This window comes from Hydrogenophaga crocea (genome assembly GCF_011388215.1).
Lineage (GTDB): Bacteria > Pseudomonadota > Gammaproteobacteria > Burkholderiales > Burkholderiaceae_C > Hydrogenophaga > Hydrogenophaga crocea.
Map to the genome: position 1 here is coordinate 613,796 of NZ_CP049989.1, position 55,479 is coordinate 669,274.

The 55,479-nt window shown below is 71.1% G+C and carries 53 protein-coding genes and 1 tRNA gene (2 of these 54 only partly in view); 31 read left to right on the forward strand and 23 right to left on the reverse strand.

Annotated features, from left to right (window positions below):
* Positions 1-868: the 3' portion of a helix-turn-helix transcriptional regulator gene (locus G9Q37_RS02900; RefSeq protein ID WP_166224305.1), read on the forward strand. Its footprint begins 122 nt before the window's first position; 868 of the gene's 990 nt are visible here — the last part of the coding sequence; the start codon falls outside the window, past its left edge; the stop codon is at positions 866-868.
* A gap of 9 nt (positions 869-877) precedes the next feature.
* On the opposite strand, the gene G9Q37_RS02905 is transcribed toward G9Q37_RS02900, so the two are convergent.
* A complete protein-coding gene (locus G9Q37_RS02905; protein WP_240936499.1) occupies positions 878-1,750 on the reverse strand; it encodes a YihY/virulence factor BrkB family protein in 873 nt (290 codons plus the stop codon).
* Between the two features lie 135 nt (positions 1,751-1,885).
* On the opposite strand from G9Q37_RS02905, the gene G9Q37_RS02910 reads away from it, so the two are divergent.
* Positions 1,886-2,260, forward strand: coding sequence for a KGG domain-containing protein (locus G9Q37_RS02910; RefSeq protein WP_166224311.1), 375 nt, complete (start codon positions 1,886-1,888; stop codon positions 2,258-2,260).
* Positions 2,261-2,341: 81 nt separating this feature from the next.
* Here the strand turns inward: G9Q37_RS02910 and G9Q37_RS02915 are convergent, their stop codons facing one another.
* Positions 2,342-3,043, reverse strand: a complete 702-nt coding sequence (locus tag G9Q37_RS02915; protein WP_166224315.1) for a TetR/AcrR family transcriptional regulator — start codon at positions 3,041-3,043, stop codon at positions 2,342-2,344.
* 124 nt (positions 3,044-3,167) lie between these two features.
* On the opposite strand from G9Q37_RS02915, the gene G9Q37_RS02920 reads away from it, so the two are divergent.
* From G9Q37_RS02920 to G9Q37_RS02960, 9 genes are read left to right on the forward strand one after another with little or no spacing between them, the layout of a single operon-like run.
* Positions 3,168-4,385, forward strand: coding sequence for an acyl-CoA dehydrogenase family protein (locus G9Q37_RS02920; RefSeq protein ID WP_166224318.1), 1,218 nt, complete (start codon positions 3,168-3,170; stop codon positions 4,383-4,385).
* Positions 4,382-5,431, forward strand: a complete 1,050-nt coding sequence (locus G9Q37_RS02925) for an acyl-CoA dehydrogenase family protein (RefSeq protein WP_166224321.1) — start codon at positions 4,382-4,384, stop codon at positions 5,429-5,431. The genes G9Q37_RS02920 and G9Q37_RS02925 overlap by 4 nt, the downstream gene beginning before the upstream one ends.
* A 4-nt stretch (positions 5,432-5,435) precedes the next feature.
* A complete protein-coding gene (locus tag G9Q37_RS02930; protein ID WP_166224324.1) occupies positions 5,436-6,230 on the forward strand; it encodes an enoyl-CoA hydratase/isomerase family protein in 795 nt (264 codons plus the stop codon).
* A 45-nt stretch (positions 6,231-6,275) separates the two neighbouring features.
* Entirely contained in the window at positions 6,276-7,529 is a 1,254-nt protein-coding gene (locus tag G9Q37_RS02935; protein WP_166224327.1) for an ABC transporter substrate-binding protein, read from the forward strand.
* A gap of 7 nt (positions 7,530-7,536) precedes the next feature.
* A complete protein-coding gene (locus G9Q37_RS02940; RefSeq protein WP_166224330.1) occupies positions 7,537-8,418 on the forward strand; it encodes a branched-chain amino acid ABC transporter permease in 882 nt (293 codons plus the stop codon).
* Complete coding sequence (locus G9Q37_RS02945; protein WP_166224333.1) at positions 8,415-9,425, forward strand: branched-chain amino acid ABC transporter permease; 1,011 nt, start codon at positions 8,415-8,417, stop codon at positions 9,423-9,425. The genes G9Q37_RS02940 and G9Q37_RS02945 overlap by 4 nt, the downstream gene beginning before the upstream one ends.
* Positions 9,422-10,186, forward strand: coding sequence for an ABC transporter ATP-binding protein (locus tag G9Q37_RS02950; protein ID WP_166224336.1), 765 nt, complete (start codon positions 9,422-9,424; stop codon positions 10,184-10,186). Before G9Q37_RS02945 ends, G9Q37_RS02950 begins: the two co-directional genes overlap by 4 nt.
* Entirely contained in the window at positions 10,179-10,883 is a 705-nt protein-coding gene (locus G9Q37_RS02955; RefSeq protein ID WP_166224339.1) for an ABC transporter ATP-binding protein, read from the forward strand. Before G9Q37_RS02950 ends, G9Q37_RS02955 begins: the two co-directional genes overlap by 8 nt.
* A 14-nt stretch (positions 10,884-10,897) precedes the next feature.
* Positions 10,898-12,550, forward strand: coding sequence for an AMP-binding protein (locus G9Q37_RS02960; protein ID WP_166224342.1), 1,653 nt, complete (start codon positions 10,898-10,900; stop codon positions 12,548-12,550).
* A 49-nt stretch (positions 12,551-12,599) separates the two neighbouring features.
* On the opposite strand, the gene G9Q37_RS02965 is transcribed toward G9Q37_RS02960, so the two are convergent.
* Together G9Q37_RS02965 and G9Q37_RS02970 are read right to left on the reverse strand one after the other, a co-directional pair.
* Positions 12,600-13,868 carry a c-type cytochrome gene (locus G9Q37_RS02965; RefSeq protein ID WP_166224345.1) on the reverse strand — a complete coding sequence of 423 codons (1,269 nt, stop codon included), beginning with the start codon at positions 13,866-13,868 and terminating at the stop codon, positions 12,600-12,602.
* The gene (locus tag G9Q37_RS02970; protein ID WP_420810304.1) at positions 13,865-14,602 is read right to left on the reverse strand and encodes a c-type cytochrome; all 738 of its coding nucleotides are present in this window, start codon (positions 14,600-14,602) and stop codon (positions 13,865-13,867) included. The genes G9Q37_RS02965 and G9Q37_RS02970 overlap by 4 nt, the downstream gene beginning before the upstream one ends.
* A 76-nt stretch (positions 14,603-14,678) precedes the next feature.
* Here G9Q37_RS02970 and G9Q37_RS02975 point away from each other — a divergent pair, with 76 nt between their 5' ends.
* The 4 genes from G9Q37_RS02975 to G9Q37_RS02990 all read left to right on the forward strand — a co-directional run bounded on the left by G9Q37_RS02975 (position 14,679) and on the right by G9Q37_RS02990 (position 21,201).
* Positions 14,679-16,133: an aminotransferase-like domain-containing protein gene (locus tag G9Q37_RS02975; RefSeq protein WP_166224348.1), complete on the forward strand. Its 1,455-nt coding sequence runs from the start codon at positions 14,679-14,681 to the stop codon at positions 16,131-16,133.
* A 29-nt stretch (positions 16,134-16,162) separates the two neighbouring features.
* Complete coding sequence (locus tag G9Q37_RS02980; RefSeq protein ID WP_240936615.1) at positions 16,163-17,365, forward strand: NAD(P)/FAD-dependent oxidoreductase; 1,203 nt, start codon at positions 16,163-16,165, stop codon at positions 17,363-17,365.
* A 151-nt stretch (positions 17,366-17,516) separates the two neighbouring features.
* On the forward strand, positions 17,517-18,317 hold the full coding sequence (locus tag G9Q37_RS02985; protein ID WP_166224354.1) for a phosphodiesterase: 801 nt from the start codon (positions 17,517-17,519) through the stop codon (positions 18,315-18,317).
* A gap of 4 nt (positions 18,318-18,321) precedes the next feature.
* Positions 18,322-21,201: a PAS domain-containing protein gene (locus tag G9Q37_RS02990; RefSeq protein WP_166224357.1), complete on the forward strand. Its 2,880-nt coding sequence runs from the start codon at positions 18,322-18,324 to the stop codon at positions 21,199-21,201.
* Positions 21,202-21,614: 413 nt separating this feature from the next.
* Here the strand turns inward: G9Q37_RS02990 and G9Q37_RS02995 are convergent, their stop codons facing one another.
* Positions 21,615-22,571 carry an inositol monophosphatase family protein gene (locus G9Q37_RS02995; RefSeq protein WP_166224360.1) on the reverse strand — a complete coding sequence of 319 codons (957 nt, stop codon included), beginning with the start codon at positions 22,569-22,571 and terminating at the stop codon, positions 21,615-21,617.
* Positions 22,572-22,680: 109 nt separating this feature from the next.
* On the opposite strand from G9Q37_RS02995, the gene G9Q37_RS03000 reads away from it, so the two are divergent.
* Both G9Q37_RS03000 and cysE read left to right on the forward strand, forming a co-directional pair.
* Positions 22,681-23,415, forward strand: a complete 735-nt coding sequence (locus tag G9Q37_RS03000) for an RNA methyltransferase (RefSeq protein WP_166224363.1) — start codon at positions 22,681-22,683, stop codon at positions 23,413-23,415.
* Positions 23,416-23,443: 28 nt separating this feature from the next.
* Entirely contained in the window at positions 23,444-24,214 is a 771-nt protein-coding gene (cysE, locus tag G9Q37_RS03005; RefSeq protein ID WP_166224366.1) for a serine O-acetyltransferase, read from the forward strand.
* Between the two features lie 42 nt (positions 24,215-24,256).
* Here the strand turns inward: cysE and G9Q37_RS03010 are convergent, their stop codons facing one another.
* The 3 genes from G9Q37_RS03010 to yjgA are packed head-to-tail and all read right to left on the reverse strand — an operon-like array spanning position 24,257 to position 25,996.
* Positions 24,257-24,733, reverse strand: coding sequence for an FKBP-type peptidyl-prolyl cis-trans isomerase (locus tag G9Q37_RS03010; protein ID WP_166224369.1), 477 nt, complete (start codon positions 24,731-24,733; stop codon positions 24,257-24,259).
* Between the two features lie 19 nt (positions 24,734-24,752).
* Positions 24,753-25,358: a molybdopterin adenylyltransferase gene (mog, locus tag G9Q37_RS03015; protein ID WP_166224372.1), complete on the reverse strand. Its 606-nt coding sequence runs from the start codon at positions 25,356-25,358 to the stop codon at positions 24,753-24,755.
* A complete protein-coding gene (gene yjgA, locus G9Q37_RS03020) occupies positions 25,355-25,996 on the reverse strand; it encodes a ribosome biogenesis factor YjgA (protein WP_166224375.1) in 642 nt (213 codons plus the stop codon). The genes mog and yjgA overlap by 4 nt, the downstream gene beginning before the upstream one ends.
* Before the next feature lie 76 nt (positions 25,997-26,072).
* Between yjgA and pmbA the strand changes: the two genes are divergently transcribed.
* Entirely contained in the window at positions 26,073-27,470 is a 1,398-nt protein-coding gene (gene pmbA, locus G9Q37_RS03025; RefSeq protein WP_166224378.1) for a metalloprotease PmbA, read from the forward strand.
* Positions 27,471-27,474: 4 nt separating this feature from the next.
* Positions 27,475-28,368 carry a DMT family transporter gene (locus G9Q37_RS03030; RefSeq protein ID WP_205710715.1) on the forward strand — a complete coding sequence of 298 codons (894 nt, stop codon included), beginning with the start codon at positions 27,475-27,477 and terminating at the stop codon, positions 28,366-28,368.
* A 16-nt stretch (positions 28,369-28,384) separates the two neighbouring features.
* Here the strand turns inward: G9Q37_RS03030 and G9Q37_RS03035 are convergent, their stop codons facing one another.
* From G9Q37_RS03035 to G9Q37_RS03105, 15 genes are all read right to left on the reverse strand, one after another.
* A complete protein-coding gene (locus G9Q37_RS03035) occupies positions 28,385-29,617 on the reverse strand; it encodes an ABC transporter substrate-binding protein (protein WP_166230903.1) in 1,233 nt (410 codons plus the stop codon).
* A gap of 148 nt (positions 29,618-29,765) precedes the next feature.
* Entirely contained in the window at positions 29,766-30,386 is a 621-nt protein-coding gene (locus G9Q37_RS03040) for a hypothetical protein (protein ID WP_166224381.1), read from the reverse strand.
* A 66-nt stretch (positions 30,387-30,452) separates the two neighbouring features.
* Positions 30,453-30,899 (reverse strand): GatB/YqeY domain-containing protein, encoded by a 447-nt coding sequence (locus G9Q37_RS03045; protein WP_166224384.1) that lies wholly within the window; start codon positions 30,897-30,899, stop codon positions 30,453-30,455.
* Positions 30,900-31,016: 117 nt separating this feature from the next.
* The gene (rpsU, locus tag G9Q37_RS03050) at positions 31,017-31,229 is read right to left on the reverse strand and encodes a 30S ribosomal protein S21 (protein WP_009520186.1); all 213 of its coding nucleotides are present in this window, start codon (positions 31,227-31,229) and stop codon (positions 31,017-31,019) included.
* A gap of 157 nt (positions 31,230-31,386) precedes the next feature.
* Positions 31,387-32,589 (reverse strand): BaiN/RdsA family NAD(P)/FAD-dependent oxidoreductase, encoded by a 1,203-nt coding sequence (locus G9Q37_RS03055; protein ID WP_166224387.1) that lies wholly within the window; start codon positions 32,587-32,589, stop codon positions 31,387-31,389.
* Between the two features lie 32 nt (positions 32,590-32,621).
* Entirely contained in the window at positions 32,622-33,305 is a 684-nt protein-coding gene (locus G9Q37_RS03060; protein WP_166224390.1) for a methyl-accepting chemotaxis protein, read from the reverse strand.
* Between the two features lie 99 nt (positions 33,306-33,404).
* Entirely contained in the window at positions 33,405-34,208 is an 804-nt protein-coding gene (gene cobA, locus G9Q37_RS03065) for a uroporphyrinogen-III C-methyltransferase (protein ID WP_166224393.1), read from the reverse strand.
* Positions 34,189-35,118 (reverse strand): DNA-binding protein YbiB, encoded by a 930-nt coding sequence (ybiB, locus tag G9Q37_RS03070; protein ID WP_166224396.1) that lies wholly within the window; start codon positions 35,116-35,118, stop codon positions 34,189-34,191. The genes cobA and ybiB overlap by 20 nt, the downstream gene beginning before the upstream one ends.
* 66 nt (positions 35,119-35,184) lie before the next feature.
* A complete protein-coding gene (locus G9Q37_RS03075) occupies positions 35,185-37,965 on the reverse strand; it encodes a nitrate reductase (protein WP_166224399.1) in 2,781 nt (926 codons plus the stop codon).
* Complete coding sequence (gene nirD, locus G9Q37_RS03080) at positions 37,962-38,357, reverse strand: nitrite reductase small subunit NirD (RefSeq protein WP_166224402.1); 396 nt, start codon at positions 38,355-38,357, stop codon at positions 37,962-37,964. The genes G9Q37_RS03075 and nirD overlap by 4 nt, the downstream gene beginning before the upstream one ends.
* Positions 38,354-40,843: a nitrite reductase large subunit NirB gene (gene nirB, locus G9Q37_RS03085; RefSeq protein ID WP_166224406.1), complete on the reverse strand. Its 2,490-nt coding sequence runs from the start codon at positions 40,841-40,843 to the stop codon at positions 38,354-38,356. The genes nirD and nirB overlap by 4 nt, the downstream gene beginning before the upstream one ends.
* Positions 40,844-40,853: 10 nt before the next feature.
* Entirely contained in the window at positions 40,854-41,663 is an 810-nt protein-coding gene (locus G9Q37_RS03090) for an ABC transporter ATP-binding protein (RefSeq protein ID WP_166224409.1), read from the reverse strand.
* Positions 41,660-42,580, reverse strand: coding sequence for a nitrate ABC transporter permease (gene ntrB / locus G9Q37_RS03095; RefSeq protein WP_166224412.1), 921 nt, complete (start codon positions 42,578-42,580; stop codon positions 41,660-41,662). Before ntrB ends, G9Q37_RS03090 begins: the two co-directional genes overlap by 4 nt.
* A 10-nt stretch (positions 42,581-42,590) precedes the next feature.
* Positions 42,591-43,868 (reverse strand): CmpA/NrtA family ABC transporter substrate-binding protein, encoded by a 1,278-nt coding sequence (locus tag G9Q37_RS03100; RefSeq protein ID WP_166224415.1) that lies wholly within the window; start codon positions 43,866-43,868, stop codon positions 42,591-42,593.
* 280 nt (positions 43,869-44,148) lie between these two features.
* A complete protein-coding gene (locus G9Q37_RS03105) occupies positions 44,149-45,405 on the reverse strand; it encodes a nitrate regulatory protein (protein WP_166224418.1) in 1,257 nt (418 codons plus the stop codon).
* Positions 45,406-45,452: 47 nt separating this feature from the next.
* Between G9Q37_RS03105 and tsaD the strand changes: the two genes are divergently transcribed.
* From tsaD to G9Q37_RS03165, 12 genes are all read left to right on the forward strand, one after another.
* Positions 45,453-46,529 carry a tRNA (adenosine(37)-N6)-threonylcarbamoyltransferase complex transferase subunit TsaD gene (tsaD, locus tag G9Q37_RS03110; protein ID WP_166224421.1) on the forward strand — a complete coding sequence of 359 codons (1,077 nt, stop codon included), beginning with the start codon at positions 45,453-45,455 and terminating at the stop codon, positions 46,527-46,529.
* A 72-nt stretch (positions 46,530-46,601) separates the two neighbouring features.
* The gene (locus G9Q37_RS03115) at positions 46,602-47,897 is read left to right on the forward strand and encodes a branched-chain amino acid ABC transporter substrate-binding protein (protein WP_166224424.1); all 1,296 of its coding nucleotides are present in this window, start codon (positions 46,602-46,604) and stop codon (positions 47,895-47,897) included.
* Positions 47,898-47,919: 22 nt separating this feature from the next.
* Entirely contained in the window at positions 47,920-49,101 is a 1,182-nt protein-coding gene (locus tag G9Q37_RS03120) for a pyridoxal phosphate-dependent aminotransferase (RefSeq protein WP_166224427.1), read from the forward strand.
* A gap of 133 nt (positions 49,102-49,234) precedes the next feature.
* Positions 49,235-49,501 carry a 30S ribosomal protein S15 gene (rpsO, locus tag G9Q37_RS03125; RefSeq protein WP_166224430.1) on the forward strand — a complete coding sequence of 89 codons (267 nt, stop codon included), beginning with the start codon at positions 49,235-49,237 and terminating at the stop codon, positions 49,499-49,501.
* Between the two features lie 247 nt (positions 49,502-49,748).
* Positions 49,749-51,914: a polyribonucleotide nucleotidyltransferase gene (gene pnp, locus G9Q37_RS03130; protein ID WP_166224433.1), complete on the forward strand. Its 2,166-nt coding sequence runs from the start codon at positions 49,749-49,751 to the stop codon at positions 51,912-51,914.
* Positions 51,915-51,936: 22 nt separating this feature from the next.
* Complete coding sequence (locus G9Q37_RS03135) at positions 51,937-52,926, forward strand: NAD(P)H-quinone oxidoreductase (RefSeq protein ID WP_166230906.1); 990 nt, start codon at positions 51,937-51,939, stop codon at positions 52,924-52,926.
* A 91-nt stretch (positions 52,927-53,017) separates the two neighbouring features.
* Positions 53,018-53,758, forward strand: a complete 741-nt coding sequence (gene tpiA / locus G9Q37_RS03140) for a triose-phosphate isomerase (RefSeq protein ID WP_166224436.1) — start codon at positions 53,018-53,020, stop codon at positions 53,756-53,758.
* Between the two features lie 58 nt (positions 53,759-53,816).
* Positions 53,817-54,224 carry a preprotein translocase subunit SecG gene (gene secG / locus G9Q37_RS03145; protein WP_166224439.1) on the forward strand — a complete coding sequence of 136 codons (408 nt, stop codon included), beginning with the start codon at positions 53,817-53,819 and terminating at the stop codon, positions 54,222-54,224.
* Between the two features lie 125 nt (positions 54,225-54,349).
* Positions 54,350-54,434 (forward strand) — tRNA-Leu (locus G9Q37_RS03150).
* A gap of 50 nt (positions 54,435-54,484) precedes the next feature.
* Positions 54,485-54,844 carry an NADH-quinone oxidoreductase subunit A gene (locus G9Q37_RS03155; protein ID WP_166224442.1) on the forward strand — a complete coding sequence of 120 codons (360 nt, stop codon included), beginning with the start codon at positions 54,485-54,487 and terminating at the stop codon, positions 54,842-54,844.
* A gap of 36 nt (positions 54,845-54,880) precedes the next feature.
* On the forward strand, positions 54,881-55,360 hold the full coding sequence (locus G9Q37_RS03160; protein ID WP_009520160.1) for a NuoB/complex I 20 kDa subunit family protein: 480 nt from the start codon (positions 54,881-54,883) through the stop codon (positions 55,358-55,360).
* Positions 55,361-55,388: 28 nt separating this feature from the next.
* Positions 55,389-55,479, forward strand: the 5' end (the start) of a protein-coding gene (locus G9Q37_RS03165; protein ID WP_166224445.1) for an NADH-quinone oxidoreductase subunit C. Its footprint extends 533 nt past the window's final position; the window shows 91 of its 624 coding nt (coding positions 1-91); its start codon is at positions 55,389-55,391; the stop codon falls past the right edge of the window.

Genomic DNA, 55,479 nt, shown 5'->3' on the forward strand with positions numbered 1-55,479 from the left:
GGCCGCCCGGTCCTGTCTGCCCTTCGATGGCGCCTGGTGGGGCCTGGGGAGCTGGCCGGCCGGCGGCCTGCCCTCGCTGTTCCTCACCAACACGGTGGACCTGCCGGCCGAACTCGTGCGCTGGTGGCACGACTGCGCCTTGCAGGACCGTGTGGCGCAGACCATCGTGGAGAACACCGGCGCGCCCATGGTCTGGACCGACCGCGACGCGCTGGCCGAGCCGGTGCGCGACTGGGCGCAGCGCTTCGGACTGGCGCAGGGCGTGATCGCCAGCCGCCTGGAGCCCATCACGGGCCAGGTGCTGTTCCTGGCCGCCTACCGCAGTGCCGCCACACCGGCGTTCGGTGCGGCCGACGCCGAACTGCTGGATGCGCTCGCGCGCCAGGCCGTGCTGCTGTGGCGTTCGGTGCGCTCGCAGATCGAGGCCATCGACCGCTCGATGGCGGTCGACCGGCTCGCGGTGGTCGACGCATCGGGGCGGCTGTCGTTCTGCGGCGTGCAGGCCGGGCAGTTGCTGGCCGAAGGCTGCACCGACCACGACGGCATGCGCTGGCCCCCCAGCCTGGGCGCCTGGCTCACCGACGACCCCGCGGGCATGCACCGGCGCAGCGGCCGGCTGGCCGGGCGCATCAAGCGCGTGCCCGGCGGCTGGTGGATCGAAGTCGGGGACGCGCGCAACGCCGCGGTGCTGCCGCAGCGCCTGCTGCGCGTGGCCGAGCTGTACGCGCGCGGCCTGTCGAGCAAGCAGATCTCGAAAGAGACCGGGCTGTCGGCGACCACGGTGCGCACCTACCTGCAGCAGGCCTACGGCATCCTGGGGGTGTCGAACAAGGTGTCGCTGGGCGACACCCTGGGCCGCGGCCGCTGAGACCGGGTTTCAGGACGGCGCCACGAAGCGGCCCATGCGCTGGGCGTACACGCGCGTGAAGGTGGCGCCGAGCAGGAACACCTGCGCCGAGTAGTAGACCCACAGCAGCAGCACCACCACCGACGAGGCCGCGCCGAACACCGAGGCCACGCCGCTGCGCCCGATGTAGATGCCGATCAGGGCCTTGCCCACCGTGAAGAGCAGGGCCGTGACGAAGGCGCCGAGCCACACGTCGCGCCAGGCCACGCGCACGCGCGGCATGCCCTTGTAGATCATCGCGAACACCGCGGTCACGAAGCCCAGGCTCAACACGAAGTTGATGCCATCGACGAGCGCGGCCCAGCCACCGAACCAGGGCGCCCACCACTTGCCGAACGCCGCGAGGCCTGCGCTCAGCACCAGAGAGACCATCAGCAGAAAACCCACGCCGAGCATGAGCCCGAGCGCGAGCAGGCGCACGCGCATGAAGCTCCACACGCCGCTGCCCGCGCGTTGCGGCGGCACGTGCCAGATGCGGTCGAGGGCGTGCTGCAGCTCGGCCAGCACGGTGGTGGCGCCGATGAGCAGCGTGCCCACGCCGATCACCGTGCCGAGCAGGCTTGCGGCGGGGCGGTTCACGCTCTCGAGCAGGTGGTTCACGGTGCGCGCGCTGTCTTCGCCCACCAGCGCCGAGAGCTGCGCAACGATCTCGGCGCGCGCCGTGGCCTCGCTGAAGAACAGGCCCACCACCGAGGTGACGATGAGCAGCAGCGGCGCGATCGAGAACACGGTGTAGTAGGCGAGCGCAGCGCCCATGCTCGAGGCGCGTTCGTCGATCCAGGCCTGCACGGTGTCGATGAGCAGGGCCTTGAGGGTCGACCGGGCGGAGGGGGACGAAGCCATCGGCATCTCCTGTTGGGCCAGGGCAGGGAGCGCCCTTTTTACACCGGGGGGCAAGGCACGCGCCTTGCCCAAGACCGGGGCAAGGGCCGATTGGCCCATGCGATTCCTTCCCACCTCGACACCAGGAGAGACCCCATGGCCACCAACCAAGGCAACCAGAGCAACCAAGGCAACCAGGACAAGTCCTCGCAACGCGGCTTTGCGGGCATGGATCCGGAACGCCAGCGCGAGATCGCTGCCGAAGGCGGGCGCGCGGCCCATGCGAGCGGCAACGCGCACGAGTTCACCAGCGAAGAAGCGCGCGAGGCCGGCTCGAAGAGCCATGGCGGCCACGGCAGTGGCTCCAGCAGTGGCGGCAACAACAACAGTGGCGGCAGCAACAGCGGCGGCCAACGCGGCAGCGGCAGCGACAACGAACGCAGCGGTTCGTCCTCGTCATCGTCCATGCGCGGCGGCAGCAGCGAGCAGCACGCCGAAGCCGGCCGCCAGAGCCACAAGAACGATCGTTGAGCGATCACCGCTGAGCGCGTTCTGCCCGACGCGCTCTTGGGCCCCGCTGGTGTCGCCAGCGGGGCATTTTTCATGGGCGCTTCACGCGGCCGGGTTGGCCAGGCCCGATTCGATGAAGCGCCGGTAGGTGCGCACAGTGGCGTTGGGCACGGTTCGCGCGCCCTTGCTCGCGGTGGTGAGGTGCGTGCGGTAGACGTAGTCGCGTGCCGCAATGAGCAGGTCGGCCAGCGTGGGCAGTTCGCTCTTGGCGTACTGGCGCAGTTCGCCGCGCGCCTTCATGCGCTTGAGGAAGTGGATGTAGCGCTCGTGCACCGCCGCGTGGTGGCGCGCCCAGGCGGTGGGCGCCTCGACCTCGGCCTCGTTGAGCAGGCGCCAGAACCAGGGGTTGTCAGAGAGGTACTCGAACACCGCGCGAAAGCCGATCTCTTCGGCTTCGAAGAAGCGCTCCTCGTTGCCGATGCGCTCGCGCACGTAGTCGAGCATCTGCAGGCCGAAGTGCGGCAGCAGCGTGTCGAACAGCGCCTGCCGCGAGGGGAAGTACAGGTAGAAGGTGCCGAGCGCGACGCCGCATGCGGCCGTGATCCGCTGGATCGAGGCGTCGCGGTAGCCGGTCTCGCCCACCACCTTGGCCGCTGCCATCAGGAATTCTTCGCGCGTGCGCGCTGCGCGTTCGGCACGTGCCTGCAGCGAGGCCTCTGACAGTTTGCGCGGCTGGCGCGGCGCGCGCGCCGCGGGCCGCTTCGCGTCCGTTTCGGCGTTCGGGCGTGATCGCGATGTGCTCATGGGTGTCGATCCTAGGGCAGCACCGGCCCGCTGCGGTGGCGCACGCGCATTCGCGTTTCCCCTAGGTGCGCCGCAGCCGGTTCTGCAAATAATGAGTAATGAACCACGGTTCAGTTTATAAACGATGCAGAACCCAAACCCCCTCACCGCCGTCACACCGGCCGCCCAAGACCCGAGCGACCCCGAGGCCTTCCGGGCCGAGGTGCGGGCCTTTTGCGAACGCGAGTTGCCGGCGCGCGTGCGCGCCAAGGTGCAGGCCAACCTGTACCTGGAGAAGCAGGACTACCTCGATTTCCTTCACGCGCTGATTCCGCGTGGCTGGGTCGCGGGGCACTGGCCGCGCGAGTGGGGCGGCCGCGGATGGACGCCGCTGCAGCGCTTCATCTTCGAAGAGGAGAGCACGGCCTGCGGCGCTCCCTGGCTGATTCCTTTCGGCGTGAGCTACGTGGGGCCGGTCATCTTCACCTTCGGTTCGGCGTGGCAGAAGGCGCGCTTCCTGCCCCCCATCCTGTCGAGCACCGAGTGGTGGGCCCAGGGTTACAGCGAGCCCGGTGCGGGCAGCGACCTGGCCGCGCTCAAGACGCGTGCGGTGCGCGACGGCGACCACTACGTGGTCACGGGCCAGAAGATCTGGACCAGCTACGTGCAGTGGGCCGACTGGATCTTCTGCCTGGTGCGCACCAGCGAAGGCACGCGCCGCCAGCAGGGCATCTCCTTTCTGCTGATCGACATGAAAACGCCCGGCATCACCGTGCGGCCCATCCGCACCATGGACGGCTGCCACCACGTGAACGAGGTGTTCTTCGACGGTGTGCGCGTGCCGGTGCAGAACCTGGTGGGCGAAGAAGGGCAGGGCTGGACCTGCGCCAAGTTCCTGCTCAACAACGAGCGCGTGATCGCCGCCGAGACCGGCCGCTCGATGCGCCAGCTCGCCCACCTGCAGGCGCTGGTGGACGCCGAGCCCGCGCGGCCGGACGCCGGCGCGTTCCGCGAGCGCATTGCGCAACTGCGGCTCAAGCTGCACGCGCTGCGTGCCTACTGCCTGCAGGCCGCGCGCCACATGGATCCGACCCAGCCCGCGGGCGCCGACGCCTCGCTCATGAAGATCCGCGGCTCCGAGCTGCAGCAGTCGATCGCCGAAGCCACGATCGACTGGCTCGGCCCTAACGCCGCGGTGTACGACCCCGCGCTGGTGCATGGCGACACGCCGCGCAGCGCGGTGGGCCCGCTGGCAGGGCCGGGCCTGGTGCGCGAGTACCTGCACGGCCGCGCCGCCACCATCTACGGCGGCTCCAACGAAATCCAGCGCAACATCATTGCCAAGGCGGAGCTCGGACTGTGAAGCGCGATTCTTTCGTCGACGAGATCGACGCCGCCCTGGGCGACGCCGCGCTGCGCTACCGGCGCGAGCGCTACGCCTTCGAACAACGCCAGCGCATGGACGCCGCATCGCGCCGCTTCGACGCCGGGGCGTGGGCGCAGATGGCCGAGATGGGCTGGCTCAGCGTGGCCAGCGACGAGGCCGACGGCGGCCTGGGCCGACGCATCGGCTCGATCGCGTTGCTCGCGCGGCACACGGGCGCGGCCGGCATCAACGAGCCCTTGCTGTCGACCTGGATCGCGGCCGAGGTGCTGCGTGCGCACGGCAGCGGCGCGCAGCGCGCGCGCTGGCTTGAACCCCTGATGGCGGGCGGTCTGCGCGTGGCCTGCGCTTTCGGCGCCGACGCGAGCGCCGAGGACGGCGTCCTCACGGGCCGCTGCGAGGTGGTGCCCGACGCCGACATCGCCGACCTGCTGCTGCTGCAGGTGCAGGGCCGCTGGCATGCCGTGCGCGCTGGCGCCGCAGGCCTGCAGCGCGAGGCCTGTCCCTTGCTCGACGGCCGCGGTGCGGCCACGCTGCAGTTGCAGGCCTGCGCGGCCGAAGCCCTGCCCGTTCAGGCCCCCGACACGCCAGCGCAACTCGCGGGTCTGGCCGCGGCGGCCGATGCGCTGGGCGCGATGGAACTCGCCTTCGAACTCACCCTCGGGTACGTGAAGACGCGCGAACAGTTCGGCGCCCCCATCGGCCAGCACCAGGTGGTGATGCACCGCACGGTCGACATGTACCTGCGGCTCATGGAGTCGCAGGCCGTGCTCGCGCAGGCGGTCGAGGCGCTGGCCTCCGGCGAGCCCGCGCGCGCGGCCGAGGTGCACGCGGCAAAGGCCTTCATCCCGCCGCAGGGCCGCCTGCTCGCCCAGGAGGCGGTGCAACTGCACGGCGGCATCGGCATCACCGAGGAATACGCGGTGAGCCACTGCCTGCGCCGTGTGCTGGTGGACGAGCAGCTGTTCGGCCGCAGTGCCGAGCACCTGCAGCGTTTTGCCCAACCCCTGTCCGAGACGAGGTAAACCCATGCGATTCGACGACTACCAGTGCCTGCGCTTCTCGCGCCAGGGCCGCGTGCTCACCGTCGCGCTGAACCGGCCCGAGCAGCGCAACGCGGTCAATGGCCGCCTGCACAGCGAGCTCGCGCGTGTGTTCACCGATCTGCAGAACGACCCCGACTCCGACGTGATCGTGCTCACCGGCGAGGGCGCGGCCTTCTGCGCGGGCGGCGACATCGAGTGGATGCAGTCGCACGTGGACGACCCGAGCGCCTTCGAGCGCATGGCGCGCGAGGGCAAGGACATCGTCTTCACCCAGCTCGACCTGGAGAAGCCGCTGATCTGCAAGCTCAACGGCCACGCCACCGGCCTGGGCGCGAGCCTGGCGCTGCTCAGCGACATCGTGCTGGCTTCGGCCGACGCGAAGATCGGCGATCCGCACGTGAGCGTGGGCCTGGTGGCCGGCGACGGCGGCGCGCTGATCTGGCCGCAGGTGGTGGGCTATGCGCGGGCGCGCAAGTACCTGTTCACCGGCGATCTGCTGAGCGCGCAGGAGGCCGAGCGCATCGGCCTGGTCACCGAGGTGCACCCGCGCGACGCGCTCGACGCCGCCACCGACGCGCTCGCGCAGCGCATTGCCGCGGGCGCGACCATCGCCATCCGCTACACCAAGATCACCACCAACCTGCCGCTCAAGGCGCTGTTCCACGCGCACTTCGACGCCGGCCTGGCCTACGAATGCCTCTCCAACCGCAGCGCCGACCATGCCGAGGCGGTGCGGGCCTTCCGCGACCGGCGAAAGCCGGCCTTCACCGGCCGTTGAACCGGCCTGCCTTCTCCCCCCAACACCCATCCCAGGAGACAGACCATGCGCAACCCCAACCGCAGGCACGTGCTGCAACTCGGCGCCGCCGGCGCCACGGCCCTGAGCTTTCCGCACCTGGCGCTCGCGCAGTCCGGGCCGCTGCGCATCGGCCTGATCACGCCGCTGTCGGGTCCGCAGGAGTTCATCGGCACCTACGTGAAGAACGGCGCCGAGATCGCGGTGGACCAGATCAACAAGGCCGGCGGCATCCTGGGCCGCCAGGTTGCGCTCGAGATCCGCGACGACAAGGCCAACCCCGCGGCTGCGCTGGCCGCGGCGCGCGAGCTGCTGGGCATGGGCATCAACCTGCACGTGGGCGGCATCTCGAGCGCGGTGGTGCTGGCGCTCGCACCCGTGATGGCGCAGGAGAAGGGCGTGCACCTGACCTGCGGCGCGGGCACCGAGAAGATGAACCACGAGGCCTATTCGGAGAACATGTTCCGCCCCGGCGACAGCCCCGACGCGCGCGGCCGCGCGCAGGCGCGCCTGATGGCCGAGAAGTACCCCGACGTGACGCGCTGGACCGGCCTGATCCCCGACCACGAATACGGCCGCACCATGTGGGGCATCTTCGTCGACGGCCTGCTCGAGTTCTACCCGGCGATCGCGAAGAAAAAGCCCGAGATCCTCGACCCCATCCTCATGCCCTACGGCGTGTCCGACTACCGCAACGGCATCACCGCGGCGCTGCGCGTGCAGGCCGAGGGCTGCTTCAACGCCACCTACGGCGGCGACGCCATCACCATGTTCCAGCAGGCGCGCGGCTTCGGCCTGATGCAGCGCTACAAGGTGGTGTGCGACGCGGCCAACGAATTCCTGGTGGCGCGCGGCATGAAGCAGCAACTGCCGCCCCAATGGACCGGCATGCACTACTACGCCGCCGCCAACAAGGGCAACGCCATGAGCGACCGCTTCGTGGCCGACTACACCGCCAAGACGCGCGACCCCGAGCCGCTGGGCTGGGCGGCCGAGGCCCACGCGGCGATCTATGCGCTGGCCCGCGCGGCCGAGAAGGGCAAGTCCACCGAAACGCGCTCGGTCATCGCCAGCCTCAAGGGCCTCACCTGGGACACCGTGACCGGCCCGCGCACCATGCGCGCCGAAGACAACCAGGCCGTCAAGGACGTGGAGCTGGTGTTCATCGAACCCGCGAGCACCGACAAGGGCTACCAGGTGGGGCAGTACATCAAGGTCGACGGCAAGTCGGTGATCCTGCCGCCGTCGCCGGGCCAGAAGCTCAAGCTGCGCACCGCCTGAGCGCGCGATGGCCGCCGACCTCCTGACCCTGCTGGTCAACAGCCTCACCTGGGCCATGGCCACCTTCCTGGTGGCCGCGGGCCTCACCCTGGTGTTCGGCACCCTGCACATCCTGAACTTCTCGCACGGCGGCTTCTTCATGATCGGCGCCTACGCGGCCTACTCGATCGCGCAGTGGCTGGGCGCGAGCGATTCCACCGCGGTCTACCTCGTGGGCACGCTGGCCGCGGGCCTGCTGGTGGCGCTGCTCGGGCTGCTGGTCGACCGGCTGGTGCTGCGCCGCCTCGCGGGCGTGGAGGATGCCTACATCCTGATCGCCACCTACGCGCTGCTGCTGGTGTGCGAAGGCGCGACCAAGCTCGTGTGGGGCCTCAAGTACCACAGCGTGATGCCGCCGCAGGCGCTCGACGGCGCCTGGGTGCTGGGCAACGCCGTGGTGCCGCGCATGTCGCTGTTCATCATCGCGGCCGGCGTGCTGAGCTTCATCGCGCTCGAGGTCTTCCTCAACCGCACGCGCGCGGGCCGGCTGGTGAAGGCCATCGCGGTCGACCCGTGGATGGCGCGGCTCATGGGCATCAACGTGCGGCGCGTCTACACCGCCACGGTGGCGCTGGGCTTCGGCCTGGCGGGTCTGGCGGGCGGCACGCTGCTGGCCAACCAGGCGCTGTCGCCCTCGCTCGCGAGCGGCTTCGTGATCTACGCCTTCGGCGTGATCATCGTCGGCGGCATGGGCAGCATCGCGGGGGCCTTCGTGGGCTCGATCCTGCTGGGCCTCATCGACGCCGCGGGCCAGTGGGTGCTGCCGGGCCTGCCGGGTCTGCCGTTCTTCGCCGCCATGACGCTGATCCTGCTGCTGCGCCCGCAAGGGCTGATGGGGAAGAAGACATGACCGCTTTTGTCGGCGCCGGGCTGCGGCGCGACCTGCTCGTGCTGCTTGCGCTGGTGGTGCTGGGCTGCCTGCTGCCGCAGGTGCTCAACCGCGGCCTGGTGTTCATCGCGGGCCTGGTGTGGATCAACGCCGTGTTCGGCCTGAGCTTCAACCTGCTGTTCGGCCTGTCGGGCGTGCTGAGCTTCGGCCAGGCCATGTTCTTCGCGGGCGGGGCCTATGGCGCGGCGGTGCTCACGCAGTCGCTGGGCCTGCCGTTCCTGCTGGCCTGGCCGCTCGCGGGCCTGGTGGGCGCGCTGCTGGCGGCCGCGGTGGGCGGCGTGGCGCTGCGCCGCACCGAGGGCGTGTACTTCGCCATCCTCACGCTGTCGTTCGCCGAACTGCTGCACCTGCTCGTGATCAACACCGGCTTCCTGGGCCGCAACGACGGCCTGAGCGGCCTCGCGCGGCCCCTGATCGAACTGGGCGCGCTGCGGCTCGACTTCAGCGCGGGCGACCGCTTCTACTACTTCATCGTGTTCGCCTGCGCGCTGCTGATCGCATTGGTGCGCTGGGTGATCGCCACGCCTTTCGGCCGCGCCCTGCAGGCCGTGAAGCAGGAGCCCGAGCGCGCCGAGTTCCTCGGCATTCCGGTGCGCCGGCACCGCTGGAGCGTGTTCGTGTTCGCGGGCTTCACCACCGCCATGGCCGGCGCGCTGGTGGCGCCGTGGGCCCAGATCGTCACGCCCGAGCTCGCGCACTGGTCGAATTCCACCAACCCCATCCTCTACACCCTGCTGGGCGGCAGCGCCTACTTCTGGGGTCCGGTGCTGGGCGCGGTGCTGCTGTCGGCGGTGTTCTACGTCACGCGCACGCTGGTGGGCATCTCCGACCTCGTGACGGGCCTGCTGCTGCTGTCGGTGGTGCTCGCGCTGCCCGGCGGCGTGCTGGGGCTGCTGGCGCGCTGGGTGCGGCCCGCGCCGCGCGCGGACCGGCCCGCGGCCGGCGCCCAGGTGGGGGCCGGCCGATGAGCGCGCTGCTGAACGCCCGCGGCCTGTTCAAGGCTTACGGCAAGATCCCGGTGCTGCGTCAGGTCGACATCGCCATCGCGCCCGAAGAAGGCCATGTGGTGATCGGCCCCAACGGCGCGGGCAAGACCACGCTGTTCAAGGTGCTCACGGGCGAGGTGATCGCCGATGCAGGGCAGATCGTGTTCCGCGGCGACGACATCACCCGGCTGCCCGCACACGCGCGCGTGCACCGCGGCTTCGGGCGCACCTTCCAGGTGGCGCGCGTGTTCGGCAAGCTCACCGTGCGCGACAACCTGCAGCTCGCCTGCGAGGCGCGCCAGCGCCGCGCCAACCCGCTCGCCGGCCTGTCGGCCGCGCAGGCGCGCACCATCGCCGCGCAACTCGACGCGCTGCTGCTCGAAACCGCCCTGGAACGCCAGGCCGACGCGATCGCGGGCGCGCTCGCCTACGGCGACCGCAAGCGGCTCGAGCTGGCCATGGTGCTGGCGCTGGACCCGGCCATCCTGTTCCTCGACGAGCCCACGGCGGGCATGTCGGCCGCGGAGCGCCAGGCCACGGTGCAGCTGTTGCAGCGCGTGCGCCGCGAGCGCCGGCTCGCGCTGCTGCTCACCGAGCACGACATGGACGTGGTCTTCGGCCTGGCCGACCGCATTTCGGTGCTGCACCATGGCGAGCTCATCGCCTCGGGCACGCCGCAACAGATCCGCGACAACCCGCGCGTGCGCGAGGTCTACCTGGGCGACGAGGCCGCACATGCTTGAGATCCGCCACCTGAACGCGCGTTATGGCGACAGCCGCGTGCTGTTCGACCTGAACCTGCGCGTGCCCAAGGGCGCCGGCGTGGCGCTGCTCGGGCGCAACGGCGCGGGCAAGTCCACGCTCATGAAGGCCTTGCTCGACGCCGGGCCCGCGAGCGAGGGCGAGATGGCGCTCGACGGCCGTGCGCTCGCGGGCCTTGGCACCGAGCAGCGCGCGCGCCTGGGCCTCACGCTGGTGCCCGAAGACCGCCGCATCTTCAGCAACCTCACGGTGCGGCAGAACCTCGAGCTCGCGCACCATGCGCTGCCGCGCGGCCGTGCGCCCACCCCGGTCGACGAGATGGGCCGGCTGTTTCCGCTGCTGCCGCCGCTGCTCGACCGCCTGGGCTACCAGCTCTCGGGCGGGCAGCAGCAGCTCGTGGCGGTGGTGCGCGGCCTCATGGCCGGGCCCGCGCTGCTGTTGCTCGACGAACCCGCCGAAGGGCTCGCGCCCAAGCTCGCGATGGACCTCGCGCACGAAGTGCGCCGCGCGCGCGAGACACTCGGCCTGTCGCTGCTGGTGGCCGAGCAGAACGTGGCCTACGCGCGCCAGTGCACCGAATACGTCTACCTGCTCGACAGTGGCAGGCTGGTGTTCGAAGGCGACTGGGCTGCGTTCGACGCCCAGCCCGATCTCAAGACCCGATACCTCGCCGTATGACCCAGGCCCACCCCATGTCCGCGCCGCGGCTGCAGCCGCGCATCGATCCCGAACAGGCCCGCCGCTGGAAAGCCAGCGGCGCCTGGGAAGACCTCACGCTGGCCGATCGCGCGCAGGCGCTCGCGCAGCAGGCGCCCACCCACGTCACCCACCGGGAGGCGGGCGTGTCGCTCACCGCGGAGCAGGCCTGGGCGCGCTCGGGCCGGCTGGTGGCCGCGCTGGCCGCGCAAGGCTTCGTGGCGGGCGACGTGATCGCCTTCCAGACCCCGAACTGGCTCGAGGCCGTGCTCATCAACCTCGCGGCCGCGCGGCTCGGCCTGGTGGTGTGCCCCATCGTGCCCATCTACCGCGAGCGCGAGGTCGAGCTGATCCTGGCCGACTGCGGCGCCAAGGGCATCTTCGTGCCCGAGCGCTTCCGCGGCTTCGACCACCTGGCCATGGTGCAGGGCCTGCGCGCGCGCCTGCCCGCGCTGCGCCACGTGTGGAGCGTGCGCGGCGAAACGCCCACGCCCGGCGTGACCGACCTGCGCGCGCTGCTCGAGAGCGATGCGCCGCTGCCCGCGCTGCCGCGCACCGATCCCGACGCCGTCAAGCTCATCCTCTACACCTCGGGCACCACGGGCCGGCCCAAGGCCGTGCTGCACAGCCACAACAGCCTGGCGCGCAGCATGCGTCGCGCCGCGCAGCACTGGGGCCTGCGCCCTGGCGACACCACGCTCATGCCCTCGCCGATCACGCACGTCACGGGTTACACCTACGGCCTGGAGCTGCCGTTCCACGACCGCGTGCGCGCCGTGCTCATGGACAAGTGGGACGCCGCCGCCGCGGCCGACCTGATCGAGGCCGAGCAGGTGGTCTTCACGCTGTGCGCCACACCCTTCCTGCAGGAACTGCTCGACCTGGCGGAGCGCGAGCAGCGCCCGCTGCCCAGCCTGCGCACCTTCCCCTGCGGCGGCGCGGCCGTGCCGCCCGAGCTCATCCACCGCGTGGCGCGCGTGTTCGCGAACTGCCGCTCGTTCCGCGTCTACGGCAGCAGCGAAGCGCCCGTGATCACGCTGGGCTATGTGCTGCCGGGCCAGGAGCGGCTGGCCGCCGAGACCGACGGCGAGGTGATCGACTACGAGGTCAAGCTCGTGGACCCGAACGGCGACGAGGTCGGCCCCGGCCAGGAAGGCGAAATCTGCGCGCGCGGCCCGGGCCTGTTCCTGGGCTACGCCAATCCTGAAGACACGGCGCAGGTGTTCGACGCGCAGGGTTACTTCCACACCGGCGACGTCGGCTACCGCACGCCCGAGGGCGCGATCGTGTTCACCGGCCGCATCAAGGACCTCATCAACCGCGGCGGCGAGAAGATCAGCGCCAAGGAGGTCGAAGACCTGCTGCACCAGCACCCGGGCGTGCTGCAGGCCGCGGTGGTGGCCATGCCGCACCCGCGCCTGGGTGAAACCGTGTGCGCCTACCTGGTCGCGGCGCCCGGGGCCGACGTGTCGATCGAGGCCGTGTCGCGCACGCTCGCGGCCGCGGGTGTGGCCCGGCAGAAGATGCCCGAGAAGCTGGTGGTGGTCGATGCGTTTCCCACCACGGCGTCGGGCAAGGTCAAGAAAGACCTGCTGCGCGCCGACGTGCGCGAGCGGCTCGCGCAGGCGGCGCCCGCGGCGCGCCCGTGAAGCCCCGGCGCGCGGTGCGCACGCCCGGCATCACGGGCGTGTCGTTCCCTTAACGCACCTTTTGCACATCGAGCGGCAGCACGCGCCCGGCCCCGTCGCCCCAGCGGCTGCGCACGAAGCTCGCGACCGCGGCGATGTCGGCGTCGCTCAGGTCCTGGCCGAAGGGCGGCATGCCGAAGGGGCGCGGGTTGCCCGCGGTGCTGGGCGTGAAGCCGCCGCTCACGATCAGGCGCAGCAGGTTGGTCGGGTCCTGCAAGGCGACGCTGCGGTTGCCCGCGAGCGGCAGGTACAGGCCCTCGTAGCCTTCGCCTTGCGCGCCATGGCATTGCGCGCAATGTTGTTCGTAGAGGCCGGCGCCGCGTTCGAGCACCTGGGCCGTGGCCGGCTCGCCGCGCTCGCGGCGCACCGGCTGCTCGGGCAGGGCGCGCAGGAAGGTCGCCATGGCGCGCAGGTCGCTCTCGTCCAGGTGACGGGTGCTGCCGGCCACCACCTCGGCCATGGGGCCCAGCGTGGCGCCGTGCGCGCTGCGGCCGTCGCGCAGCAGCTGCACGGCCTCGTCCTCGCTCCAGCGCTGCAGCCCGGCCTCGTCGGCCGCGGCCAGCGAGGGCGCGTACCACTTCTGCAGCGGGATCAGACCGCCGCTCAGGTCGGGCGAGGCGGCGGTGGCGCCGAAGGCGTTGCGCGGCGCATGGCAGGCCTGGCAGTGGCCCAGGCCCTGCACCAGGTAGGCGCCGCGGTTCCACTCGGCGCTGCGCGAGGCGTCGGCCTCGAACGTGCCGGGCGTGAAGAACAGCGCGCGCCAGACCTTGAGCGCGGCCTGCGTGCGGTAGGGCCAGCGCAGGTCGTGCGGCCGGTTGGCCTGCGCCACGGGCGGCAGGCTTTGCAGGTAGGCGAACAGCGCGTCGGCGTCTTCGCGGCGCACGCGGGTGTATTCGGTGTAGGGGAACGCGGGGTAGAGCAGGCGGCCGTCGCGCGACTGGCCGTGGTGCAGCGCGCGCCAGAAGTCGTCGGCGCTCCAGCGGCCGATGCCGGTGTCGGCGTCGGGTGTGAGGTTGCCCGCGTACACGGTGCCGAAGGGCGTGGCCAGGCCTTTGCCGCCCGCGTAGTCGGCGCCGCCGCGCTCGGTGTGGCAGGCCGCGCAGTTGCCCGCGCGCGCCAGGTAGGCGCCGCGCTGCACGAGCGCGGCCGGGGCGGGCACGGCCAATGCGGGCGCGGCGGGCGCCACGGCCACGGGCGCCGTGGGCCAGAGCAGCCAGGCCGCGGTGGCGGCGGCCAGCAGCGCCGCGCCGGCCAGGGGGAGGGCGATGGTGCGTTTCACCGTTCACCGCTCCCGCAGGCCATGGGCCGCTTCGCGGGCAGGCTGCCCGCGGGCGCCGGGCCCTGTGTGACCGGTTGCGACGACAGCCACACCGCCATCGCGCTCACGTCTTCGGGCGTGAGGCGGCGCGCGATCTCGCCCATGCAGTCGGGCGCCGTGGCCTGGCGCAGGCCGGTGCGCCAGGCGCCGAACTGCGCCAGCAGGTAGTCGCGCGGCAGGCCCAGCAGGCCCGGCATGGACGGCTGCACGCCCGTCATGGCCGCGCCGTGGCAGCTCGCGCAGGCCGGAATGCCGAGCGCCGGGTCGCCATGACGAACCAGTTGCTCGCCGCGCTGCAGCTGCGCGGCCGGCGCGCCCGTGGTCTGCGGCGGCGGGTAGGGCAGGTCGAGCGCGGCGAAATGCTCGGCGATCTCGCGCAGATAGGCCTCGCTCATATGATCGACGAGGTAGCTCATGGTCGCGTTCTTGCGCCGGCCGTCCCGGAAATGGATCAACTGGTTGTAGAGGTAGCCCGCGGGCTTGCCGGCGATGCGCGGAAAGTAGCCCTGGTTGGTGGCCCGGCCGTCCTGGCCATGGCAGACCGTGCAGGCCTGCATGCGCTGGGCCATGGTGTCCTGCGGCGGCGCGGGCGGTGCGGCCTGCGCGGCGCTGCCCAGGCACAGGGCGGCGGCGAACGCCGCCAGGCGGGTCCGGCCGCGCCGCGCGCGCGTGGTGAGGTGGAAGGTCTTTTTCACGGCCCTCACTGTGCGCCCGATCGGGCCCGGCCGGTAGGTGCAGATCGCGCCAGGTCGACCGTATCAGCGGCTTGAGATGGCCACCAAGTACGAAACCCTGGCGCAGTCTTTCGCGGCCCTGATCGAGCAGGGCACGCTGCGCGCCGGCGACCGGCTGCCCTCCGTGCGCGATGTGGTGGCCACGCGCGGCCTGAGCCCGTCCACCGTGTTCGAGGCCTACTACCTGCTCGAGGCGCGCGGCCTGGTGAGCGCGCGGCCGCGCTCGGGCTATTTCGTGAACGCGCGGCCCGAGCGGCGCGAAGAGCCGCAGGCCATGCACCCCACCGCGGGCCAGCAGGCGGTGGCGATCAACGACGTGGTGATGGCCGTGCTCGGCACGGTGCGCGACCGCCGCGTGGTGCCGCTGGGCTCGGCCTTCCCCGACCCCGCGCTGTTCCCGCTCGAGCGGCTGGCGCGCGGCATGGGCACGGCCATGCGCCGGCTCGACCCGTCGCAACTGCTCGAGAACCTCGCGCCCGGCAACCCCGACCTGCGCCACCAGATCGCGCTGCGCGGCCTGGCGCAGGGCGTGCCCTCGTCGGTGGACGAGATCGTGATCACCAGCGGTGCGATGGAGGCCTTGTCCTTGTCGCTGCAGGCGGTGACCCGGCCGGGCGACGTGGTGGCCATCGAGTCGCCCGCGTTCTACGGCTGCCTGCAGGTGCTCGAGCGTCTGCGGCTGCGCGCGGTGGAGGTGGCCACGCACCCGCGCCTGGGCGTGCAGCTGGACTCGCTCGAACAGGTGCTGCAGCACCACCCCGTGAAGGCCTGCTGGTTCATGCCCACGTTCCAGAACCCGTTGGGCGCGCTGATGCCGGTGGACAAGAAGCAGGCGCTGGTGGCGCTGCTGGCGCGCCACCGCGTGCCGCTGATCGAGGACGACGTGTACGCCGAGCTGTATTTCGGCGCGCAGCGCCCGCCGCCGGCCAAGGCCTTCGACCGCGAGGGCTGGGTGATGCACTGCGGCTCGTTCTCGAAGTCACTCGCGCCCGGTTACCGCGTGGGCTGGGTCTCGGCGGGGCGATTCGCGCGCGAGGTGGAGCGGCTCAAGCTCATGGGCACGCTCGCGGTGGCGGTGCCGTCGCAGCTCGCGGTGCTGCATTTTCTGAAGCACGGCGCGTACGATCGGCATCTGCGCCGGCTGCGCGACGCGCTCGCGGCGCGGCAGGAGCGCGCGCTGCGGGCGATCGCGCAGCACCTGCCCGCGGGCACGCGCGTGACGCGGCCCGAGGGCGGCTACTTCGTGTGGGTGGAGCTGCCTGAGGGCGTGGACGCGATGGCGCTGCACCACGCGGCGCTGGCGCGCCACATCAGCCTCGCGCCCGGGCACCTGTTCTCGGCCGACCGGCGCTTCACGCGGCACATCCGGCTCAACGTGGGTCACCCACGGCCCGAGCAGAGCGATGCGGCGATCAAGGCGCTGGGGCGGCTGGTGAGCGCGCTGCCGGGCCAGCACATCCCGTTCACCGCGGCGAAAGGAGCCCGCACTTGAAACAAGAAATCCTCGTCCTGGGGGCCGGCATGGTCGGCGTGTGCACCGCACTGCACCTGGCGCAGCGCGGCCACGCGGTGACGCTGGTGGACCGGCGCGCGCCCGGCCGCGAAACCTCGCACGGCAACGCGGGCATCATCCAGCGCGAATCCATCGAGCCCTACCCGTTCCCGCGCGAATGGTCCACGCTGCTGCGCGTGGCCTTCAAGCGCGGCGCCGACGTCAACTACCACCTGGGCGCGCTGCCCGCGCTCGCGGGGCCGCTGGCGCGTTACTGGTACCACTCGCAGCCGGCGCGCCACGCGCGCCTGTCGCTGGCCTACGGCGCGCTCATCGAACATTGCCTGAGCGAGCACGAGCCCCTGATCCGCCTGGCCGGCGCCGACGACCTGGTGCGCCGCGAAGGCTACCTGCACGTGTTCCGCGAACGCGCCACCATGCGCGACACCGTGGCCAAGGCGCAGCGCCTGGCCGAGCGCGGCGTGAACCACCGCGTGCTCGACAGCGACGCCCTGGCCGCGGCCGAGCCCGCGCTGCGCCGCCGCCTCGCGGGCGCGGTGCACTGGACCGATCCCTGGTCGGTGAGCGATCCGGGCGAGCTCGTGTCGCGCTATGCCGCGCTGTTGCCCGGCCTGGGCGCGCGCCTGCTCGCGGGCGATGCCGCCACCCTGCGCCAGACCGCGCAGGGCTGGGCCGTGCGCACCGCCGAGGGCGAGGTGCAGGCCGCCCAGGCGGTGGTGGCGCTGGGCCCATGGTCGGACCCGCTGCTTCGCGGCCTGGGCTACCGCTACCCGCTGTTTCCCAAGCGCGGCTACCACCAGCACTACACGGGCGGCGAGCCGCCGCGCCTGACCCTGCTCGACGCCGACGGCGGCTTCGTGATCGCGCCCATGCGCCGCGGCGTGCGCATCACCACGGGTGCCGAGTTCGCGCGCCTGGACGCACCGCCCACGCCGGTGCAGGTGGGCCGCGCGCACCGGCTCGCGAGCGAGCTGCTCGACCTGCCGCAGGCGGTCGATCCCGAGCCCTGGCTCGGCGCACGCCCCGCCACCGGCGACATGCTGCCCGTGATCGGCCCCGCGCCGCGCCACCGCGGCCTGTGGTTCAACTTCGGCCACGCGCACCAGGGCTTCACGCTGGGCCCGTTGAGCGGGCGGCTGATGGCCGAACTCATCGAGGGCGGACCGACGCGGGTGGACGTGGCGCCGTACTCGGCGGCGCGGTTTGGCTAGGCGCGGCCGCGGCCTCGATCGTGGTTTTCCCGGTGCAGCGCGCACACGACACCGCGCCCGCTTCCCCAGCTTGGGGGCTGGCGCGCCTGCGCAAACCTTGATCCAATCCGCCGCGAAGAGGCCGTATCGGCCCGCCGCCACGAGACGATCCATGCTCCTTGCCCAGGTGTCCGACCTGCATGTCTGCGCGCCCGGCCGCACCCTGGGCGGCGGCGTCGACACCCCGGCCATGGCCCGGGCCTGCGTGCAGGCCCTGCTCGCGCTGCGGCCCGCGCCCCAGGCGCTGCTGCTCAGTGGCGATCTGGTCGACGCCGGCGGGCCCGCCGAATACGCGCACCTGCAGCGGTTGCTGCAGCCGCTGCCCTGGCCCCTGTACCCCGTGGCGGGCAACCACGACGAGCGCGGTGCGCTGCGCGAGGCCTTCGGCGCCCGCATGGGCCCCCACAGCGCGCTCATGCCCGACTTCCTGCAGTACGCCGCCGACCTCGGCCCGCTGCGCCTGCTCGTGCTCGACACCGTGGTGCCGCAGCGGCCGCACGGCGCGCTGTGCGCGCGCCGCCTGGCCTGGCTCGGCGAACGCCTGCGCGAAGACGATCGCCCCGTGCTGATCGCGCTGCACCACCCGCCGTTCGCCACCGGCATCGCCCACATGGACGCCATGGGCCTGCTCGAAGGCGCCGAGGCGCTCGAAGACCTGGTGCGCCGCCATCCCCGGGTACAGGCCTTGCTCTGCGGCCACGTGCACCGCAGCATCCAGACCCGCTTCGGGGGCGCCGTCGCCAGCGTCTGCCCGAGCCCGGCCCACCAGATCGCGCTCAACCTGCTCGGTCAGGGGGAGGACGGGTTCACGCTGGAGCCGCCGGGCTTCCAGCTGCACCTGTGGCATGCACAGCGGCTGGTGAGCCACACCGTGCCCATCGGTGACCACGGCGGCACCCGACCGTTTGCCTGAGACCATGCGCGAGCCCGGCTCCTCTGCGTCGCCCTTGCCCTACGAGGCCTTGTTCATGGCCTCGTCGATCGCCAGCGCGATCTCGTCCGCGCACGACGGCCGCCTGATCGAGGTCAACCCCGCCTGGGAAGCGCTGTTCGGCACGCCGCGGGCCCAGGCCCTGGGCCGCACCACGCTTGAGCTCGGCCTGTGGGAGAGCAGCGAGGTGCGCGCGGCCTTCCTGCGCCAGATGCCCGGGCCGCTGCCGCCCGCGCGCCTGCGCAACTCGGCCGGCGAGCCCCTGATGGTGCGCATGCACGTGTCCACGCTCGCTTCCGCGGGCGGGCCGTTGCTGCTGGTGCAGATCACCCACGCCGAGCGCGAAGTGCAGGCCGAGACCGCGCGCGAGCGCAGCGAACAGGCCCTGTCGGCGCTCAACCGCGAGCTGCAGCAGCGCGTCGAGCTCCACACCGTCATCGAGCGCACGGCGCGCGTCGGCCACTGGACCAACGCCGAAAACGCGCAAGAGGTGGTCTGGTCGGACGGTCTTTACGAGATCGCGGGCTTCACCCGCGACCCGGGCGGGCGCTTCACGCGCGCCATGGGGCGCAGCGGCATCCACCCCGACGACCTGCCCGCCTGGCTGGCGCTGCGCGAGCGGCTCGACGGCAGCGAGATCGTTTTCCGCTGGCTGCGGCCCGACGGCCAGCTGCGCTGGTTCCGCACCACCATGGGTCAGACCACGGTCAAGGGCAACCCGCAGACCGACTACGGTGTGGTGCAGGACATCACGTCCGAGCGCGAGGCCGCCGAGCGCCGCGAGCGGCTCACGCGCATGCTGGCCGCGGTCACGCAGGCGCAGGCGGTGTTCATCGAAGGCCAGGACCGGCGCCACGCCTTCCAGGGCCTGCTCGACGCCTTTCTCGCGGTCACGGGCAGCGAGTACGGCTTCGTCGGCGAGGTGCTGTACGACGCCGACGACCGGCCCTACCTGCGCACCAACGCGGTCACCGACATTTCCTGGGACGAGGCCTCGCGCCAGCACTACGAGGCGCACCGCGAGACCGGCATGGAGTTCCGCAACCTCGGCACCCTGTTCGGTCACGCGCTGCGCACCGGCGAGCCGGTGATCGCGAACGACCCCGCGAACGACCCGCGCCGCGGCGGCATGCCCGGGGGCCATCGCGCGATGCGGGCCTTCCTGGGGGTGCCGCTGGCGGTGGGCGAGCGGCTCGTGGCCATGGTGGGCCTGGCCAACCAGCCGGGCGGCTACACCGCGGACGACGTGGGGTTTTTGCAGCCGCTGCTGGGCGCGCTGCGCCAGCTCGTGATGGCCTGGCGCGAGCACGAGGCCAGCCAGCGCACGCGCGAGCAGCTCGAAGCCACCAGCGCCTTGCTCGTGGACAAGAGTGCGGCCCTGCAGGACACGCTCGACAGCATCAGCCAGGGCCTGGTGAAGATCGGCGTGGACGGCCGGGTGCGGGTCTACAACCGCCGTTTCCTCGAACTGCTCGACCTGCCCGAAGCGGTGGTGGCCGACCACCCCTTGCACGACGACGTGATCCGCTTCCAGACCGCGCGCGGCGACTTCGGTCCCGGCATGGGCTGGGTCGACCCGCAGGCGCGCGAGTACCTCGAGCTCAGAAGCGGGGCGGACATGCCCGAGCATTTCTGGCGCCGCACGCGCCAGGGCCTCACGCTGGAGATCCGCACGCTCAAGCTGCCCGACGGCGGCCTCGTGCGCACCTACACCGACGTGACCTCGTACATCGCCACGCAGGACGCGCTGCGCGCGGAGCGCCAGCGTCTGGCCTGGGTGCTCGAAGCCACGCGCCCCGGCATCTGGGAGACCAACCTGCGCGAGCGCAGCATGGTGGTCAACGAGCGCTGGGCCGAGATGCTGGGCCACACGCTCGCCGAGCTGCAGCCCGTGAACTACGACACCTGGTACTCGCGCGTGCACCCCGAAGACCGCGAGCGCGCGATCGCCCTGCGCAACCGCCATGCGGCCGGCGAGCTGCCGTTCTACGAATGCGACATCCGCATGCGCCACAAGGACGGCCACTGGGTGTGGATCAACACGCGCGGGCGCGTGCACCGGCGCGACGAGCAGGGCGCGGCGCTGTACATGTCGGGCACGCACCTCGATGTGAGCGAGCGCGTGGCCGCGCAGGAGCAGATCCGCGCGCTCAACGCCGGCCTGGAGCAGCGCGTGCGCGAGCGCACGGCCGAGCTCGAGCGCTCGATGCGCGACATGGAGGCCATCTCGTACTCCATCGCGCACGACCTGCGCGCGCCGCTGCGCTCGGTCAACGGCTTTGCGCAGGTGATCGAAGAAGAAGAGCTGCAACGCCTGAGCGCCAGCGGCCGCGAGATGTTCGCGCGCATTTCGCGCTCGGCGCGCAACATGGGCCAGATGATCACCGACATGCTCGAGCTGCTGCGGGTGGTGCAGGTCGACCTGGAGCCGCGGCCGGTGGACATGGCCGCGCTTGCGCACGCGGTGGCCGAGGCCCTCGGGCCGCAGGCGCCGGCCGCACGCATCGAGGTGTGCGAGCTGCCGCTGGCGATGGGCGACGCCACGCTGCTGCGCCAGGTGCTGAGCAACCTGGTGGACAACGCGCTCAAGTACTCGCGCCAGCGGGCCGATCCGCGCGTGCAGGTGGGGCACGACGCGGTGCAGGGCGCCTATTTCGTGCGCGACAACGGCATCGGCTTCGACATGGCGCGCGCGAACAAGCTGTTCGGTCTGTTCCAGCGGCTGCAGGCCCACAGCGACGTGCCCGGCATGGGCGTGGGGCTGGCGATCGTGCAGCGCATCGTCGAGCGGCACGGCGGGCGGGTCTGGGCCGAGGCCGCGCCGGGGCAGGGCGCCACGTTCTGGTTCCGGTTGCCGCTGGCTTGAGGATCGGTTTCCTTTTGTCGCGCTTCTTCAGGGCCGATGGAGCGGGTGCCCGTGCACCGGCGTGCTCGCGGGCGGCGGTGTTTGGGGAGCGGGCACCGTTTCGTCAACACCGTGATGGGTGCGCGGCTTCTGTGGCAACCGCGAATGGCGCCTGCGCACGGACACCCGCTCCATCGGCCCCAGCGACACAAAGGCGCGCCAACGTTGGTGCGCACAGGTCTCCTCGGGTCGGGTGGCGGGGTTCGTGTGCGCAGGAGCCATTCGCGGTTGCCACAGAGTCAGCGCCCCAACAACGTCGTTGACGAAGCAAGCTCAGCACACCAGAAGCCGCCGCCCGCGAGCACGCCGGAGCACACGAACCCCGCCACCCGACTCCGCGAAGCAGTCGAGCGAAACCTCAGGGTAGAGACACCTCAGAACGGCGCGCTTTCGTCCTTGGGCGCCACGTCGGGCCCCTCGTCAGCAGAGGCCCCTTCCACAGCCGGCGAAGGCTTGGAAGCAAGCCCCGTCTTGCGCGCCGCCGCGCGCGCCTGGCGCACCGCGGCCTTGTCGCCCGCGCTCGCGAACTTGCTGTATTTGCCCGTGAGGCCCACGAGCTGGCCGTAGATCTTGGGGTTGGCGGCCAGGCATTCCTTCTGTTCGAGGAAATCGGGCTCGCCCGTGAAATTGCCGATCAGGCCGCCGGCCTCGGTGACCAGCAGCGAACCCGCGGCCACGTCCCAGGGCGACAGGCCCATCTCGAAGAAGCCGTCGCTGAAACCCGCGGCCACGTAGGCCAGGTCGAGCGCGGCCGAGCCCGGGCGGCGCACGCCGGCCACCTTGGGCATCACCTCGCCGAGCATCTGCATGTAGGTCTGGAAGGCGTCGCCCGGGCGGAAGGGAAAGCCCGTGGAAATCAGGCAGTCGCGCAGCGTGGTGCGCTTGGCCACGCGGATGCGGCGCTCGTTGAGGTAGGCGCCGCGCCCGCGCGTGGCGCAGAACAGGTCGTTGCGCGTGGGGTCGTAGACCACGGCCTGCTCGATGCGGCCGTCGACCATGAGCGCGATGCTCACGCAGTAGACGGGGAAGCCGTGGATGAAGTTGGTGGTGCCGTCCAGCGGATCGATGATCCACACGTGGTTCTTGTCACGGCCCTTGCCGGGCGTGCGGCCCGACTCTTCGGCCCAGATGCCGTGGTCGGGGTAGGCGGTCTTGAGGGTTTCGATGATCGCGGCTTCGGCCGCGTGATCGACCTCGGTCACGAAGTCGTTGGTCTGCTTGACCGACACCCGCACGGTCTCGACGTCGAGTGCGGCGCGGTTGATGAGGGCGCCGGCGGCGCGGGCGGCCTTGACGGCCACGTTGAGCATGGGGTGTGAGCTGGACGACATGGATTGTGACCTTCGCGCCGCGGCGCAACGGTGAAGAGCGGGGAGGGGGCGTCACCGGGGCCCGGCGATGCGGGGCGGCGACAATGGCGGCGATTTTACCCGTGCCCCCATGAAAACCCGATTCGTCCTGATCGAAACCAGCCACGCCGGCAATGTGGGCGGCGCCGCGCGCGCGCTCAAGGTCATGGGTTTCGACGAACTCGTGCTGGTGCGCCCGCGCTGGCCCAACGTGCTGCGCAAGGAAGAAACCATCCAGCGCGCGAGCGGCGCCAACGACGTGCTGGCGAACGCCCGCATCGTGGACACGCTCGACGAGGCCCTGGACGGCATGACCCACCTGTGCGCCACCGCCATGACCCCGCGCGACTTCGGCCCGCCCACACGCGCCCCGCGCGAGCATTTCACGCAACTGCTGGCGGCGCCCGAGCGGCCGGCGGGCGTGGCCTTTCTGTTCGGCAGCGAGCGCTTCGGCATGGCCAACGACGACGTCTACCGCTGCCACGTGGCGCTGTCCATTCCCACGGCGCCCGGCTACGGCTCGCTCAACCTCGCGGCCGCGGTGCAGCTCGTGGCCTACGACTGGCGCCAGGCCCTGGGCGGCTTTGCCGTGGCCTCGCCCGTGGCCGAACGCCCGGTGGCCGACGCCGCCGCGGTGGCGGGCATGCTCGAGCACCTGCAGCGGGCGCTGGTGGCGGTGGACTTCCTCGACCCGGCCGCGCCGAAGAAGCTCATGCCGCGCCTACAGCAGTTGTTCAACCGCGCGCAACCGAGCGAGGAAGAAGTCCACATCCTGCGCGGTGTCGCCCGGGCCATGCTGCAGACGGCCGAGCGCGCGAAACGCTAGACTGCCCAGCCCTTTGCCTCCCCGCTCCATGTTCAAGCGCCTCCGTTCCGACATCCAGTGCATCCTCGAGCGCGACCCCGCCGCGCGCAGTGCGTTCGAGGTGCTCACGTGTTACCCGGGTCTGCACGCGGTGGTGCTGCACCGCCTGGCGCACGGCTGCTGGACGCGCGGCTTCAAGTGGCTGGGCCGTTTCGTCTCGCACATCGGCCGCTTCCTCACCGGCATCGAGATCCACCCCGGCGCGGTCATCGGCGAGCGCGTGTTCTTCGACCACGCCATGGGCACGGTGGTGGGCGAGACCGCGGTGATCGGCGATGGCTGCACCATCTACCAGGGCGTGACGCTGGGCGGCACCTCGCTCTACAAGGGCACCAAGCGCCACCCCACGCTGGGGCGCGACGTGGTGGTGAGCGCGGGCGCCAAGGTGCTCGGCGGCTTCGAGGTGGGCGACGGCGCCAAGATCGGCAGCAATGCCGTGGTGATCAAGCCCGTGCCCGCGGGCGCCACGGCCGTGGGCATTCCGGCGCGCATCATCCCGAGCAAGTCGGGCGAAAGCGCCGACGTGACCGAGGGGCCGCGCAAGTTCTCGGCCTACGGCGTCACGCAGGAAGACGATCCGCTGTCGCAGGCCATGCGCGGCCTGATCGACAGCACGGCGAGTCAGGAGCACCAGATCGCGCTGCTGTGGCAGGCGATCGAAAAACTCGCCGAGGCGCGCCAGGGCGACTGCGTGCCCGCCGAGGCGCAGCGCCGTGAGTGCTTCGAGGCCGACAAGCTCAACCAGCTCGTCGGCAAGTGAGCGCGCGGCGCGGCCCGGCCGCGCCAGACCAAGCCCGCAGGCTCAGTGGTGGTGGCCGTGCGCGCCGTGCGCGTGGCCGTGCTGGATCTCTTCGGCCGTGGCCGCGCGCACGTCGAGCACCTTGAGCGTGATGTTCAGGTCTTCGCCCGCGAGCGGGTGATTGCCATCGAGCAGCACCTTGTCGCCCTTGATCTTCACCACGGTGAAGAGCTGGCGGCGGCCCTGGTCGTCGTGGCCTTCGAGCTGGCCACCCACCTTCACACCGGGCGGAAACTGCGATTTGGGGATGCTGGTGACCAGCGACTCGTCGCGTTCGCCGAAGGCCAGCGAGGGCTGCAGCGTGAGGGTGGTGCTGAAGCCCTTTTCCTGGTTTTCCAGCGCCACCTCGATGCCCTGGAGCGTGTTGCCGTAGCCGCCGTGCAGGTAGGCGCGCGCGGTCTTGCCATCGTCGAGCAGCTTGCCCTTGCCGTCGAGGATGCGCGCGCTCACGGTGACGACGGTGTCTTTTTCGATCTTCATGTCAGGGTCTCCGGGGGGTTCAGCGCGCGGGGCGCACCGCGTTCTTGGGGCGCCAGCCCTTGATGACCTCGTCGTTGGTTTCGAGGTAGGGGCCGCCGATGAGGTCGATGCAATAAGGCACGGCCGCGAAGATGCCGTTGACCTTCACCGAGCCGTCGGCGTTCTTCGCGCCTTCGAGCGTTTCGGCGATGGCCTTGGGCTGGCCGGGGAGGTTGATGATGAGGCTGTTGTCGCGGATCACCGCGACCTGGCGCGACAGGATGGCCGTGGGCACGAAGGCCAGGCTGATCTGGCGCATCTGCTCGCCGAAGCCGGGCATTTCCTTGTGCGCCACGGCCAGGGTGGCCTCGGGCGTCACATCGCGTCGGGCGGGGCCGGTGCCGCCGGTGGTGAGCACCAGGGCGCAGCCCGCGTCCACGAGCTCGATCAGCGTGGCGCTGATGCGGTCCTGCTCGTCGGGAATCAGCCGCGGCTCGAAGGTGATGGGGTTCTTGAGCGCGCGCGTGAGCCAGTCCTGCAGCGCGGGCAGGCCCTTGTCTTCGTACACGCCGCTGCTGGCGCGGTCGCTGATGGACACGATGCCGATGCGCACCGGGTCGTGGGGGTGGGAGGTGGCTGTGGTCATGACGGGTCGGCGGTGGGTTCGCTGTCGCCGCTGTCGCGGGCCAGCGCGGCCTTCACGAGTTGGAAGATGTCGCGGTAGGCGCGGCCGTGGCGCTGCGCCTCGCCGGGCTTGTCGGGGCTGGCCTGCGCGTCCTTGCGGGCCTGGCGGATCAGCGTGCGCAGGTGCTGCACGTCGGCCCCGGTGTCGAGCGCCAGCCACTCGGTGAGCGCGCCGTCGTCGGCGATCAGGCGGTCGCGCCACTGTTCGGCCAGGTGCAGCTGCAGCGTGGCGGCGGCCGAGGGCTTGCGCTGCTCCTCGATCGCGGCCTCGATCGCGGCGATGCTTTCCTCGGGCAGCTTGCGCATGAGCTTGCCCACGTACTGGCTCTGGCGGCGGCGGCCCTCGAAGTTGGTGATGCGGCGCAGTTCGTCGAGCGCGTCGAGCAGGGCATCGCTCAGTTCGAGCCGCGCGAGCAGGTCGCCGCGCAGCGTGAGCAGCTGTTCGCCCAGGTCCTGCAGCTTGTCGCTGAGCTTCTTGAGGTCGGTGCGGCTCAGGCCGTCGGTGCCCTTGGCTTCGCGCTTGAGCTCCTGGTCGAGCTCGCTGCCCTCGGCCACGAACTGGCCGCGAACGAAATAGCCTCGGGTGGGTTTGCGCGCCATGGGAGGGGGAGGGGTGGATGGGCTTCTGCGCAGGGCGCAGCGCCGCGGAAAACGGGCCCGTATCATAGCGGCCGCCATGTCCAAGACCGCCTCGAACACCCCGCTCCCCGGTTTCCACCACAGCCGCCACCAGTTCGAGGAACTGGTCGACCTCGCGCTCTCGCACGCGAAGCGCCTGGGCGCCTCCGACGCCGCCGCCGAAGCCTCCGAAGGCTCGGGCCTGAGTGTGTCGGTGCGCAAAGGCGAGCTCGAGAACGTCGAGCGCAACCGCGACAAATCGCTCGGCGTCACCGTGTACCTGGGCCAGCGCCGCGGCAACGCGAGCACGTCCGACTTCTCGCCCGCCGCGGTTCGCCAGACGGTGCAGGCCGCCTACGACATTGCGCGCTTCACCGCCGAAGACCCGGTGGCCGGCCTGCCCGACCCGCAGGACGTGGCCAACGAGTACCCCGACCTCGACCTCTTCCACCCCTGGGATCTGAGCGCCGAGCGCGCGGCCGAGATCGCGCTGGCCTGCGAGGCCGCGGCCTTCGCCACCAGCAAGAAGATCAGCAACAGCGAAGGCGCGGGGGTGTCGGCCCAGCAATCGCACTTCTTTGTGGCCCACATGCGCGGCGGCGAACGCGGCAAGCCCGGCATCTTCAGCGGCGGCTACGCGAGCTCGCGCCACAGCCTGTCGGTGGCGCCGATCGCGGGCAAGGGCGACGCCATGCAGCGCGACTACTGGTACAGCTCCATGCGGGCCGAGCGCGATCTCGCCTCGCCCGAGGCCGTGGGCCGTTACGCGGCCGAGCGCGCGCTCTCGCGCCTGGGCTCGCGCAAGATCAAGACCACCGAATGCCCGGTGCTGTTCGAGTCGCCGCTGGCCGCGGGCCTGCTCGGCGCCTACGTGCAGGCCACCAGCGGGGGCGCCCTCTACCGCAAGACCAGCTTCCTCGCCGACAGCCTGGGCAAGGCCGCCATGGCCGACCACCTCGACATCGTCGAGCAGCCGCACCTGCGCGGCGGCAAGGGCAGCGCGCCCTTCGACGACGAAGGCGTGCGCACGGCCGAGCGCGCCGTGGTGCAGGGCGGCGTGGTGCAGGGCTATTTCCTGTCGACCTACTCGGCGCGCAAGCTTGGCATGCGCACCACGGGCAACGCGGGCGGCTCGCACAACCTCACGCTCACCAGCCGGCGCACGCGCGCGGGCGACGACCTCGACGCCATGCTGAAAAAACTCGGCCGCGGCCTGTTCGTCACCGAGCTCATGGGCCAGGGGGTCAACCCGGTCACGGGCGACTACTCGCGCGGCGCCGCGGGCTACTGGGTCGAGAACGGCGTGATCGCCTACCCGGTGCAGGAGATCACCATCGCCGGCAACATGAAAGACATGCTCATGGGCATCGAGGCCGTGGGCGCGGACGCGTACAACTACGGCGCGAAGACGGTCGGCTCGGTGCTGGTCAACCGCATGAAGGTCGCCGGGAGCTGACTTCGTGTTGCGGCCCGAGGCCCTGGCGCTGCTGGCCGCCGCCTGCTGGGCCGTGGCGGCCCTGTTTTCGGCGCCCGCGGCGCAGCGCCTCGGGGCCTTCGCCTTCAGCCGCTGGCGCATGCTGTTCGCAGCGCTGCTGCTCTGGGGCATCGCGCTCGCCAGCGGCGGCTGGCACAGCCTCAACGCCCCGGCCCTGGGCCTGCTCGCGGTCTCGGGCGTGATCGGCATCTTCATCGGCGACACCGCGCTGTTCGCCTGCATGAACCGCTTGGGGCCGCGCCGCTCGGGCGTGCTGTTCGCCACCCACGCGCTGTTCTCGGCCGTGCTGGCGTGGCTGTTCCTCGGTGAAACGCTCTGGGGCTGGGCGCTCGTGGGCGCGAGCCTGCTGGTGGGCGGCGTGATGCTGGCCATCCTGCGCGGCCGCCGCGAAGACGAATCGCACGCCTGGGAGCAGACGCGCGGCACGCTCGCGGTGGGGGTGGCGCTGGGCCTGCTGGCGGCGCTGTGCCAGTCGGTGGCCACGCTCATGCTCAAGCCGCTCATGGCCTCGGGCATCGACGCCATCGCCGGCTCGGCTATGCGCATGAGCACGGCCTTCGCGGCGCACGCGCTGCTGTGGGCCAGCGGCTGGCGCATGGCCCGCGCGCGCGAGCCGCTGCGCTGGCGCGAAGCGGCCCAGGTGTTCGGCAGCGCGGTGATCGCCATGGCCGTGGGCATGACGCTGATCCTGCAGGCCATGAAGCTCGGGCAGGCCGGCGTGGTGGCCATCCTGTCGTCGGTGACGCCGATCGTGGTGCTGCCGCTGCTGTGGCTGGTGTACCGGCGCCGCCCGGCCTGGGGCGCCTGGGCCGGCGCGGTGCTCGCGGTGGCGGGCACGGCGCTGATCCTGGGCCGCTGAGCGGCCCGGCGCGGCCTCAGCGCTTGCGCTGCACGAACAGGTTGCGGCGCGCGTCCTCGGGGTAGGCGAAGGTCACCGCGCCCTGGTGCACCTTGCCCATCACCAGCATGTTGTCGGTCACGGCGTCCTTGTCGTCGGCCGTGAACGGGTGGTCGTAGGTGGCGACCACGCCGTAGTAGGTGCGCTGCAGGTTCTCGAGCGAGGCCTTGAGCGCGGGCCCCGTGAAGCGGCCGCCGGGCACGCCGAACATCGCGTAGAGCAGCAGGTAGGTGGTGTCGTAGGCCTGGGCCGCGGCCATGGGCACGGTGAGCCGGGTCTTGAAGGCGCGCGCGTAGTTGGCCAGGAAGGCCGCGCGGCGCTCGTTGCTGGGCTCGGCGATGAAGGTCTGGGCCATCAGCGCGCCTTCGGCGGCCTGCGCGGCGCCGTCGATGAAGAAGGGGAACGACAGCGGCCAGCCGCCGACCAGGGGCACGTCCCAGCCGAGCGCGCGCCGGTCGTTGGCGATCGTGGCGTTCTCGGGGCCCACGGTGTAGCTGAAGATGACGTTGGCGCCCGCGGCGCGGGCCGCCTGCAGCTCGGCCTTGAGGTCTTTCACGCCGATCGCAAAGCGCGCCACGTGCGCAGGCGCCAGGCCGTGTGCGGCCAGGGCCTTCTGCACGTCGACCAGCCCGGCCTCGCCGTAGCCGCTGGTGTCGGCGAACACCGCCACGCGCTTCCAGCCGCGCTGCACGATGTCGTTGACCACGAAAGGCGCCTGGATCGCGTCGCGCGCCGAGGTGCGGAAGACGTAGCTTTCGGCCGCCGGCACCTGGGCCGTGAGCGGCGTGCCCGTGGCGCAGGGCACCAGCAGGGGGGAGCGGGCCTGCTGGAACACCGGCAGGGCCTTGAGCGCCACGCCGGTGTTGCAAAAGCCGATGGTGGCCACCACGCCGGCCTGCACCAGCGCCTGTGCGCCCTGCAGGCCGGTGTCGGGGTCGGCGCGGTCGTCCTTGACCAGCGTTTCGATGGGGCGGCCCAGGTAGCCGCCCACGCGGTTGATTTCCTCGACGGCCAGGCGAACGCCGTTGAGCATGGGCGTGCCGAAGTCCGACGACGGGCCGCTGAACGGGCCGATCACGCCGATCCTGATGGGCGGGCCGGCGGATTGGGCGGCGGCGGCCAGGCTCAGGCCGGCGATGCCGGCGATCAGGGCGGCCCGCACGGCGCGCGCCATGCGGCGCGTCGGCTGTGCAGGGAGGTGGGTGGGCATGGGCATGGGGGCTCCTCGGTCCGGGCGCAGAAAGCGTCGGAGTGGAACGCCCGTGCGCACGGGCGCGATGCCGCGCCGATGGCAGTCATCGAAACCGCACCCGGAGGCTGCGAACTGATGCCGAAGCAGTAGGGCTGTGGGGGGGCGGTCAGCGCGGCGCGCTGCAGCGCGCCTCGTAACGCTGCTCGAACAGCGCCAGGTCGCGCAGTTCGCCTTCCGTCATGCCGGTGCGCGCCCGACGCTGCCGGATCGCGCCGCGCATCTCCGCGCACTGGCTCATGAGCTTCTCGTGGTCGGCGGCGGCCAGCTGCTTGTCGGCATTCGCCTGGCGCTTCGCATCCTGCTGCTCGCGTCGCTTGGCCTGTTGTTCCGCACGCAGCTGCGAACGGGCCTCGGCCTGTTCCTGGGCGCACTCCGCCTGGTAGTTGCGCAGCAGCTCGCTCTGCGTGCGGTGGTCGACGCCGCGCGCCGGCGCGGTGCGGATGCCCTCGCGCATGGAGGCGCAGCGCGGGCTCATGTAGGTCAGCTCTTCATCGGCGCGCGCCACGGGCACGGGCACCGAAGGGCGTGGGGCGGGTGCCTGCGGACCGTAGTAGATCAGCCCCGGCGGCCGGCTCGCTGGGCAGGGCGAGTACGACAGATAGCGTTGGCCCGAGGCATTCAGGCAGTTGTAGGTGACCTGGGCCGCGGCCGGGGCCGGCGCACCCACCAGCCCGCAGAACACGGCCGTCAACCACGAAGCGCCCATGAGCGCCGATCCGAAGCGCATACCCCACCCCCTGTAGATGGGCGCGATGGTAGCAATGGCCTAAGCCATTTGGCCTCGGGTGTTGCGTCAACCCGCCAATGCAGACTTGACGGCCGCCGACACCTGGCCCATGTCCGCCTTGCCGGCCAGGCGGGCCTTGGCCGCCCCCATGACCTTGCCCATGTCGCCGGGACCGCTGGCGCCGAGCTCGGCCACGATGGCCTTCACCTCGGCGGCCACGGCCTCGGCCGACAGCCGCTCGGGCAGATAGGCCTGCAGCACGGCCATTTCGGCGGCTTCCTTGGCGGCCAGGTCGGCGCGGCCGCCCTGCTCGAAGGCGGCGATCGAGTCCTTGCGCTGCTTGACCATCTTGTCGATCACGCCCACCACGGCGGCGTCGTCGAGCTCGATGCGCTCATCGACCTCTTTCTGCTTGATCGCGGCCGTGAGCAGGCGGATGGTGGCCAGGCGCTCGGTTTCCTTGGCGCGCATGGCGTTCTTCATGTCGTCGGTGATGCGGGCTTTGAGGCTCATGGGAGGTCTCCGGCGGGGAGGGGCAGAAGGAAGGGGCGAGGAAAACGGGCGGCAAAGAAAAAGCCCGCGCAAGCGTCCTTGGGCGGGCTTTGCGGCGGCCGGTGGGGCCGTCGGCGTTCAGTACAGCTTCTTGGGCAGCTGCATCGAGCGCACACGCTTGAAGTGGCGCTTGACGGCGGCGGCCTTCTTGCGCTTGCGCTCGGCGGTGGGCTTTTCGTAGAACTCGCGGGCGCGGAGGTCGGTCAGCAGGCCGAGTTTTTCAATGGTGCGCTTGAAGCGACGCAGAGCCACGTCGAACGGCTCGTTGTCCTTGACACGGATGGTGGTCATGTATCGGTCGATTCCTGAATGTGCGGCCAGAGGAAGACGGGTAGATCAGGCCCGGGCTTCTTGATCGCGGTGTGTCCCGTCAAAAACTAGTATTGGCCGACGGGAGTTTGCCAGCAAAGCCCGCGATTATAGCCATTTCGGGGCGGTTGGCTACCCGTCAGAGCGCCTGGGCGCAGGCGTGGGCCGAGGCCCAGGCCCACTGGAAGTTGTAGCCGCCGAGCCAGCCGGTCACGTCCACCACCTCGCCGATGAAGTGCAGGCCGGGCTGGCGCGATTCCAGCGTCTGCTGCGACAGCTCGCGGGTGTCCACGCCGCCGCGCATCACCTCGGCCTTGCGCCAGCCTTCGGTGCCGGTGGGCACCAGCGACCAGCGGTGCAGGCCGTCGGCCAGGCGCGCCAGGGCCTTGTCGGCGGTTTCCATGGCCGGGCGCTGCCAGTCGGGGTCGCGCGCGGTCCAGGTGGCGGCCAGGCGTGCGGGCACCCAGGCCGCGAGTTCGTTGGCCAGCAGCTTGCGCGAACGGCGCTTGGCCTCGGCCAGGGCGTCGGCCAGCGCCGCGCCCGGGGCCAGGTCCACCTGCAGCGGCGTGCCGCCGTGCCAGTAGCTCGAGATCTGCAGCACCGCGGGGCCCGAGAGGCCGCGGTGGGTGAACAGCAGGTCTTCGTCGAAGGCCATGCGGTGCTTCTTGTCGCCGGTCTCGATGCGCACCGGCAGCGCCAGCCCCGCGAGCTCGGCGAACGGGGCCCACTGGCCGGCGTCGAAGGTGAGCGGCACCAGCGCGGGGCGGGGCTCGACCACCTTGAGGCCGAACTGCGCGGCGATGCGCAGGCCGAAATCGCTGGCGCCGATCTGCGGCACGGGCAGGCCGCCGGTGGCGATCACCACGCGCGGCGCGCGCACGGTGCCGCGATCGGTGTCGAGCTCGTAGCCGCCGTCGCCGCCCTGGCGCAGCGCCTGCACCGCGCAGGGCTGCCAGCGGGTCACGCCGCCGGCCTCGCATTCGCGCAGCAGCATCTGGATCAGGTCGTCGGCCGAGCGGTCGCAGAACAGCTGGCCCTTGTGCTTCTCGTGCCAGGCGATGCGGTGGCGGTCGACGAGGGCGATGAAATCGGCCGGGGTGTAGCGCGACAGCGCCGAGCGGCAGAAGTGCGGGTTCTCGCCCACGAAGTGCTTTTGCGGCGCGCGCGGATCGAGGTCGCGGTTGGTGAAGTTGGCGCGGCCGCCGCCCGAGATGCGGATCTTCTCGGCCACCTTGGCGCTGTGGTCGATCAGCAGCACGCGCCGGCCGCGCTGGCCCGCGATGCCGGCACAAAACAGGCCGGCGGCGCCGGCGCCCACGATGACGGCATCAAAACTTTGCACGGCGCGCAGTGTAGCGAGCGCGCCGGGGGCGTTCAGGTAGCGCGGCTGCGGTCGGCCAGCACGGCCGCCTTGCGCGTGAGCGCGTCGATCTCGCCCGTGATGTCCGACAGCACGTTGGCCACCACCGCGAACTCGCGCCCGTGCGTGCCGGCCCGCGCGGCCACGACCTGGGCGTTGAAGCTCACCACCTTGGCCTCCTTGGCCACGTTTTGGATATCGCCCACGATGCCGGTGAGCTCCTTCATCATCGCGTCGCCGCGCGCGCGGGCCACCTCGTCGAAGGCGGTGGTGGCGGTGTTCAGGGCTTCGAGGATGCGGTCGGTGTGGGCCACGAGCTCGGCCAGGGTGTCGGCCATGCGCGCGCTGCCGCTCTCGATCTGGCGCAGCGCGGTCTGCATCAGGCCCATGAAGGCCTGCACCACCGGGCCCACGCCCTGCGGGCCTTCGTAGGTGTCGCGGATCTTGCGCGCGCCCGCGGGCTCGAGCTGCGCCCCGGTGTTCTGCAGGTGCTGCTGGCTCTCGCTGAACATGGCCAGGCTGCGCTGCGCCGCGGCCAGGCGCTCGGCGTCGCCCTGGGCCGCGAGCACGGTCTGCAGGATCATGCGCTGCGACAGCATGCGCTGGCGCGCGGCCAGGTTCACGAGCGACAGGCCCTGGATGTGGGCCGGCGTGTGGCGGGGTGCGGTGACGGGGCTCGGGGCGGTGAGGGTGCTCATGGGCGCGGGGTTGGTGCATGGCGGGCCGGTGCGGCCCCTGCCCACCCGCGCTAGCAATCAACGCGCCATGCCGGCGCCAGTGCCGCGTTCAGACCGCGTTCAGGCCGCGTGGGCCAGGCCGGGCAGGCCCTGTGGCGCGCTGCCGCTCAGCACCTGCAGGCCCTGCAGCACGTCGCCCACCACGATCACGGCCGGGCTGCCCAGGCCTTCGCGCGCGATGCAGCCGCTCAGGTCACCCAGGGTGCTCAGGCAATGGCGCTGCTGCGGCAGCGTGGCGTGCTGGATCACGGCCAGCGGCGTGTCGGCCGGCAGGCCTTCGAGCAGGCCTTGCTCGATCTGCGCGGCGCCGCTCACGCCCATGTAGATCACGAGCGTGAGCTTGGCGCGGTGCGCGCTGGCCGCGAGCGCGGGCCAGTCGGTGCCGGCGTCGCCGGGCTTGGCATGGCCGGTGACGAAGACCACGCCGTGCGCGTGGTCGCGGTGCGTGAGCGGCACGCCCAGTGTGCTCAGGCCCGCCAGGCCCGCGGTGATGCCGTTGACCACCTGCACCGCGATGCCCTCGGCGCGCAGGTGTTCCACCTCTTCGCCGCCGCGGCCGAAGATGAAGGGGTCGCCGCCTTTCACACGCACCACCACCTCGCCTTCGCGCGCGGCCATGACCATGAGCTTGTCGATGAAGGCCTGTGGCGTGCTCTTGCAGCCGCCGCGCTTGCCCACGTGCACCACGCGCGCGGCCGGGTTCGCGTGCGCGAGCACGGCGTCGTTCACGAGGTCGTCGACCAGCAGCACCGTGGCCGCGCCGATGGCGCGCACCGCCTTGAGCGTGAGCAGCTCCGGGTCGCCGGGGCCGGCGCCCACGAGCGTGACGGTGCCGGGGCGGAAATCAGGCAGCGAGGTGTTCATGGCGGGGCACCGGGGTTCGGAGTTCGTCGAGGATGGTCTGCGCCTGGCGCGCGAGCGGCGCGGGCAGGGGCTGGCGGCCGTCGAGCACGGCGCGGGTGTAGGCGGCGGTGGCCGCGGCATCGGGGCCGGGCAGATCGGGCAACTGGGTGAGCGGGCCGTCCTGGGCGGGCACGCGCTCGATGCGCTGGCCGTCGCGGAAGGCCTCGATGCGCGGCTGGCGGCGCGCATCGGCCACCGCTTCGCCTTCGGTGCCGCGCAGCAGCAGCGCGTGCGCGCCGGTGAGCGCAAAGGTGTCGGCCATGCTCACCGCGTACTCGGGGTGGGTGTAGCTGCCCACGATGAGCGCGGGGCCGGCCACCGGGTTCATGAGCTTGACCAGGCTGTGGCCCGGGTTGCGCAGGCCCACCACGCGGCGCACGTCGAGCAGGCGCTTGAGGCCGGGCAGCAGCGCCTCGGTGGGCACGAAGGCGCATTCGCCCGCGGCGATGGCCGCCACGCGCGCGGCGGGCGCGGTGCCGAGCGCGCCGAACACCGCCTCGGCAGTGACGCGCTTGTCTTCGGTGGCCGTGCCGTGCACCAGCACGGCCGCGCCCTGGCGCGCCAGCCACAGCGCCAGCAGCGGCGTGAGCAGGGGCAACTTGCGCGCGCCGTTGTAGCTGGGCAGCACCACGATGGGCGCGGGGTTGGCGGGCACGCGCTGCAGCCGCGCGTGGGTGGCGTCGAGAAAGCCCGCCATCTCCTCGGGCGTTTCGCCCTTGATGCGCATGGCCAGGCAGAAGGCGCCGAGTTCGAGCTCGCTCACCGCGCCGTCGAGCACCTGGCCCATCAGGTCGGCTGCCTGCGCGCGCGTGAGGGCGCGTGCGCCGTCCTTGCCGCGGCCGATCTCCTTGATGTAGCTGCTGATGCCCATGGTCGGCGGATTGTCCGGCAAGCTTGATGACTTGTTGTTATATGCAAACGCGCGCCCGCGGCCGCCTCAGGCCGGCACCGGCGCGGCCTCGCGCAGCAGGCGGCGCAGCTCGGGCACGCAGGAGCCGCACTGGGTGCCGCAGCGCAACGCGCCCTGCAACTGCGCCAGCCGCTGCTCCTCGCTGCCCTCGCAGCGCGCGAGGCATTCGCGGATGGCGGTGTCGCTCACGTTGAGGCAGGTGCACACCTGTTTGCCGCGCGGGGCTTCGTCCACCGGCGCGCGCGCACCGGGCATGAAGAGGCGCCGGGCGTAGGCCTCGGCAGGCAGGCCGTCCTGCAACAAGGGCTTGAGCCAGGCTTGCGCGCGCGTGTCGCCCGCGAGCAGCAGGGCGTCGAGCCGCGCGGCCTGGCCGGGCGTGCGTTGCAGGCGCGCGGCGCGGCGCTGGCCCTGGCGGCGGTCGGCGTAGCGCTGGGTGTCGGGCGTGTCCAGCCCCATCAGGGCCTCGAGGCGGTCGAGCAGGGCGGGATCGGGCGGCTCGTGCACCGCGGCGCGAAACAGCACGCCGGTGCGCTCGCGGCCGAAGGGCACGCAGCTGGCGAACGGGAAGTCGGCCATGAGCGCGCGCAGTTCGCGCTGCACCGCGAGCGCGTGCCCGTCGGGCAACCAGGCCAGGGCCAGCAGCGACCAGGGCAGCTCGGCCTTGAGCACCTGCACCGCCGCGTGCTTGAGTTCGGGCTGTTTGGAGCCCGGGCAGAAGGCGGAGGTGGTGAGCGCGTTCACGCCGGCCAGCGGCTCGCCGCTGCTGCTGCGTCCGCTCAGGACCTCGCCGCCCCAGTGCATGGCGATGAAGGCCTGCGCGGGCGCGATCTGTTCGCTGGCCTGCGCGGGCAGCACGATGCTGCCGCGCTTGCTGGTCACGTGCACCAGCTCGCCGTCGGCGAGCGCCAGGCGCGCCATGTCCTGCGGGTGCAGTTGCACCGCGGGTTCGGCCACGTGGCCGAACAAGCGGCCCAGCGTGCCGGTGCGGCTCATGCCGTGCCACTGGTCGCGCAGGCGGCCGGTGGTGAGCGCGAACGGGAAACGCGATTCGCGCGGCTCGGCGGGCGGGCGGTAGGGCAGGGCCGCGAAGCGGGCCCGGCCATCGGGCGTGGGGAAGCGGCCGTCTTCGTAGAGCCGCGCGCGCCCTGTGGCTTCGCCCTCGGGCAGGGGCCATTGTTGCGGGCCTTGTTGCTCGAGCAGCGCGTAGCTCAGGCCGCTGATGTCCAGGTCGCGCCCGCGCGTGCTGGCGCGGTGTTCGAGCCAGACCGCCTCGGGCGTGGTGTAGGGGAACAGCGCGTTGCCGGGTCGCAGGCGGTTCGCGAAGTCGACCGCGATGCGCCAGTCGTGCCGCGCCTCGCCCGGCGCGGGCACGGCCGCGCGCACGCGGCTGATGCGGCGCTCGCTGTTGGTGACCGTGCCTTCTTTCTCGCCCCAGGTGGTGGCGGGCAGCAGCAGGTCGGCGAAGTCGCAGGTGGCGGGCGTGGCAAAGGCTTCCTGCACCACCACGAATTCCGCGCGTTGCAGCGCGCGGCGCACGGTGCGTTGGTCGGGCATGGACTGCGCGGGGTTGGTGCAGGCGATCCACAGCGCCTTCACGGCGCCGTCGGCCGCGGCCTCGAACAGCTCCACCGCGGTGAGGCCGGGTTTCCCGGGCACCGAGGGCAGGCCCCAGAGCGCGGCCACCTCGGCGCGGTGCTGCGGGTTGGCGAGGTCGCGGTGGGCCGAGAGCAGGTTGGCCAGGCCGCCCACCTCGCGCCCGCCCATGGCGTTGGGCTGGCCCGTGAGGCTGAACGGCCCCGCGCCGGGTTTGCCGATCTGGCCCGTGGCCAGGTGCAGGTTGATCAGGCTGGCGTTCTTGGCGGTGCCGCTGCTGCTCTGGTTCAGGCCCTGGCAGTACAGGCTGAGCGTGGCGGCGCGCTTCCCCGGATCACCGCTGGCGCCGTGCGCGAACCAGCGCGCGGCGGTCACGAGGTCTTCGGGCTTGAGGCCGCAGACCTGCGCGACACGGTCGGGCGTGTGCTCGCGCACCAGGGCCTCGAGCGCATCGAAGCCCGTGGTGTGGCGTTCGATGTAGCCGGCGTCGGTCCAGCCTTCCCGCAGCATGATGTGCAGCAGGCCGTGGAACAGCATCACGTCGGTGCCGGGCTGCAGCGGCAGGTAGAGGTCGGCGAGGTCGGCGGTGTCGGTGCGGCGCGGGTCGGCCACGATCAGCTTCATGCCCGGGCGCGCGCGGCGCGCGTCTTCGATGCGGCGGAACAGCACCGGGTGGGCCCAGGCCGCGTTGCTGCCCACGATGAACAGGCAGTCGGCGTGGTTCACGTCGTCGTAGCAGGCGGGCGGCGCGTCGGCGCCCAGCGTGAGCTTGTAGCCGGCCACCGCGCTGCTCATGCACAGGCGCGAGTTGGTGTCGATGTTGTTGGTGCCGATCAGGCCCTTGGCGAGCTTGTTGAAGACGTAGTAGTCCTCGGTGAGCAGCTGGCCGCTCACGTAGAAGCCCACGGCGTCGGGGCCGTGCGCGGCGATGCTGTCGCCGAAGCGCTGCGCCGCGAGGCCGAGCGCGCTGTCCCAATCGGTGCGTTCGGGCGCGGCACCGCGCGTGGCGCGGCGCATGGGGTGCAGCAGGCGGGTCTGCTGCTGCACCAGCGGCGCGGCCGTGAGGTGCAGCGTCTGGCCCTTGCTGCACAGGCGGCCGAAGTTCGCGGGGTGCTCGGGGTCGCCGCGCACGCCGGTGATGCGCGCGCCCTCGGCTTCGATGACCACCCCGCAGCCCACGCCGCAGTAGGGGCAGGTGGAGCGGGTCTCGGTCATGCCGCGACGCGCCGCGTCTGCGGGCCGGCCAGCGGGCGCGTGAGGTCGGTGGCCAGGCTGGCGAGTTCGTGCGCGTCCAGGTGCACCACGCCGTCGACCACCTGCACCGCGAAGCGCGGCGTGCAGCCTTCGTCGGGCGCCTGCGCGCAGCCGCTGTCGAGGCCGATGGTCCAGTTGTGCAGCGGGCAGGCGACGCGGTTGTCGAACACGATGCCCTGGCTCAGCGGGCCGCCCTTGTGCGGGCAGCGGTCGAGCAGCGCGAACACGCCGCCGTCGGCGTTGCGGAACACCGCCACGTCCAGACCCGCGGGGCGGCGCACGGTGCGCGCGCCCAGCACGGGGATGTCGTCGACGCGGCAGACCGGCGTCCAGGCTCGATGGGCAGCGCTCATGCCGGGCTCCTTTCCAGGGCAGCAGGCTGGATGGGGATGAACTGGCGCGTGTCGAGCGCGGCCTTCTGGTGTTCGAACCAGGGGTCGGGCTCGCCGTCGAGCGCGGCCTGCAACTGCGCCCACAAGGCCTTGCGGCCCTCGGCGTCGTCGACGATGCGCCGCTTCACGTGGTCCAGGCCCACGCGCGCCACGTAGTGCACCGTGCGCTCCAGGTACCAGCCTTCAAGGCGGTAGAGCTGCATGAAGGCGCCGGTGTATTCGAGCACCTCTTCGGCGGTCTTGAGCTTCACGAGGAACTCGGCCACCTCGGTCTTGATGCCGCCATTGCCCGCGATGTACATCTCCCAGCCCGAGTCCACGCCGATGATGCCCACGTCCTTGATGCCGGCCTCGGCGCAGTTGCGCGGGCAGCCGCTCACCGCGAACTTCACCTTGTGCGGCGCGTACATGCGCCACATCGCGCGCTCCAGGTCTTTGCCCATCTGCGTGCTGTCCTGCGTGCCCATGCGGCACCACTCGCTGCCCACGCAGGTCTTCACCGTGCGCAGGGCCTTGGCGTAGGCGTGGCCGCTGGGCATGGCCAGGTCGTTCCACACCGCCTGCAGGTCTTCCTTCTTCACGCCCAGCAGGTCGATGCGCTGGCCACCCGTGACCTTGACGGTGGGGATGCGGTACTTGTCGACCACGTCGGCGATGCGGCGCAGCTCGGCCGCGGTGGTCTCGCCGCCCCACATGCGCGGGATCACGCTGTAGGTGCCGTCCTTCTGGATGTTGGCGTGGCTGCGCTCGTTGATGAAGCGGCTCTGCGGGTCGTCCTTCGCCTCTTTGGGCCAGGTGCTGATGAGGTAGTAGTTGACCGCGGGGCGGCAGGTGGCGCAGCCGTTGGGCGTGCGCCAGCCCAGGCCCGCGAACACCTCGGCGGTGCTCAGGTAGTGGCGCTCGCGGATGGCGTCGCGCACCGCCTGGTGACCGTGCTCGGTGCAGCCGCAGACGGGCTTGAGCTTGGGCGTGGCCGAGTAGTCACCGCCCGCGGTGAACATCAGGATCTGTTCCACCAGGCCGGTGCACGAGCCGCACGAGGCGCTGGCCTTGGTGTGCTTGCGCACCTCGTCGAGCGTGAACAGGCCTTTGTCCTTGATGGCCTTGCAGATGCTGCCCTTGCTCACGCCGTTGCAGCCGCAGACCTCGGCCTCGTCGGGCATGGCGGCGGCCTTGTTGTGGCCTTCGTGGCCGGTGTCGCCGATGTTGGATTCGCCGAACATCAGCCGGTCGCGGATGTCGGCCACGCTGCGGCCTTCGCGCAGCAGCTTGAAGTACCAGCTGCCGTCCACGGTGTCGCCGTAGAGGCAGGCGCCCACGAGCTTGTCATCGCGGATCACGAGCTTCTTGTAGACCCCGCCCGCGGGATCGCTCATCACGATCTCTTCGGTGTGCTCGCCGCCCATGAAGTCGCCGGCCGAAAATAGGTCGATGCCCGTGACCTTGAGCTTGGTCGAGGTGAGCGAGCCGCTGTAGCGGCCGATGCCGAATTCGGCCAGGTGCGTGGCCAGCACCTTGCCCTGCTCGAACAGCGGCGCCACCAGGCCGTACGCGATGCCGCGGTGGGACGCGCATTCGCCCACGGCATAGATGCGCGGATCGGTCACCGTCTGCAGCGTGTCGCTGACCACGATGCCGCGGTTCACGTGCAGCTTCATGGCTTCGGCGAGCGCGGTGTTGGGGCGGATGCCCACGGCCATCACCACGAGGTCGGCGGGCACTTCGGTGCCGTCCTGGAAGCGCACGGACGTCACCCGCCCATGCTCGCCGCCGACCAGTTCCTTGGTCTGCGCGCCCACGAGAAAGCGCATGCCGCGCGCCTCGAGCGAGCGCTGCAGCAGCCGGCCCGCCACGTCGTCGAGCTGGCGCTCCATGAGCCAGGGCGCCACGTGCACCACGCTCACCTGCATGCCGCGCTTCATGAGGCCGTTGGCCGCTTCCAGGCCCAGCAGGCCGCCGCCGATGACCACCGCGTGGGTGTACCGGGCCGCGGCGTCGATCATGGCCTGCGTGTCGGCGATGTCGCGGTAGGCCAGCACACCCTGCAGGTCCTTGCCCGGGATGGGCAGCATGAAGGGCGTGGAGCCCGTGGCCATGATGAGCCGGTCGTAGGGCGCGCTCACGGTCTCGCCCGCGGCGTTGGTGGCGTGCACCGTGCGCTTCACGCGGTCCACCGTGTGCACCGTGAAGCCCGCGTGCAGCGCGATGCCGTGGTCGGTGTACCAGGCCCAGTCGTTGAGCACGATCTCCTCGAGCGTCTGTTCGCCCGCGAGCACCGGCGACAGCAGGATGCGGTTGTAGTTGGGGTGCGGCTCGGCGCCGAACACCGTGATGTCGTAGAGGTCGGGGGCGATCTTGAGCAGCTCTTCGAGCGTGCGCACCCCGGCCATGCCGTTGCCGATCATCACGAGCTTCATCTTCTGCGGGGGCTTGACGCGCATGTCCATGGCAGTCTCCTCAGGCCGCTTTTTCCACGTGCGCCTGGCGCGTGTACAGGAAGTCGATCACCGCCTTGCGGCATTGCTGGTAGCGCGGGTCGTCGGCCAGGGCCACGCGGCTGCGCGGGCGCGGCAGGTCCACGCGCAGCACCTCGCCGATGGTGGCGGCGGGGCCGTTGGTCATCATCACGATGCGGTCGGACAGCAGCACGGCCTCGTCCACGTCGTGCGTCACCATCACCACCGTGGCCTGGGTGGTGGCCACGATGTCGAGCAGCTCGTCCTGCAGCTTGGCGCGCGTGAGCGCGTCGAGCGCGCCGAAGGGCTCGTCCATGAGCAGCACCTTGGGCTCCATGGACAGCGCGCGCGCGATGCCCACGCGCTGCTTCATGCCGCCCGAGATCTCGCCGGGCCGCTTCTGCGCCGCGTGCGACAGGCCCACCAGGGCCAGCGCGGCGTCGGTGCGGGCCTTGAGCTGGGCGCGCTTCTCGTGGCCGCCGAACACCCGCTCGACGGCCAGGTACACGTTTTCGAAGCAGGTGAGCCAGGGCAGCAGCGAGTGGTTCTGGAACACCACCGCGCGCTCGGGGCCGGGGCCGGCGATCTCGCGGTTGGCGCACAGCAGCGTGCCGGCCGTGGGCGTGGTGAGGCCCGCGATGAGGTTGAGCAGCGTGGACTTGCCGCAGCCCGAGTGGCCGATGAGCGCCACGAACTCGCCCATGCCCACCGTGAGGTTCACGTCGCGCAGCGCGGGGAACAGGCCCTTGGCGGTCTTGAACGTCTGCGCGACGCCCTGGATCTCGATGTACTTGCCGGGATCGCTGCTCATGATTTCACGTCCTCGTAGGTGAAGGCGGTGGCCAGCCTGATGAGCGCGAACTCCAGCAACAGGCCCACGAGGCCGATGGTGAAGATCGCGATGATGATGTGGGCGACGTTGAGGTTGTTCCACTCGTCCCACACCCAGAAGCCGATGCCCACGCCGCCGGTGAGCATCTCGGCCGCCACGATCACCAGCCAGGCGGTGCCGACGGCCAGGCGCACGCCGGTGAGCATGTAGGGCAGCACGGCCGGCAGCAGGATCTTCGTGACGATCTTCCACTCGCTCAGGTTGAGCACGCGCGCCACGTTCATGTAGTCCTGCGGAACGCGCTGCACGCCCACCGCGGTGTTGATGATCATGGGCCAGATGGAGCAGATGAAGATGGTCCAGATGGCGGCCGGGTTGGCGCCCTTGAACACCAGCAGGCCGATGGGCAGCCAGGCCAGCGGCGAGACCGGGCGCAGCAGGCTGATGAGGGGATTGAACATGCGCGAGAGGAAGTTGAAGCGGCCGATGGCGAAGCCCACCGGGATGCCCACCAGCGCGGCCATGCCGAAGCCCATGCCCACGCGCTGGAGCGAGGACAGCACGTTCCAGCCGATGCCCTGGTCGTTCGGGCCGTTGGCGTAGAACGGGTCGCTGAACAGCTTGACCGCCGCGTCCCAGGTGAGGGCGGGCGAGGGGATGCCGCTGTTGGCGGTCTTGGCGATGACTTCCCAGAGCAGCACGAGCAGGCCCAGGCCGAGCACGGGCGGGATCACGCGCAGCCAGAGGCCGCGCCAGTCGAAGGGCAGGCGCTGGGGCGCAGGGGCCGGCGCTGCGGCGGCCGCGGGCTGGACCGCCGGCTTGCGCGGCGCGGCCGCGGGCTCGGCCGTGAGCGCGCTGGCGGCGGCGTTGGGGGCATGGAAGACGGCGCTGACCATGTCGTGCTCCTCAGGCCGCCTGGACCTTGAAGCCCTCGGCGTAGGCCTTGGGGTTCTTGCCGTCCCACACCACGCCGTCGATGAGCTTGCTGCTGCGCATCACGTCCTTGGGCACGTTCACCTTGGCGGCGGCCGCGCCCTGCCTGTAGAGGTCGATCTTGTTGATCTGCTGCGCGACCGCGAGGTAGTCGGGGTGGTCCTTGATGAGGCGCCAGCGCTTGTGCTGCGTGAGGAACCACATGCCGTCGGACAGGTAGGGCATGTTCACGTAGCCGTCGTTGAAGAACTTCATGTGGTTGGGGTCGTCCCAGGTCTTGCCCAGGCCGTTCTGGTAGCGGCCCAGGATGCGCTGGTTGATCACGTCCACGCTGGTGTTCACGTAGGCCCTGTCGGCCACGGTCTCGGCCATCTTGAGCTTGTTCTGCAGGCCGGCGTCGATCCACTTGCTGGCCTCGAGAATGGCCGCGATCACCGCGCGGCAGGTGTTGGGGTACTTCTGCGCGAACTCGGCCGAAGTGCCCAGCGCCTTCTCGGGGTGGTCCTTCCAGATGTCCTGCGTGGTGGCGGCCGTGATGCCGATGCCGTCGGCGATGGCGCGGTGGCCCCAGGGCTCGCCCACGCAGTAGCCGTCCATGTTGCCCACGCGCATGTTGGCCACCATCTGCGGCGGCGGCACGGTGATGACCTTGGTGTCCTTGAGCGGCTGCACGCCCACCGAGGCCAGCCAGTAGTAGAGCCACATGGCGTGGGTGCCGGTGGGGAAGGTCTGCGCGAAGGTGTATTCGCGCTTGTCGCTGGCCATGAGCTTGGCCAGGCTGGCCGCGTCCACCGCGCCCTTGTCGGCCACCTTCTTCGACAGCGTGATGGCCTGGCCGTTGTGGTTGAGGTTCATGAGCACCGCCATGTCCTTCTTGGGGCCGGCCGTGCCCAGGTGCACGCCGTAGATCAGGCCCCAGAGCACGTGCGCCATGTCGAGCTCGCCGTTGACCAGCTTGTCGCGCACGCCGGGCCAGCTCGCCTCTTTGGTGGGGATGATCTTCACGCCGTACTTCTGGTCGATGCCGAGCACCGAGGCCATGACCACGCTCGCGCAGTCGGTCAGCGGGATGAAGCCGATCTTCACTTCCTTTTTCTCGGGCGCGTCCGAGCCCGCGGCCCACACGGGCAGGTGGCCGAGGCCGGCGAACAGCGCGGCGCCCGCGGCGCCTCGCTGGATCAGCTGGCGCCGGGTCGGGGCAGCGGCTTCGGTGGGGGCGGGGATCGTGGGCTTCTGGTGCGCGGCGGTCATGGTCCAGCTCCGGTGATGAAGAAATCGAAGGTCCCAAAGCACAACGGCGCCCATTTCCAGGCCCGCGCAAAGCGCGGGCGGAAATGGACGCCGTTGTCCTGTGTCCGGGAAGACGTGCCGGGTGCCGACCGCCGTTGGCCGGTCCCCGATGCAGCCCTTTCATGCAGGGACCGTGCCAGGCCCCGGCGCCGCTGCAAGTGCTTGATTTGCCGTGGCACGCCCCCGCGCGCGGTGCGCTGTTGGTGCGCCGGCCCCGGCTTTGTGCACCGCAGCAGTGCGCTCAGCGCGGCGGCAGCACCGCGGCCATGGCAAGCAGGGCCTCGGCCACGTCGACGATGCGCCGGTTCTGGTTCATGGCCATCTGCCGCAGCGTCTTGTGCGCCTCGGCCTCGCTGAGCTGGCGGTGCGCCATCAGCAGGCCCTTGGCGCGTTCGATCAGTCGGCGCTCGTTGAGGCTGGCGCGCGCGGCCTCGAGCTCGTCGCCCATGGCCTGCAGGCGGCGCGCCTGGTCGTGCACGAGTTCGAGCACCGAGCGCTCGATGGGCAGGCCGAAGCCCTGCGCCGCGCCCGGCGGCGCACTGGCGGGCGCGTGCGCGGGCGCGAGGTAGAACACCAGCGGATCGGGCGTGGCCTGTTCCGCGAAGGCGCCGAAGCGTTCGAGCTCGGCCTGGGCGTGTTCGATCTTGTGCTCGCAGGTGCCGCGCAGATCGGCCGTGAGGCGGTCCTCCACGGTCTTCATGGCGTCCATGCGCGCGCTGCAGACGTCGAACCAGGTCTGGCTGCGCTCGGGCTGCAGCGGCGCGCCGTGCGCGGCGGTGCAGACCACGCGGCGCAGGCGCTCGAGCTCGGCCAGGGTGTTGCTCGCGTGGGGCGCGCTCAACAGGGCGCGCGTTTCGGGGGGCGCGAAGGCGTCGAACACCTCGAGGCAGCGCTCCTGCGACTCGATCAGGTGCAGCAGCCGCTGCTGCTCGCTCGCATCGGCCTGGCCGCGCGCGAACAGCGCCGCGCCCGCGGCGCGTTCCTGGCCCGCGAACTCCTTGCCCTGCATCAGGTTGAACAGCGCCACGAGCTGGCGCGAGACCTCGGGGTCGGTGGCGCTGTCGGCCGCTTCGAACACCACGGCCAGCAGCGCAGCGATCAGGCGAACGTAGGCCTCGGTGGCGCGCGCGGTGTCCCAGCCGCCTTCGCAGAGCTGGCGGCGCAGCGGCTCCAGGCCGTCCAGACCCTGCAGCACGCAGGCGATGCGGCTGAACAGGCGCGCGCCGTGGCCGGCCTGGGCGGCGCCGGCGTCGAGCCGCTCGAACTGGGCGCGCCACTCGGCCTCGACCTGGCGCGAGGCCACGAGCTGCTCCAGCCGCGCCTCGGCGAAGCGCTTGCCCTGCGAGCCCAGGTAGAGGTTGGTGAGCCCGCGCTCGCGCTGCAGGCCATGAACCAGGCGCGCGGTCACGTCCACCAGGTGGGCGGTGAACGCCAGGCGCTGCAGGCCGTCGATCTCGCAGCGCTTGGCGGCCAGCAGGAAGTCGAGGCTGGTTTTCATGGGGGCGGACCAGCAACAAGCGTGCCGCACGTAAACTCGCGCCCCTCATGCGCATCCTCGGCATCGAATCTTCCTGCGACGAAACCGGCGTGGCCCTGGTGGACGCCAGCGGCAGCGGCGTGCCGCGCCTGCTCGGCCACGCGCTGCACAGCCAGATCGAGATGCACCAGGCCTACGGCGGCGTGGTGCCCGAGCTCGCGAGCCGCGACCACATCCGCCGCGTGCTGCCGCTGACCGACGCGGTGCTGGCCCAGGCCGGCCTGGGGCTGGACGCCATCGACGCCATCGCCTGCACGCGCGGCCCGGGCCTGGCCGGCGCGCTGCTGGTGGGCACGGGCGTGGCGCACGCGCTGGGCGTGGCGCTGGGCCGGCCGGTGCACGGCGTGCACCACCTCGAAGGGCATTTGCTGTCGCCCTTCCTGAGCGCCGATCCGCCGAGCTTTCCCTTCGTGGCGCTGCTGGTGTCGGGCGGCCACACCCAGCTCATGCGGGTGGACGGCGTGGGGCGCTACGCCCTGCTCGGCGAGACCATCGACGACGCGGCCGGCGAGGCCTTCGACAAATCGGCCAAGCTGCTCGGCCTCGGTTACCCGGGCGGGCCCGCGCTGTCGCGCCTGGCCGAGCACGGCGACCCGGCGGCCTACAAGTTTCCGCGCCCGCTGCTGCACAGCGGCGACCTCGACTTTTCCTTCGCCGGCCTCAAGACCGCGGTGCTCACCCAGGTGAAACGGCTGGCGCGCGCCGCGCCCGAAGGCCCGGCCACGAGCCACCTGGCCGACCCGCTCACGCCGCAGGAAAAGGCCGACGTGGCCGCGGGCGCACAGGCCGCGATCGTGGACGTGCTGGTGAAGAAATCGCTCGCGGCCCTGCAGGCCACCGGCCTGCGCCGCCTGGTGGTGGCCGGCGGCGTGGGCGCGAACGCACGGCTGCGCGAGCAACTGGACGCGCAGGCCGCGCGCCAGGGCCTGCGCGTGCACTACCCCGAGCTTGCGCTGTGCACCGACAACGGCGCCATGATCGCGCTGGCCGCCGGGCTGCGCGCCCAGGCCGGCCTGCTCGACGGGGCCGAGGCCACCGGGCGCTTCGACGTCGCCCCGCGCTGGCCGCTGGCGCTAGTAGAGTAGCGCGCTGTCGCGCAAGCGACAGTGCACGGGCCGGCCCCGCCGGCCCGCAGTTTCACCACGGAGTTGAACCCCATGAACCCGATCTCCCGCCGCCGCGGCCTGGCCGCGATGGCCGCTGCCTGTCTGTGTCTGCCCGCCGCGCCCCTGGCCCTGGCCCAAGCCGCGCCCGCCGCCCCGCGGGGCGAGCCGATCCGCATCGCCATGATCGAAACCCTGTCGGGCCCGTTCGCCAACACCGGCGAAGCGGTGTTCCGCAACCTGGTCTGGGCCACCGAGCGCGTGAACGCGCGCGGCGGCGTGAAGCTGCCCGGCGGCGCGCGCCCGCTGGTGATCGAGCGCTTCGACAGCAAGGGCCAGACCGAAGAGGCGCTGTCGTCGCTGCGCCTGTCGGTGGACCGCGGCATCGCCATCGTGGCGCAGGGCAATTCCTCGTCGGCCGCCGCGGCCATCATCGAGGCCATCAACAAGCACAACGAGCGCGAGCCGCAGCGCCGCCAGGTCTTTCTCAACTACTCGGCCGTCGATCCGGTGCTCACCAACGAGAAGTGCAGCTTCTGGCACTTCCGCTTCGACGCCCACGCCGACATGCGCATGACCGCGCTCATGGGCGTGCTGCGCGAGGACAAGGACTTGAAGCGCGTCTACCTGATCGGCCAGGACTACAGCTTCGGCCAGTCGGTGCTGCGCGAGGCGCGGCGCCAGCTCGGCGCGCAGCGGCCCGACGTGCAGATCGTGGGCGACGAGCTGCACCCGATGGCGCGCATCAAGGATTTCCTGCCCTACGCCAACAAGATCAAGGCCAGCGGCGCGCAGGCGGTGCTCACGGGCAACTGGGGCAACGACCTGACGCTGCTGGTGAAGGCCGCGCGTGAGGTCGGCTTCGACGGCCGCTTCTACACCTTCTACGGCAACGCGCTGGGCGCGCCCGCGGCCATCGGCGACGCGGGCATCGGCAAGGTGGTGGCCGTGGCCGACTGGTTCCCCAACACGCCCACGCCCGAGAGCGAAGCCTTCTACCGCCGCTTCCGCGAGCGCTTCCCCAAGCCCGAGGACGACTACGTGCACATGCGCCAGCAGCTCATGATCGAGGCGCTCGCGCAGGCCATCGAACGCGCGGGCAAGGTCGAGGCCGGCGCCATCGCCGCGGCGCTGGAACACGCCGACGTGGGCCTGGCCGGCCAGCGCGGCCGCATGCGCGAGGGCGATCACCAGTTCCAGCAGAACCTGGCCGTGGCCGTCATGGACCGCCAGGGCGCGCCCGGTGTGAAGTTCGACGTCGAAGGCTCGGGCTATGGTTTCCGCGTGATCCGCAACCTCACGCCGCAGCAGGCCGAGATGCCCCACACCTGTACCATGCAACGCCCTTGAACACGGCAATGGAGTGATCGCGATGCGTGATGTGGTGGCGGGCCTGCAGGGCTCGCGCATTCGGGAAGTGGCCAACGAAGGCCTGGGGCGCGAGGGCGTGCTGGCTTTCTGGTTCGGCGAGAGCGACGAGGTCACGCCCGAGCCCATCCGCGCGGCCGCCATCGCGTCGCTGCAGGCTGGCGAAACCTTCTACGCCCACAACCTCGGCCTGCCCGAGCTGCGCGAGGCCATCGCGGGCTACACCGACCGCCTGCACCCCGGCCGCGGCGCGGCGCACTGGTTCGGGCGCACCGCCGTCACCTCGGGCGGGGTCAACGGCCTCATGCTCGCGGCCCAGACCCTGGTGGACGCGGGCGACGAGGTGGCCGTGCTCACGCCGGCCTGGCCCAACCTCGCGGCGCAGCCCGCGATCCTGGGCGCGCGCGTGAAGACCGTGTCGCTGCGCCCGCAGGCCGGCGCCTGGACGCTGGACCTCGATGCGCTGCGCGCGGCGGTTACGCCGGCCACGCGGCTGCTGATCGTGAACGCGCCCGCCAACCCCACGGGCTTCACGCTCACGGCCGACGAGCAGCGCGCCATCCTCGCGCACTGCCGCGCCACCGGCACCTGGATCGTGGCCGACGAGGTCTACGAGCGCCTGTACTACGGCGACGACACCGCCAACGGCGCCGCGCCCAGCTTCCTCGACGTGGCCGAGCCCGACGACCGCCTGATCGTGGCGCACAGCTTCTCCAAGAGCTTCCTCATGACCGGCTGGCGCCTGGGCTGGCTGGTGCTGCCGCCCGCGCTCACCGAGCCCGTGGGCAAGCTCATCGAGTTCAACACCTCGTGCGCACCGGTGTTCGTGCAGCGCGGCGCGGTGGCCGCCATCGCCCACGGCGACGCCGTGACCCCGGCGCTGGTGGCCCACCTGCGCCACTGCCGCGACACCCTGGTGCCGCTGCTGCAGGCCGTGCCCGGCCTGGCACTGGCCACGCCGCGCGGCGGCATGTACGCCTTCTTCCGCCTGCCCGGCCAGGCCGACTGCCTGGACGTGGCCAAGCGCCTGGTGCGCGAGGCCGGCCTGGGCCTGGCGCCGGGCAGCGCCTTCGCGCCCGAGGCCACGGGCTGGCTGCGCTGGTGCTTCGCCAGCCGCGACACCGCGCGCCTGCAAGCCGGTGTGCAGCGGCTGCGTGGCTGGCTGGACGGCGCCGGCCTGGGATAAAAAGCGCCTTGCGCACGGTTTCGGCTAGAATGCGCGGTTGCCGTTCCGGTCGGAATGGCATTTCACGCCCGCCGCGGCCCGGCCATCGAGGCTCGTGCTGCAGCGGGACGCACGTCAACAGGAAGTACTCCACATGATCAGCCAACAAGCCAAGGCCGAGGTGATTGCCGCCAACGCCCGCGCCGCCGCCGACACCGGCAGCCCCGAAGTCCAGGTCGCTCTGCTGACCGCTCGTATCAACGAGCTCACCCCCCACTTCAAGACCCACGCCAAGGACCACCACGGCCGTCGCGGTCTGCTGCGCATGGTGAGCCGCCGCCGCAAGCTGCTCGACTACCTCAAGGCCAAGGATGCCGACCGCTACCTGGCCCTGATCCAGAAACTGGGCCTGCGCAAGTAATTTGAGCCGGGTGTGCCCACACGGAAAGCCTGAGTTGGTTCGCTGGCTCGGGCTTTTTGCGTTCTGCACACCGGCTTCTTGAGTCCGGAGTTCACACACCGTCCGAAGCTGTGTCATTCCAACGCCGTTGCGCCCCCGCGCAGCCGCTCTGGAATGGCATCGTGTTCTGGGTGCGTTCTCCGGGAAGGTGCAGTCCGCTGCACGCCATGCCGTCCGCAGGAATGGGCGGCGCACAGGAGATGAACCCATGAGCATGTTCAACAAAGTCACCAAGACCTTCCAGTGGGGCCAGCACACGGTCACCATGGAAACCGGCGAGATCGCCCGCCAGTCCACCGGCGCCGTGCTGCTCGACATGGACGGCACCGTGGTGCTGGCCACCGTCGTGGCCCGCAAGGAAGCCAAGGCCGGCCAGGACTTCTTCCCGCTGACCGTCGACTACATCGAGAAAACCTACGCCGCCGGCAAGATCCCCGGCAGCTTCTTCAAGCGCGAAGGCCGTCCGAGCGAACTCGAGACGCTCACCAGCCGCCTGATCGACCGCCCGATCCGCCCGCTGTTCCCCGAAGGCTTCTTCAACGAAGTGCAGGTGGTGATCCACACGCTGTCGCTCAACCCCGAGGTCGACGCCGACATCGCCGCCATGATCGCGACCTCGGCCGCGTTGTCCGTCTCGGGCATCCCGTTCAACGGCCCGATCGGCGCCGCCCGCGTGGGCTACATCAACGGCCAGTACGTGCTCAACCCGGGCCAGACCGAGCGCCAGAATTCGCAGATGGACCTGGTGGTCGCCGGCACGCAGGTCGCCGTGCTGATGGTCGAGTCCGAAGCCGAGCAGCTCTCCGAAGAGATCATGCTGGGCGCCGTGGTGTTCGGCCACGAGCAGGGCAACATCGCGATCAACGCCATCAACGAGCTGGTGCGCGACGCCGGCAAGCCCGAGTGGCAGTGGGAAGCCCCGGCGCGCGACGAAGCGCTGATCGCCAAGGTGAGCGAACTCGGCGAAGGCGCGCTGCGCGCGGCCTACCAGATCCGCAACAAGCAGGCCCGCACCCAGGCCTGCCGCGAGGCCTATGCCGCCGTCATGAGCGGCCTCAAGGAAGCCGGCATCGAGTTCGACAGCGTGAAGGTCGAAGGCCTGCTGTTCGACATCGAAGCGCGCATCGTGCGCGGCCAGATCCTGGCCGGCGAGCCCCGCATCGACGGCCGCGACACGCGCACCGTGCGCGGCATCGAGATCCGCACCGGCGTGCTGCCCCGCACCCACGGCTCGGCGCTGTTCACCCGCGGTGAAACCCAGGCCCTGGTGGTCTCCACGCTCGGCACCGACCGCGATGCGCAGAAGATCGACGCGCTGGCCGGCGAGTTCGAAGACCGCTTCATGCTGCACTACAACATGCCGCCCTTCGCCACCGGCGAAACCGGCCGCGTGGGCAGCCCCAAGCGCCGCGAGATCGGCCACGGCCGCCTCGCCAAGCGCGCCCTGGTGGCCTGCCTGCCGAGCAAGGAAGAGTTCCCCTACACCATCCGCGTGGTCTCCGAGATCACCGAGTCGAACGGCTCCTCGTCGATGGCCTCGGTGTGCGGCGGCTGCCTCGCGCTGATGGACGCCGGTGTGCCGATGAAGGCGCACGTGGCCGGCATCGCCATGGGCCTGATCAAGGACGGCAACCGCTTCGCCGTGCTGACCGACATCCTCGGTGACGAGGACCACCTCGGCGACATGGACTTCAAGGTGGCCGGCACCACCAACGGCATCACCGCCCTGCAGATGGACATCAAGATCCAGGGCATCACCAAGGAAATCATGCAGGTCGCGCTGGCCCAGGCCAAAGAAGCGCGCATGCATATCCTCGGCAAGATGCAGGAAGCCATGGGCGAGGCCAAGACCGAGATCAGCGATTTCGCGCCGCGCCTCTACACCATGAAGATCAACCCCGAGAAGATCCGCGACGTGATCGGCAAGGGCGGCGCCACCATCCGCGCGCTGACCGAAGAAACCGGCACGCAGATCGACATCGGCGAAGACGGCACCATCACCATCGCGTCCAACGACAGCGCCAAGGCCGAAGAGGCCAAGCGCCGCATCGCCGAGATCACGGCCGAGGTGGAAGTGGGCAAGGTCTACGAAGGCCCGGTCACCAAGATCCTCGACTTCGGCGCCCTGGTGAACCTGCTGCCCGGCAAGGACGGCCTGCTGCACATCAGCCAGATCGCGCACGAGCGCGTCGAGAAGGTCACCGACTACCTGCAGGAAGGCCAGATCGTGAAGGTCAAGGTGCTCGAGACCGACGAGAAGGGCCGCATCAAGCTGTCCATGAAGGCGCTGCTCGAGCGCAACGGCGGCGGCGAGCGCGGCGATCGCGCGAGCGCCGAGGCCGCTGCCCAGCAACAGCAGCAGCAACAGCAGTAAGGCGGGCGCAGCCATGCCGAGCATGCAGGTCGTCGAGATCAGCGCCTTCGGTGCACCCGAGGTGCTGCGCCTGGCCGAACGCGAGCGCCCCGTGGCGGGCGCGGGCGAGCTGCTGATCCGCGTCACCGCGTCGGGCGTGAACCGCCCCGACGTGCTGCAGCGCACCGGCAACTACCCCGTGCCGCCCGGCGCGTCCGACATCCCCGGCCTCGAAGTGGCCGGCGTGATCGAGTCGGGCGATGCCGCGGCGCTGGCCGAGGCCGGCCTGAAGATCGGCGATCGCGTGTGCGCGCTCGTGGCCGGTGGCGGCTACGCGCAGTGGTGCGTGGCGCCCGTGGGCCAGTGCCTGCCCGTGCCCGAGGGCCTGGACGACGTGGCCGCGGCCGCGCTGCCCGAAACCTTCTTCACGGTCTGGAGCAACGTCTTCGATCGCGGCCGCCTGCAGGCCGGTGAAACCCTGCTCGTGCAGGGCGGCACCAGCGGCATCGGCGTCACCGCGATCCAGATGGCCAAGGCGCGCGGCGCCGTGGTGATCGCCACCGCGGGCAGCGACGAGAAGTGCGCGGCCTGCAAGGCGCTCGGCGCCGACCACGCCATCAACTACCGCACGCAGGACTTCGTGGCCGCGGTGGCCGACATCACGGGCGGCCGCGGGGTCGACGTGATCCTCGACATGGTGGCCGGCGCCTATGTCGCGCGCGAGATCGACTGCCTGGCCGAAGACGGCCGGCTCGTGATCATCGCGGTGCAGGGCGGCATCAAGGCCGAGATCAATGCCGGCCTGGTGCTGCGCCGCCGCCTCACGGTCACGGGCTCCACGCTGCGTCCGCGCCCCGTGGCCTTCAAGGCCGCGATCGCGCGTTCGTTGCGCGAGCACGTCTGGCCGCTGCTCGCGTCGGGCGCCATCAAGCCCGTGATCCACCAGGTGTTTGCACCGGCGCAGGCCGCCGAGTCGCATGCCCTCATGGAATCGAATCGCCACATCGGCAAGCTGGTGTTGCGCTGGTCCTGAACATGAACCCCCACGCTCCGCACTTCGTGTCGTCGCTGCCCCCCGAGGGGGCGCGTGCCTCCCTTGGGGCGGCCCGGCGGCAAGCACAAGCATGAAAAAACTGATTGCCGGCAACTGGAAGATGAACGGCGGCCTGGCCGCCAACGAAGCGCTGCTGCGCGCGCTGCTCGCGCAGATCGGCACGCCCGCGGCCGAAGTGGCCGTGTGCGCGCCCGCGCCTTACCTTGCGCAACTGCAGTCGCTGCTCAACGGCAGCCCGATCGCCTGGGGTTCGCAAGACGTGTCGGCGCACGAGCAGGGCGCCTACACGGGCGAGATCTCGGTGGCCATGCTGCACGACTTCGGCTGCCGCTACGCCATCGTGGGCCACTCCGAGCGCCGCCAGTACCACGGCGAGACCGACGCCGTCGTGGCCGCCAAGGCCCAGCGCGCGCTGGCCGGCGGTGTCACGCCCATCGTGTGCGTGGGCGAAACGCTGGCCGAGCGCGAAGCCGGCCAGACCGAGGCCGTGGTCAAGCGCCAGCTCGCGGCCGTGATCCACGCCGTGGCCCATTGCACGAGCGAGATCGTCGTGGCCTATGAGCCCGTGTGGGCCATCGGCACCGGCAAGACCGCCACGCCCGAGCAGGCCCAGCAGGTGCATGCCGTGCTGCGCGCCCAGCTCGCCGCGGCCACCACGCACCCCGAGCGCGTGCGCATCCTCTACGGCGGCAGCATGAACGCGGCCAATGCCGCGAGCCTGCTGGCGCAGCCCGACATCGATGGCGGGCTCATCGGTGGTGCGTCGCTCAAGGCGCCCGATTTCCTGCAGATCGTGGCCGCGGCCCGATGAGATGAACCCCGGGTCGATCGTGTGATCCGACCCGACTGAGAGAACCCCGGAGAATTCCATGAACGTTTTGCTGACCCTTCTGCTCGTGGTGCAGATCCTCGCGGCCCTGGGCATGATCGGCCTGATCCTCATGCAGCACGGCAAAGGCGCCGATGCCGGTGCCGCGTTCGGCGGCGGCGGCGCGGGCTCCGCGAGCCTGTTCGGCGCCTCGGGCGGCGCGAACTTCCTGTCGCGCACCACGGCCGTGCTCGCGGGCGTGTTCCTCGCGTGCACGCTGGGCCTCGCGTACTTCGGCAACCTGCGCCAGGCCCCGGCCTCGTCGGGCAGCGTGCTCGAGTCGGTGCCCGTCACGCCGGTGCAGCAGATTCCGGGCAGCACCACGCCGCCCGCGGGCAGTGCGCCCGCACAGAGCGCGCCCGCGCCGGCGCCCGCCCCCACGGGCGCGGGCCAGATCCCGGCCAAGTGATGCGATAAGGGCGCGCGCTTCAAAAAAGGGTGCGCCCCTCCTGAAACAGGGGTCGTTTCAGGGTAAACTCTATGAGTTGTCGCGATGGCTCACCCATCCCTCGTGAGCCAGGCAACGCAGACCCAGCCGACGTGGTGAAATTGGTAGACACGCTATCTTGAGGGGGTAGTGGCGAAAGCTGTGCGAGTTCGAGTCTCGCCGTCGGCACCAGATCGTTGAAAGCCCGGCCAGCAGGCCCGGCTTATGGAACCCGACCCACGATGAGCCTAGACCAGTACCTTCCCGTGCTTCTGTTCATCCTCGTGGGTATTGCGGTAGGCGTCATCCCCCAGGTGCTTGGGTACATCCTCGGCCCCAACCTGCCGGACGCCGAAAAGAACTCCCCCTACGAATGCGGCTTCGAGGCCTTCGAAGACGCCCGCATGAAGTTCGATGTGCGCTACTACCTGGTGGCCATCCTCTTCATCCTGTTCGATCTCGAGATCGCCTTCCTCATTCCCTGGGCGGTGGCCTTCACCGACATCGGTCTCACGGGTTTCGTGGCCGGCGTGGTGTTCCTGGCCATCCTCACCGTGGGCTTCGCCTACGAGTGGAAAAAGGGCGCGCTCGACTGGGAATGAACCCGTGCCCGCGCCGCGGGCATACCGGAGCTTCGCATGATTGAAGGTGTCTTCAAGGAAGGTTTCGTCACCACCAGCTACGACGCGGTGGTGAACTGGGCCAAGACCGGCTCGCTCTGGCCCATGACCTTCGGTCTGGCCTGCTGCGCGGTCGAGATGATGCATGCCGCGGCCGCGCGCTACGACATCGGCCGCTTCGGCTCCGAGGTCTTCCGCGCCAGCCCGCGCCAGTCTGATCTGATGATCGTGGCCGGCACGCTGTGCAACAAGATGGCGCCCGCCCTGCGCAAGGTCTACGACCAGATGGCCGAGCCGCGCTGGGTGCTCTCCATGGGCTCGTGCGCCAATGGCGGTGGCTACTACCACTACAGCTACTCCGTCGTGCGCGGCTGCGACCGCATCGTGCCGGTCGACGTCTACGTGCCCGGCTGCCCGCCCACGGCCGAAGCGCTGCTTTACGGAATCATTCAGCTGCAGCAGAAGATCCGCCGCACCCAAACGATCGCGCGCGCCTGAGGCGCCGCACAGCCGACGGCCCCACGCCATGACCGATCACGCCACCCCTTCCCAAGCCATCGCGCCCGAAGACCTGCGCGAGCGTCTCGCGGCCTTGCTCGACGGGCGTGCGCGCTCGG

Coding starts and splice junctions, on each gene's coding strand:
- mog (WP_166224372.1), bottom strand. CDS start 25,358: ATGACCACAGCCACCTCCCACCCCCACGACCCGGTGCGCATCGGCATC.
- G9Q37_RS02955 (WP_166224339.1), top strand. CDS start 10,179: ATGCTTGAGATCCGCCACCTGAACGCGCGTTATGGCGACAGCCGCGTG.
- G9Q37_RS02985 (WP_166224354.1), top strand. CDS start 17,517: ATGCTCCTTGCCCAGGTGTCCGACCTGCATGTCTGCGCGCCCGGCCGC.
- G9Q37_RS02940 (WP_166224330.1), top strand. CDS start 7,537: ATGGCCGCCGACCTCCTGACCCTGCTGGTCAACAGCCTCACCTGGGCC.
- ntrB (WP_166224412.1), bottom strand. CDS start 42,580: ATGGTCAGCGCCGTCTTCCATGCCCCCAACGCCGCCGCCAGCGCGCTC.
- rpsO (WP_166224430.1), top strand. CDS start 49,235: ATGATCAGCCAACAAGCCAAGGCCGAGGTGATTGCCGCCAACGCCCGC.
- G9Q37_RS03035 (WP_166230903.1), bottom strand. CDS start 29,617: ATGCCCACCCACCTCCCTGCACAGCCGACGCGCCGCATGGCGCGCGCC.
- G9Q37_RS03045 (WP_166224384.1), bottom strand. CDS start 30,899: ATGAGCCTCAAAGCCCGCATCACCGACGACATGAAGAACGCCATGCGC.
- G9Q37_RS02930 (WP_166224324.1), top strand. CDS start 5,436: ATGCGATTCGACGACTACCAGTGCCTGCGCTTCTCGCGCCAGGGCCGC.
- G9Q37_RS03120 (WP_166224427.1), top strand. CDS start 47,920: ATGCGTGATGTGGTGGCGGGCCTGCAGGGCTCGCGCATTCGGGAAGTG.
- cysE (WP_166224366.1), top strand. CDS start 23,444: ATGTTCAAGCGCCTCCGTTCCGACATCCAGTGCATCCTCGAGCGCGAC.
- G9Q37_RS02950 (WP_166224336.1), top strand. CDS start 9,422: ATGAGCGCGCTGCTGAACGCCCGCGGCCTGTTCAAGGCTTACGGCAAG.
- G9Q37_RS02945 (WP_166224333.1), top strand. CDS start 8,415: ATGACCGCTTTTGTCGGCGCCGGGCTGCGGCGCGACCTGCTCGTGCTG.
- G9Q37_RS03090 (WP_166224409.1), bottom strand. CDS start 41,663: ATGAGCAGCGATCCCGGCAAGTACATCGAGATCCAGGGCGTCGCGCAG.
- tpiA (WP_166224436.1), top strand. CDS start 53,018: ATGAAAAAACTGATTGCCGGCAACTGGAAGATGAACGGCGGCCTGGCC.
- G9Q37_RS02935 (WP_166224327.1), top strand. CDS start 6,276: ATGCGCAACCCCAACCGCAGGCACGTGCTGCAACTCGGCGCCGCCGGC.
- cobA (WP_166224393.1), bottom strand. CDS start 34,208: ATGAACACCTCGCTGCCTGATTTCCGCCCCGGCACCGTCACGCTCGTG.
- G9Q37_RS02995 (WP_166224360.1), bottom strand. CDS start 22,571: ATGTCGTCCAGCTCACACCCCATGCTCAACGTGGCCGTCAAGGCCGCC.
- G9Q37_RS02960 (WP_166224342.1), top strand. CDS start 10,898: ATGTCCGCGCCGCGGCTGCAGCCGCGCATCGATCCCGAACAGGCCCGC.
- yjgA (WP_166224375.1), bottom strand. CDS start 25,996: ATGGCGCGCAAACCCACCCGAGGCTATTTCGTTCGCGGCCAGTTCGTG.
- G9Q37_RS03155 (WP_166224442.1), top strand. CDS start 54,485: ATGAGCCTAGACCAGTACCTTCCCGTGCTTCTGTTCATCCTCGTGGGT.
- G9Q37_RS02980 (WP_240936615.1), top strand. CDS start 16,163: ATGGTCGGCGTGTGCACCGCACTGCACCTGGCGCAGCGCGGCCACGCG.
- tsaD (WP_166224421.1), top strand. CDS start 45,453: ATGCGCATCCTCGGCATCGAATCTTCCTGCGACGAAACCGGCGTGGCC.
- G9Q37_RS03115 (WP_166224424.1), top strand. CDS start 46,602: ATGAACCCGATCTCCCGCCGCCGCGGCCTGGCCGCGATGGCCGCTGCC.
- ybiB (WP_166224396.1), bottom strand. CDS start 35,118: ATGGGCATCAGCAGCTACATCAAGGAGATCGGCCGCGGCAAGGACGGC.
- secG (WP_166224439.1), top strand. CDS start 53,817: ATGAACGTTTTGCTGACCCTTCTGCTCGTGGTGCAGATCCTCGCGGCC.
- G9Q37_RS02975 (WP_166224348.1), top strand. CDS start 14,679: ATGGCCACCAAGTACGAAACCCTGGCGCAGTCTTTCGCGGCCCTGATC.
- G9Q37_RS03135 (WP_166230906.1), top strand. CDS start 51,937: ATGCAGGTCGTCGAGATCAGCGCCTTCGGTGCACCCGAGGTGCTGCGC.
- G9Q37_RS02990 (WP_166224357.1), top strand. CDS start 18,322: ATGCGCGAGCCCGGCTCCTCTGCGTCGCCCTTGCCCTACGAGGCCTTG.
- G9Q37_RS03000 (WP_166224363.1), top strand. CDS start 22,681: ATGAAAACCCGATTCGTCCTGATCGAAACCAGCCACGCCGGCAATGTG.
- G9Q37_RS03060 (WP_166224390.1), bottom strand. CDS start 33,305: ATGAGCACCCTCACCGCCCCGAGCCCCGTCACCGCACCCCGCCACACG.
- G9Q37_RS03010 (WP_166224369.1), bottom strand. CDS start 24,733: ATGAAGATCGAAAAAGACACCGTCGTCACCGTGAGCGCGCGCATCCTC.
- rpsU (WP_009520186.1), bottom strand. CDS start 31,229: ATGACCACCATCCGTGTCAAGGACAACGAGCCGTTCGACGTGGCTCTG.
- G9Q37_RS03100 (WP_166224415.1), bottom strand. CDS start 43,868: ATGACCGCCGCGCACCAGAAGCCCACGATCCCCGCCCCCACCGAAGCC.
- nirB (WP_166224406.1), bottom strand. CDS start 40,843: ATGGACATGCGCGTCAAGCCCCCGCAGAAGATGAAGCTCGTGATGATC.
- G9Q37_RS02910 (WP_166224311.1), top strand. CDS start 1,886: ATGGCCACCAACCAAGGCAACCAGAGCAACCAAGGCAACCAGGACAAG.
- nirD (WP_166224402.1), bottom strand. CDS start 38,357: ATGAGCGCTGCCCATCGAGCCTGGACGCCGGTCTGCCGCGTCGACGAC.
- G9Q37_RS03160 (WP_009520160.1), top strand. CDS start 54,881: ATGATTGAAGGTGTCTTCAAGGAAGGTTTCGTCACCACCAGCTACGAC.
- G9Q37_RS03040 (WP_166224381.1), bottom strand. CDS start 30,386: ATGCGCTTCGGATCGGCGCTCATGGGCGCTTCGTGGTTGACGGCCGTG.
- pnp (WP_166224433.1), top strand. CDS start 49,749: ATGAGCATGTTCAACAAAGTCACCAAGACCTTCCAGTGGGGCCAGCAC.
- G9Q37_RS02920 (WP_166224318.1), top strand. CDS start 3,168: ATGCAGAACCCAAACCCCCTCACCGCCGTCACACCGGCCGCCCAAGAC.
- G9Q37_RS03075 (WP_166224399.1), bottom strand. CDS start 37,965: ATGACCGAGACCCGCTCCACCTGCCCCTACTGCGGCGTGGGCTGCGGG.
- pmbA (WP_166224378.1), top strand. CDS start 26,073: ATGTCCAAGACCGCCTCGAACACCCCGCTCCCCGGTTTCCACCACAGC.
- G9Q37_RS02915 (WP_166224315.1), bottom strand. CDS start 3,043: ATGAGCACATCGCGATCACGCCCGAACGCCGAAACGGACGCGAAGCGG.
- G9Q37_RS02905 (WP_240936499.1), bottom strand. CDS start 1,750: ATGGCTTCGTCCCCCTCCGCCCGGTCGACCCTCAAGGCCCTGCTCATC.
- G9Q37_RS03105 (WP_166224418.1), bottom strand. CDS start 45,405: ATGAAAACCAGCCTCGACTTCCTGCTGGCCGCCAAGCGCTGCGAGATC.